Annotated in this window: 50 protein-coding genes and 2 pseudogenes (1 of these 52 cut by a window edge); 24 read left to right on the forward strand and 28 right to left on the reverse strand. The window is 71.9% G+C overall.

Going from position 1 to position 56,988, the window contains the following annotated elements; genetic code table 11:
• Nucleotides 1-689, reverse strand: partial view of an ABC-F family ATP-binding cassette domain-containing protein gene (locus tag PVK37_RS25630; RefSeq protein ID WP_275030373.1) — the 5' portion only. Its footprint begins 946 nt before the window's first position; the window shows 689 of its 1,635 coding nt (coding positions 1-689); it begins with the start codon at nt 687-689; its stop codon lies off the left edge, out of view.
• 274 nt (nt 690-963) lie between these two features.
• Between PVK37_RS25630 and PVK37_RS25635 the strand changes: the two genes are divergently transcribed.
• The 5 genes and pseudogenes from PVK37_RS25635 to PVK37_RS25655 all read left to right on the forward strand — a co-directional run bounded on the left by PVK37_RS25635 (nt 964) and on the right by PVK37_RS25655 (nt 6,752).
• On the forward strand, nt 964-1,656 hold the full coding sequence (locus tag PVK37_RS25635) for a hypothetical protein (RefSeq protein WP_275030374.1): 693 nt from the start codon (nt 964-966) through the stop codon (nt 1,654-1,656).
• Entirely contained in the window at nt 1,653-2,021 is a 369-nt protein-coding gene (locus PVK37_RS25640; protein WP_275030375.1) for a transcriptional regulator, read from the forward strand. The genes PVK37_RS25635 and PVK37_RS25640 overlap by 4 nt, the downstream gene beginning before the upstream one ends.
• 60 nt (nt 2,022-2,081) lie before the next feature.
• Nucleotides 2,082-2,450, forward strand: a pseudogene (locus tag PVK37_RS25645) (hypothetical protein); the annotation flags it as partial.
• Between the two features lie 206 nt (nt 2,451-2,656).
• Nucleotides 2,657-6,580 carry a ThuA domain-containing protein gene (locus tag PVK37_RS25650; RefSeq protein WP_275030377.1) on the forward strand — a complete coding sequence of 1,308 codons (3,924 nt, stop codon included), beginning with the start codon at nt 2,657-2,659 and terminating at the stop codon, nt 6,578-6,580.
• A 25-nt stretch (nt 6,581-6,605) separates the two neighbouring features.
• Nucleotides 6,606-6,752: a hypothetical protein gene (locus PVK37_RS25655; RefSeq protein WP_275030378.1), complete on the forward strand. Its 147-nt coding sequence runs from the start codon at nt 6,606-6,608 to the stop codon at nt 6,750-6,752.
• A 230-nt stretch (nt 6,753-6,982) separates the two neighbouring features.
• Here the strand turns inward: PVK37_RS25655 and PVK37_RS25660 are convergent, their stop codons facing one another.
• Nucleotides 6,983-7,561 carry a DinB family protein gene (locus PVK37_RS25660; protein ID WP_275030379.1) on the reverse strand — a complete coding sequence of 193 codons (579 nt, stop codon included), beginning with the start codon at nt 7,559-7,561 and terminating at the stop codon, nt 6,983-6,985.
• A gap of 148 nt (nt 7,562-7,709) precedes the next feature.
• On the opposite strand from PVK37_RS25660, the gene PVK37_RS25665 reads away from it, so the two are divergent.
• Nucleotides 7,710-8,486: a hypothetical protein gene (locus PVK37_RS25665; RefSeq protein ID WP_275030380.1), complete on the forward strand. Its 777-nt coding sequence runs from the start codon at nt 7,710-7,712 to the stop codon at nt 8,484-8,486.
• Nucleotides 8,487-8,507: 21 nt separating this feature from the next.
• Here PVK37_RS25665 and PVK37_RS25670 read toward each other — a convergent pair whose 3' ends face one another.
• From PVK37_RS25670 to PVK37_RS25715, 10 genes are all read right to left on the reverse strand, one after another.
• Nucleotides 8,508-9,824 carry an MFS transporter gene (locus PVK37_RS25670; RefSeq protein ID WP_275030381.1) on the reverse strand — a complete coding sequence of 439 codons (1,317 nt, stop codon included), beginning with the start codon at nt 9,822-9,824 and terminating at the stop codon, nt 8,508-8,510.
• Between the two features lie 133 nt (nt 9,825-9,957).
• Nucleotides 9,958-10,923: a DMT family transporter gene (locus PVK37_RS25675; RefSeq protein WP_275030382.1), complete on the reverse strand. Its 966-nt coding sequence runs from the start codon at nt 10,921-10,923 to the stop codon at nt 9,958-9,960.
• Nucleotides 10,920-11,648, reverse strand: coding sequence for a thioesterase II family protein (locus PVK37_RS25680; protein ID WP_275030383.1), 729 nt, complete (start codon nt 11,646-11,648; stop codon nt 10,920-10,922). The genes PVK37_RS25675 and PVK37_RS25680 overlap by 4 nt, the downstream gene beginning before the upstream one ends.
• Before the next feature lies 1 nt (nt 11,649).
• Nucleotides 11,650-13,044, reverse strand: coding sequence for a class I adenylate-forming enzyme family protein (locus tag PVK37_RS25685; RefSeq protein WP_275030384.1), 1,395 nt, complete (start codon nt 13,042-13,044; stop codon nt 11,650-11,652).
• A gap of 5 nt (nt 13,045-13,049) precedes the next feature.
• Nucleotides 13,050-13,562 carry a beta-ketoacyl synthase N-terminal-like domain-containing protein gene (locus tag PVK37_RS25690; RefSeq protein WP_275030385.1) on the reverse strand — a complete coding sequence of 171 codons (513 nt, stop codon included), beginning with the start codon at nt 13,560-13,562 and terminating at the stop codon, nt 13,050-13,052.
• Nucleotides 13,552-14,679 carry a beta-ketoacyl synthase N-terminal-like domain-containing protein gene (locus PVK37_RS25695; protein WP_275030386.1) on the reverse strand — a complete coding sequence of 376 codons (1,128 nt, stop codon included), beginning with the start codon at nt 14,677-14,679 and terminating at the stop codon, nt 13,552-13,554. The genes PVK37_RS25690 and PVK37_RS25695 overlap by 11 nt, the downstream gene beginning before the upstream one ends.
• Nucleotides 14,679-15,155, reverse strand: a complete 477-nt coding sequence (locus tag PVK37_RS25700) for a 3-hydroxyacyl-ACP dehydratase FabZ family protein (RefSeq protein ID WP_275030387.1) — start codon at nt 15,153-15,155, stop codon at nt 14,679-14,681. The genes PVK37_RS25695 and PVK37_RS25700 overlap by 1 nt, the downstream gene beginning before the upstream one ends.
• Nucleotides 15,148-15,597, reverse strand: coding sequence for an acyl-CoA thioesterase (locus tag PVK37_RS25705; RefSeq protein ID WP_275030388.1), 450 nt, complete (start codon nt 15,595-15,597; stop codon nt 15,148-15,150). The genes PVK37_RS25700 and PVK37_RS25705 overlap by 8 nt, the downstream gene beginning before the upstream one ends.
• Complete coding sequence (locus PVK37_RS25710; protein ID WP_275030389.1) at nt 15,594-16,976, reverse strand: aminotransferase class III-fold pyridoxal phosphate-dependent enzyme; 1,383 nt, start codon at nt 16,974-16,976, stop codon at nt 15,594-15,596. Before PVK37_RS25710 ends, PVK37_RS25705 begins: the two co-directional genes overlap by 4 nt.
• Entirely contained in the window at nt 16,973-17,227 is a 255-nt protein-coding gene (locus PVK37_RS25715; protein WP_275030390.1) for an acyl carrier protein, read from the reverse strand. Before PVK37_RS25715 ends, PVK37_RS25710 begins: the two co-directional genes overlap by 4 nt.
• A gap of 677 nt (nt 17,228-17,904) precedes the next feature.
• Between PVK37_RS25715 and PVK37_RS25720 the strand changes: the two genes are divergently transcribed.
• From PVK37_RS25720 to PVK37_RS25735, 4 genes are read left to right on the forward strand one after another with little or no spacing between them, the layout of a single operon-like run.
• A complete protein-coding gene (locus tag PVK37_RS25720) occupies nt 17,905-19,008 on the forward strand; it encodes an NAD(P)/FAD-dependent oxidoreductase (RefSeq protein ID WP_275030391.1) in 1,104 nt (367 codons plus the stop codon).
• Between the two features lie 12 nt (nt 19,009-19,020).
• Nucleotides 19,021-19,977, forward strand: a complete 957-nt coding sequence (locus PVK37_RS25725) for an ornithine cyclodeaminase family protein (protein WP_275030392.1) — start codon at nt 19,021-19,023, stop codon at nt 19,975-19,977.
• The gene (locus PVK37_RS25730; RefSeq protein WP_275030393.1) at nt 19,977-21,050 is read left to right on the forward strand and encodes a saccharopine dehydrogenase; all 1,074 of its coding nucleotides are present in this window, start codon (nt 19,977-19,979) and stop codon (nt 21,048-21,050) included. Before PVK37_RS25725 ends, PVK37_RS25730 begins: the two co-directional genes overlap by 1 nt.
• A complete protein-coding gene (locus tag PVK37_RS25735; RefSeq protein ID WP_275030394.1) occupies nt 21,043-22,206 on the forward strand; it encodes a saccharopine dehydrogenase family protein in 1,164 nt (387 codons plus the stop codon). The genes PVK37_RS25730 and PVK37_RS25735 overlap by 8 nt, the downstream gene beginning before the upstream one ends.
• Before the next feature lie 63 nt (nt 22,207-22,269).
• Here PVK37_RS25735 and PVK37_RS25740 read toward each other — a convergent pair.
• Nucleotides 22,270-23,241, reverse strand: a pseudogene (locus tag PVK37_RS25740) (helix-turn-helix transcriptional regulator); the annotation flags it as partial.
• Nucleotides 23,242-23,294: 53 nt separating this feature from the next.
• On the opposite strand from PVK37_RS25740, the gene PVK37_RS25745 reads away from it, so the two are divergent.
• Nucleotides 23,295-23,978 (forward strand): alpha/beta fold hydrolase, encoded by a 684-nt coding sequence (locus tag PVK37_RS25745; protein WP_275030395.1) that lies wholly within the window; start codon nt 23,295-23,297, stop codon nt 23,976-23,978.
• Between the two features lie 209 nt (nt 23,979-24,187).
• Here the strand turns inward: PVK37_RS25745 and PVK37_RS25750 are convergent, their stop codons facing one another.
• Entirely contained in the window at nt 24,188-25,828 is a 1,641-nt protein-coding gene (locus tag PVK37_RS25750) for a cellulose-binding protein (protein ID WP_275030396.1), read from the reverse strand.
• A 907-nt stretch (nt 25,829-26,735) separates the two neighbouring features.
• Between PVK37_RS25750 and PVK37_RS25755 the strand changes: the two genes are divergently transcribed.
• Entirely contained in the window at nt 26,736-27,035 is a 300-nt protein-coding gene (locus tag PVK37_RS25755) for a hypothetical protein (RefSeq protein ID WP_275030397.1), read from the forward strand.
• A 159-nt stretch (nt 27,036-27,194) separates the two neighbouring features.
• Here the strand turns inward: PVK37_RS25755 and PVK37_RS25760 are convergent, their stop codons facing one another.
• Both PVK37_RS25760 and PVK37_RS25765 read right to left on the reverse strand, forming a co-directional pair.
• Nucleotides 27,195-28,622, reverse strand: a complete 1,428-nt coding sequence (locus PVK37_RS25760; RefSeq protein WP_275030398.1) for an Nramp family divalent metal transporter — start codon at nt 28,620-28,622, stop codon at nt 27,195-27,197.
• A gap of 201 nt (nt 28,623-28,823) precedes the next feature.
• On the reverse strand, nt 28,824-29,180 hold the full coding sequence (locus PVK37_RS25765) for a nuclear transport factor 2 family protein (RefSeq protein WP_275030399.1): 357 nt from the start codon (nt 29,178-29,180) through the stop codon (nt 28,824-28,826).
• A gap of 583 nt (nt 29,181-29,763) precedes the next feature.
• Here PVK37_RS25765 and PVK37_RS25770 point away from each other — a divergent pair.
• A complete protein-coding gene (locus PVK37_RS25770) occupies nt 29,764-30,510 on the forward strand; it encodes a class I SAM-dependent methyltransferase (protein WP_275030400.1) in 747 nt (248 codons plus the stop codon).
• Nucleotides 30,511-30,513: 3 nt separating this feature from the next.
• Nucleotides 30,514-30,999: a polyketide cyclase gene (locus PVK37_RS25775; RefSeq protein ID WP_275030401.1), complete on the forward strand. Its 486-nt coding sequence runs from the start codon at nt 30,514-30,516 to the stop codon at nt 30,997-30,999.
• 6 nt (nt 31,000-31,005) lie between these two features.
• Here the strand turns inward: PVK37_RS25775 and PVK37_RS25780 are convergent, their stop codons facing one another.
• The 3 genes from PVK37_RS25780 to PVK37_RS25790 all read right to left on the reverse strand — a co-directional run bounded on the left by PVK37_RS25780 (nt 31,006) and on the right by PVK37_RS25790 (nt 34,612).
• Nucleotides 31,006-31,230, reverse strand: coding sequence for a hypothetical protein (locus PVK37_RS25780; RefSeq protein ID WP_275030402.1), 225 nt, complete (start codon nt 31,228-31,230; stop codon nt 31,006-31,008).
• Between the two features lie 251 nt (nt 31,231-31,481).
• On the reverse strand, nt 31,482-32,987 hold the full coding sequence (locus PVK37_RS25785) for an endo-1,4-beta-xylanase (RefSeq protein WP_275030403.1): 1,506 nt from the start codon (nt 32,985-32,987) through the stop codon (nt 31,482-31,484).
• Between the two features lie 419 nt (nt 32,988-33,406).
• On the reverse strand, nt 33,407-34,612 hold the full coding sequence (locus tag PVK37_RS25790) for a cellulose binding domain-containing protein (RefSeq protein WP_275030404.1): 1,206 nt from the start codon (nt 34,610-34,612) through the stop codon (nt 33,407-33,409).
• 177 nt (nt 34,613-34,789) lie between these two features.
• Between PVK37_RS25790 and PVK37_RS25795 the strand changes: the two genes are divergently transcribed.
• The 5 genes from PVK37_RS25795 (at nt 34,790) to rph (ending at nt 40,684) form a co-directional block, all read left to right on the forward strand.
• On the forward strand, nt 34,790-35,167 hold the full coding sequence (locus PVK37_RS25795) for a VOC family protein (RefSeq protein WP_275030405.1): 378 nt from the start codon (nt 34,790-34,792) through the stop codon (nt 35,165-35,167).
• Between the two features lie 96 nt (nt 35,168-35,263).
• On the forward strand, nt 35,264-35,629 hold the full coding sequence (locus tag PVK37_RS25800; RefSeq protein WP_275030406.1) for a DUF4259 domain-containing protein: 366 nt from the start codon (nt 35,264-35,266) through the stop codon (nt 35,627-35,629).
• Between the two features lie 293 nt (nt 35,630-35,922).
• Nucleotides 35,923-37,215: a GAF domain-containing protein gene (locus tag PVK37_RS25805; protein ID WP_275030407.1), complete on the forward strand. Its 1,293-nt coding sequence runs from the start codon at nt 35,923-35,925 to the stop codon at nt 37,213-37,215.
• 188 nt (nt 37,216-37,403) lie between these two features.
• Entirely contained in the window at nt 37,404-37,784 is a 381-nt protein-coding gene (locus PVK37_RS25810; RefSeq protein ID WP_275030408.1) for an MmcQ/YjbR family DNA-binding protein, read from the forward strand.
• Between the two features lie 302 nt (nt 37,785-38,086).
• Entirely contained in the window at nt 38,087-40,684 is a 2,598-nt protein-coding gene (gene rph / locus PVK37_RS25815) for a rifamycin-inactivating phosphotransferase (RefSeq protein WP_275035230.1), read from the forward strand.
• 84 nt (nt 40,685-40,768) lie between these two features.
• Here rph and PVK37_RS25820 read toward each other — a convergent pair whose 3' ends face one another.
• The 5 genes from PVK37_RS25820 to cds1 form a co-directional block, all read right to left on the reverse strand.
• On the reverse strand, nt 40,769-41,530 hold the full coding sequence (locus tag PVK37_RS25820) for an IclR family transcriptional regulator (protein ID WP_275030409.1): 762 nt from the start codon (nt 41,528-41,530) through the stop codon (nt 40,769-40,771).
• A gap of 11 nt (nt 41,531-41,541) precedes the next feature.
• Entirely contained in the window at nt 41,542-42,630 is a 1,089-nt protein-coding gene (locus PVK37_RS25825) for an ABC transporter ATP-binding protein (RefSeq protein ID WP_275030410.1), read from the reverse strand.
• On the reverse strand, nt 42,627-44,411 hold the full coding sequence (locus PVK37_RS25830) for an ABC transporter permease subunit (protein ID WP_275030411.1): 1,785 nt from the start codon (nt 44,409-44,411) through the stop codon (nt 42,627-42,629). The genes PVK37_RS25825 and PVK37_RS25830 overlap by 4 nt, the downstream gene beginning before the upstream one ends.
• Nucleotides 44,408-45,475: an extracellular solute-binding protein gene (locus PVK37_RS25835; protein WP_275030412.1), complete on the reverse strand. Its 1,068-nt coding sequence runs from the start codon at nt 45,473-45,475 to the stop codon at nt 44,408-44,410. The genes PVK37_RS25830 and PVK37_RS25835 overlap by 4 nt, the downstream gene beginning before the upstream one ends.
• Before the next feature lie 119 nt (nt 45,476-45,594).
• Entirely contained in the window at nt 45,595-46,710 is a 1,116-nt protein-coding gene (gene cds1, locus PVK37_RS25840) for an L-cysteine desulfhydrase Cds1 (protein WP_275030413.1), read from the reverse strand.
• Between the two features lie 134 nt (nt 46,711-46,844).
• On the opposite strand from cds1, the gene PVK37_RS25845 reads away from it, so the two are divergent.
• The 5 genes from PVK37_RS25845 to PVK37_RS25865 all read left to right on the forward strand — a co-directional run bounded on the left by PVK37_RS25845 (nt 46,845) and on the right by PVK37_RS25865 (nt 52,464).
• Nucleotides 46,845-47,231 carry a nuclear transport factor 2 family protein gene (locus tag PVK37_RS25845; protein ID WP_275030414.1) on the forward strand — a complete coding sequence of 129 codons (387 nt, stop codon included), beginning with the start codon at nt 46,845-46,847 and terminating at the stop codon, nt 47,229-47,231.
• A gap of 34 nt (nt 47,232-47,265) precedes the next feature.
• Nucleotides 47,266-48,897 carry a phytoene desaturase family protein gene (locus PVK37_RS25850; protein WP_275030415.1) on the forward strand — a complete coding sequence of 544 codons (1,632 nt, stop codon included), beginning with the start codon at nt 47,266-47,268 and terminating at the stop codon, nt 48,895-48,897.
• Nucleotides 48,894-49,289, forward strand: coding sequence for a cupin domain-containing protein (locus PVK37_RS25855; protein ID WP_275030416.1), 396 nt, complete (start codon nt 48,894-48,896; stop codon nt 49,287-49,289). Before PVK37_RS25850 ends, PVK37_RS25855 begins: the two co-directional genes overlap by 4 nt.
• Nucleotides 49,286-50,764, forward strand: a complete 1,479-nt coding sequence (locus PVK37_RS25860; RefSeq protein ID WP_275030417.1) for an aldehyde dehydrogenase family protein — start codon at nt 49,286-49,288, stop codon at nt 50,762-50,764. Before PVK37_RS25855 ends, PVK37_RS25860 begins: the two co-directional genes overlap by 4 nt.
• Before the next feature lie 77 nt (nt 50,765-50,841).
• Nucleotides 50,842-52,464, forward strand: a complete 1,623-nt coding sequence (locus PVK37_RS25865) for an amidohydrolase (RefSeq protein WP_275030418.1) — start codon at nt 50,842-50,844, stop codon at nt 52,462-52,464.
• Nucleotides 52,465-52,526: 62 nt separating this feature from the next.
• Here PVK37_RS25865 and PVK37_RS25870 read toward each other — a convergent pair whose 3' ends face one another.
• The 4 genes from PVK37_RS25870 to PVK37_RS25885 are packed head-to-tail and all read right to left on the reverse strand — an operon-like array spanning nt 52,527 to nt 56,756.
• Entirely contained in the window at nt 52,527-53,351 is an 825-nt protein-coding gene (locus PVK37_RS25870) for an SDR family NAD(P)-dependent oxidoreductase (protein WP_275030419.1), read from the reverse strand.
• Nucleotides 53,348-54,190 (reverse strand): amidohydrolase family protein, encoded by an 843-nt coding sequence (locus tag PVK37_RS25875; RefSeq protein ID WP_275030420.1) that lies wholly within the window; start codon nt 54,188-54,190, stop codon nt 53,348-53,350. The genes PVK37_RS25870 and PVK37_RS25875 overlap by 4 nt, the downstream gene beginning before the upstream one ends.
• A complete protein-coding gene (locus PVK37_RS25880) occupies nt 54,187-55,374 on the reverse strand; it encodes a mandelate racemase/muconate lactonizing enzyme family protein (protein WP_275030421.1) in 1,188 nt (395 codons plus the stop codon). Before PVK37_RS25880 ends, PVK37_RS25875 begins: the two co-directional genes overlap by 4 nt.
• Nucleotides 55,374-56,756 (reverse strand): aspartate aminotransferase family protein, encoded by a 1,383-nt coding sequence (locus PVK37_RS25885; protein WP_275030422.1) that lies wholly within the window; start codon nt 56,754-56,756, stop codon nt 55,374-55,376. Before PVK37_RS25885 ends, PVK37_RS25880 begins: the two co-directional genes overlap by 1 nt.
• Nucleotides 56,757-56,988 lie beyond the last annotated feature (232 nt).

The raw sequence follows: 56,988 nt of genomic DNA on the forward strand, positions 1-56,988 counted from the left end.
ACCGCCTCCTCGTACTCGGTGTAGGTGCCGCCGTACCAGCGGACCTCGCCGTGGTCGAGGGCGGCGATACGGTCCATCTCGTCCAGCAGCGCCCGGTCGTGGCTGACCACGATCAGGCAGCCGGTCCAGGAGCGGAGGACCCCGGTCAGCCGTTCGCGTGCCTCGTGGTCGAGGTTGTTGGTCGGTTCGTCCAGCAGCAGCACGTCGGGCTGTTTGAGCAGTTGGGCGGCGAGCCCGAGGGAGACCACCTGGCCACCGCTGAGGGTGCCGAGCCGCCGGTGCAGCGCCACGTCGGCCAGGCCGAGACGGTCGAGTTCGGCGCGGGTGCGCTCCTCGATGTCCCAGTCGTTGCCGACGGCGGTGAAGTGTTCCTCGGCGGCGTCGCCGGCCTCGATGGCGTGCAGCGCGGCGATGGTCCGGTCGACCTCGAGCACCTGGGCGACCGTCTGGTCCTGGGCGAAGGGCAGGTGCTGCGGCAGGTAACCCAGGACGCCCCGCACGGTGACGCTGCCGGCGGTGGGTGACAGCTCACCCGCGATGAGCCTCAGCAGGGTGGACTTGCCGGCGCCGTTGGGTGCGACCAGGCCGGTACGGCCGGCCGGCACGGAGAGGAACAGGTTCACGAAGACCGGGGTGTCGTCCGGCCAGGAGAAGGACAGGGCGGAGCAGACGACGCAGACGTCGGGCATGGCAGACCTCGAAGGCAGGAGAGCCGGGCGCACCGCTGCGGCCCGGTATGAGCGGGGCATGACGACATGGGCCACGCAACGACGCGTCGACGCGCGCTGGTGGCCGCTCCGGGGAACTCACCCGGAGATGTCGTCGTCACCTGCCACGTTCTGCTCCTACCTCGGCAACCGGACCAGGATAGCGCAACCGGGCGGGCTCGGCGGGTGCCGACGGCTCGAGGGCTGCACGGAACTGACACTAGCGCCGAGAGGTTTGCTGTGGAAACCTATTGGCATGACCACCGAATCGATGTCCGCCCCCGGCGATCCCCGCCGGCTGCTGGCGGACGTGCGCGCGCTCGCCCACCGCGTACGTCTCGACCAACGGCAGACCTCCGTCGCACTGCTCGTGCTGGCCTCGGTGACGTTCGCCGCGATCCCGTTCGACTGGTTCGGGATGACGGTGAACTGCGCGCCGGACGGTAGCTGCCAGTTCGCGCGTCGAGGCATGCTCTACTACTGGCCGCCGGCGCTCCTGCTGGCGTACGCGGCCATCGCCGTCTGCTACGTGCGGGCCGCCCGGGCCCGAGGGCTGGGCGCCCGTGTGCTGCCGTACGCGATCACCGGCGCCGTGACGAGCGCCGTGTTCCCCGCCGCGTGGGTGGCGGTGGCCCTGTACCTCTCGCAGCACCCGGTGCCGGACCAGCCGCTCCCCTACTGGGGGCTCGTCCTGGACCGGCTGGTCATGCCGTGGGGCATGATCGGGGTCGCGCTGCTGGTGCTGGCCTGGCTGGAGCGCAACGTCGCACTGCTGCTGTTCACCCTCGCCTACCTGGCGACGGTGCTGCTGGTGCTGCCGCTGAACACCGGTTTCGGACCGCCGCACTGGGGCGTCCGGGCGACGATGGCGCTTCCCCAACTCGGCTGCGGCGTGGTACTGCTGGCGGGCGCGCTGGGCTTCCGGGCAGCCCGCCGCAGGCACCGGTGACGGCCGTGACGGGCACCCCGGACCCGGCCGCCGCACACCCGGTCACCGGGCTGGACGAGGTGGTGCACCAGCGGGTACGGCTGGGGATCCTGACCATCGCGCACGAGGCGCGGCGGGTCGAGTTCGGCTACCTGCGCACCCAGCTCGACCTGACCGCCGGCAACCTCTCCAAGCATCTGAGCGTGCTGGAGGCGGCCGGGCTGATCGAGGTCGAGAAGGGCTACGCCGGCCGACGCGGCCGGACGTGGATCACCCTCACCGCCGCCGGCGACACCGCGCTCTCCGACGAGATCGGACGGCTCAAACAGCTCATCGCCCGCGTCGAGGCCACCGACCCGGCGGAGGACGGTCGACCGCCGCGCTGACCCGCCGACGCCGGTCCGCCGCCGCGCCCGCCAGCGCGTCCGGCCCGGCCGGAGGAGCCGGCCGGCCTGGCCGCGGCGCTGGCCGTACAGGGGATGCTGCGCCGACGCACCCGTGGGGCGTACGGGGCGGCCGGGGCCGGTCTGCTGACCGGGTTGGCGGCCGCGGCGCTGCCCGGGCCGGGCGGCGGATGGTGGTGGGTGGGCATCCCCCTCGGGGTGGGCTGTCTGGTGCACTCCCTCGGTGACGCGTTGACCTTCACCCGGGTGCCGCTGCCGTGGCCGATCCGGATCCGGGGCGGCCGGTGGGCGGCGCTGGGCGTGTGGGCGCCGCTGCGGTTCCGTACCGGCTCGGCGGCGGAGCTGTTCCTGGTCGTTCCGGCCGTCCTGGCGCTGGGCGGGGTCAGCGTGTGGACCCTGCTGGCCGGGTAGGCGACCAGACGGCTGAGCTGCCGAGATAACGCTCTCACGAACTGCCGTGGATGGCTTGACACGCCCCCGGCCGGACGTGACCATGTATTGACATATTTCGCGCTCTCCGGCGACGCTGCCGGACGGCCCGCGAGTCGCACCCGCACCTGCACTCCCCACCGGCGTGATCGGCGCACGCCCTCCCCGTCCCGCGGAAGGACATCACCGTGCGCAGATCCCTGAGATCGTGGCTGGGCGCCGCGCTGAGCGCGATCCTCGTGGTCGGCGGCATCGCCGTCGCGCCACCGGCGAGCAGTGCCGCCCCCTTCAGCGTCCTGGTCTTCAGCAAGACCGCCGGCTTCCGGCACGGCTCCATCGGCCCGGGCATCACCGCCATCCAGCAGCTCGGCGCGGCCAACGGGTTCACCGTCGAGACCACCGAGGACGCGGCCCAGTTCACCGACGCCAACCTGAGCCGGTTCGCCGCGGTGATCTGGCTCTCCACCACCGGTGACGTGCTCAACGCCACCCAGCAGGCCGCGTTCGAGCGCTACCTCACCGGGGGCGGCGGGTACGTGGGCGTGCACTCCGCCGCCGACACCGAGTACGACTGGCCCTGGTACGGCGGGCTCGTCGGGGCGTACTTCGCCTCGCACCCGGCGAACCAGACCGCCACCATCAAGGTCGCCGACCAGGTGCACCCGTCCACCGCGTCGCTGCCGCAACGGTGGACCCGGCTGGACGAGTGGTACAACTACCGCACCAACCCCCGGGGCAACGTGCACGTGCTCGCCACCCTCGACGAGAGCACCTACACCGGTGGCGGCAACGGCTACGACCACCCGATCTCCTGGTGCCAGAACTACTCCGGCGGCCGGGCCTGGTACACCGGCCTCGGCCACACCGACGAGTCGTACACCGAGCCGGCGTTCCGCCAGCACCTGCTCGGCGGCATCCAGAGCGCGGCCGGCGCGGTGCAGGCCGACTGTGGTGCCACCGTCACCAGCAACTTCCAGCAGGTCGAGCTGGCCCGTGGGGTGGCCGAGACCGGCGAGCCGATGACGCTGACCGTGCTGCCCGACCGGGGAGTGCTGCACACCGCCCGCAACGGGGTGATCCGGCACACCGACGCGGCCGGCAACACGAAGGTCGCCGCCACCCTGCCGGTCTACACCGGGGACGAGGAGGGCCTCCAGGGCATCGCCGCCGACCCCAACTTCGCCACCAACCGCTGGGTGTACGTCTTCTACGCCCCACCACTGAACACCCCCGGGGGTGGCGCGCCGGCCACCGGCACCCCGGCCGACTTCGCGGTCTGGAACGGGGTCAACCGGCTGTCCCGGTTCACCGTCCGCGCCGACGACACCCTCGACCCGGCCAGCGAAACCCTGATCCTGGACGTGCCGACCAGCCGGGGCATGTGCTGCCACGTCGGCGGGGACATCGCCTTCGACGCGGCCGGCAACCTGTACCTGACCACCGGCGACGACACCAACCCGTTCGACTCCGCCGGGTTCACCCCGATCGACGAGCGGGCCGGCCGCAACCCGGCCTTCGACGCCCAGCGCACCTCGGCGAACAGCAACGACCTGCGGGGCAAGGTGCTGCGGATCAAGCCGAGCGCGGCCGGTGGCTACACCGTCCCGGCCGGCAACATGTTCGCCCCCGGCACCGCGCGGACCCGCCCGGAGATCTACGCGATGGGTTTCCGCAACCCGTTCCGGATGAGCGTGGACAAGGCCACCGGCGTCGTCTACCTGGGCGACTACGGGCCGGACGCGGGCACCGCCGACCCGAACCGGGGACCGGCGGGGAACGTGGAGTTCGCCCGCATCGACCGGCCCGGCTTCTACGGCTGGCCGTACTGCACCGCCCGCAACGACGCCTACAACGACTACACCTTCCCGTCCGGGCCGTCCGGCCCGAAGTTCGACTGCGCCAACGGCCCGGTGAACAACTCACCGAACAACACCGGCATCACCCAGTTGCCGCCGGCCGTCCCGGCGTGGCTGCCGTACGGCGGCTCCGGTTCCCCGCCGGAGTTCACCGGCGGCGGTCTCTCCCCGATGGGTGGGCCGGTGTACCGGTACGACCCGGCGAACACCTCCCCGGTGGCGTTCCCGCGGTACTACGACGGGACGTACTTCGCCGGTGAGTTCGGTCGCCGCTGGATCAAGAACATCAAGCTCGACGCGGCCGGCCAGCCCCACAAGATCAACCCGTTCCCGTGGACCGGCACCCAGGTCATGGACATGGAGTTCGGCCCGGACGGCGCGCTCTACGTGCTCGACTACGGCACCGGCTGGTTCAACGGCGACGCCAACTCGGCGCTCTACCGGATCGAGTACGCCCGCGACGGCCGCGCCCCACGCCCGGCCATCTCGGCCACCCCGACCAGCGGCACCGCACCGCTGACCGTGCAGTTCTCCTCGGCCGGCACGCTCGACCCGGACGGTGACCCGATCACCTACGCCTGGGACTTCGACAACAACGGCACCACCGACTCGACCGCGACCAACCCGAGCCACACGTACACCACCAACGGGGTACGCCGCCCGACCCTGACGGTGCGGGACACCACCGGCAAGACGGCCACCGCGAGCACGGTCGTCACGGTCGGCAACAGCGCCCCGGTGGTCACCGTGACCGTCCCGTCGAACGGACAGACGTTCAGCTTCGGTGACGCGGTGCCGTTCACCGTCACCGTCACCGACGCCCAGGACGGCACCGTCGACTGTGCCCGGGTCAAGGTGGCCTACGTCCTCGGCCACGACTCGCACGGCCACCAGATCAGCAGCAGGCAGGGCTGCACCGGGGTCATCCAGACCACCGCCGACGGCGAGCACGACACGGCGGCGAACATCTTCGGCATCATCGACGCCGAGTACACCGACCTGGGTGGGGGCGGCCAGCCGCCGCTGACCACGCACGCGCAGGCGGTGCTGCAACCCCGCACCCGGCAGGCCGAGCACGCCGGGGACTCCTCCGGCACCCAGGTCGTCACGCCGGGCAGCGCACACGGCGGCGCGGCGGTCGGCTACATCGACAACAACGACTGGATCTCGTACCAGCCGTACCACCTGGCCGGCGTGCGGTCGTTCAGCGTCCGGGCCGGCGCGCCCGCCGGCGCCGGCGGCACCGTGGAACTGCGGGTCGACTCGCCCACCGGGCCGCTGGTCGGCACGGCGACCGTGACACCGACCGGCGGACACGGCACCTTCGCCACGTTCACCGGCACGGTCACCCCGCCCACCGGCACCCGCACCCTGTTCCTGGTGTTCAAGGGCGGCGGCGGCATGTTCGACCTGGACGAGTTCACCCTGTCCACCGGCCCCGGCGGCGACCCGGACCCCGATCCGGGGACGAACCTGGCCCGGGGCAAGCCGGCCCGGGCGTCCAGCCTGGAAGGGGCGTACGTGGCGGCCAACGCGTTCGACGGCGCGCCCGCCACGCGCTGGGCCAGCGCGTTCGCCGACCCGCAGTGGATCGACGTGGACCTGGGCGCCACCCACGCCATCGACCGGGTCACGCTGACCTGGGAGGCGGCGTACGGCAGCGGGTACCAGATCCAGACCTCGCCGGACGGGGTCACCTTCACCACGATCCGGACGGTGACCGGCGGCGACGGCGGCGTGGACGAGCTGACCGGACTCTCCGGCTCCGGCCGGTACGTCCGGCTCCTCGGCACCACCCGGGGCACCGCCTGGGGCTACTCACTGTTCGAGTTCGAGGTGTACGGGAGTCCCGGCGGTCCGCCGGCGGGGACCAACCTGCTGCTGAACAAGCCCACGCTGACCTCCAGTGACGAGGGTGCCGGGATGTCCGGCGCCCAGGCGGTGGACGGCAGCCTCACCACCCGCTGGTCGAGTGCGTTCTCCGATCCGCAGTGGATCCGGGTCGACCTCGGCGCGCCGACCGCGATCGGCCGGGTCAAGCTGAGCTGGGAGGCGGCGTACAGCAGCGCCTACCGGATCCAGACCTCGAACGACGGCACCACCTGGGTCGACGTGAAGTCGGTGACCGGGGCCGACGGCGGGGTGGACGAACACACCGGGCTCGGCGCGAACGGCCGGTACCTGCGGATCCTCGGCACCGCCCGGGGCACCGGGTACGGTCACTCGCTCTGGGAACTGGAGGCGTACGCGGGCTGACCGGGCGACGGGGCGGTCGGCGCGGGTGGGACCTGCGCCGGCCGCCCCACGGCAGGACCGGTTCACCACCACCTCGCGCACGTACAGCGGGTGGACGATCTTCCTCACGCCCGTGGTGGGCGGCAACGCCAGCACCAGCACGGTCGACCCGGACCAGTTCCCGGGCGGCTGACGGCCCCGGTCCCGGACCGGTCGAGGCGATCGACCGCCGTCCGGGCCGGCGCGGCAGCACCGGGGGCAGCGACGTCGGACGGGGGCGTGGTGACCAAGACCCCCGGCTACGACGGACTGCCCCTGGTCATGCTGCGACTCGAACAGGTGGACGTCGACCGACTCGACGAACTCGTCACCGACGCCTGGCGGATGCTGGTTGCGCCTCCACGTGGCGCTGCCACCTCGTCCTCAGGCGAAACCACGGGCGGTGGCTTCCAGCTTCTCGCGGTAGGCGGCCCACCACGCCTCGTCGCCCTCGACCATGTTGTCTCCGGGCCGCCGCCAGCCGACCTGGCCGTCGAGCAGTTCCCGGACGATGTCGGCGTGCCCGGCGTGCCGGTTCAGCTCCGCGAGCATGTGCACGAGGACGAGGTGCAGCGTCACCGGGGCGTCGCCCCACCACCGCACCGAGCCGGGCGCGTCGATCGGGAGCGCCTCGATCGTCGCGTCCGCGTGCGCCCAGACGCGGTGCCACAGACCGACGACGTCGTCGCGGGACTCGTCGGCCGCGGCCCACATGTCCGCGTTCGGCTCCGCGTCCTCGGCCAGGCCCGCGACCGGCTCGGGAAAGGGCCTGTCGAACACCTCGCCGAAATAGCCGGCGGTCACCGAGGCCACGTGTTTGACCAGCCCGAGCAGGTTCGTGCCGGTCGGCACGAGCGGACGCCGTACGTCGTACTCCGACAACCCGTCGAGCTTCCCGAGCAGCGCCGCGCGCGCCTCCCGCAGGTACCGATGGAGGTTCGCCTTGGTGTCGGGGTCCGTCATGCCGCCCAGCCTGTCACAACCGCGCCTGCCCGGACACCCCGCGTTCCGGCGGACACCGTCGGACTCCCGGGGCGGCGGACGGAGGCATCAAGAGTTTGCTATACATCTATGGAACGGGCGTGGGAGCGCTACCAGACGGAGGACGACCATGCGTACTTTCCTCGCGGCGGTCACCGCCGCCCTGATGCTCGGTGCCACGGCCGGTAGCGTGCCGGCCGGCGCGTCCGGTGGCACCCACCACGGCTCGTGCACCCGCGGCCTGCTCTTCTGCGAGGACTTCGAGCGACTGCCGCGCGGCGGCCCCAGCAGCCTGGACTGGGGCGTCGACACCCGCCACGGCACGCTCACCGTCGAGCGCGCCCGGCACGGCAACCAGGTGCTGCACGTCCACACCGTCGACAACGGGCGGGCCTTCCTGCGGGTCGACGACTTCGCCGCGCCGGGCAACCGCTTCTACGGCCGGATGCGGCTGCGGGTCGACGCCTTCCCCACCGCCCCCGACTGGGCGCACTTCACGCTGGTCGAGGCGACCGGCACCGGCAGCTCGGAGATCGTCCGTCCGATCGGCGGCCAGTACGCGCCGACCGTACCCGGCACCTTCTGGGGTGTCGGCGCCGACGGCGGGCCGACCGGCGACTGGACCAACTGGCGGGAGTCCGCCCCGGTCGTCGAGGACACCTGGCAGTGCGTCGAGTGGCAGCTCGACCCGGCGGACAACCGGGTGGTGGTGTGGATCGACGGCGTGGCGAACCCGGAGCTGACCGCCTCCACGACCGACCACGGCGGCAACGACGTGCCGTTCGTGCTGCCCACGGTGAACACCGTGAAGATCGGCTGGCAGCTCTACCAGGGCGGCACCACGCCGGGCGAGTTCGACCTCTGGATCGACGACGTCGCGCTCTCCACCAGGCGTCTCGGCTGCTGACCGCCCCCTACGCCCGGCGGATCACCGTCGCACGTCCTCGTCCAGCTCCACCCGGTCCCGGTGGACCTGCCCGTCGGCCGGCCGCCGACCGACGGGCGGGACACCGGGTGACCCCGCAGCGCCGGACCCGAAGGCGTCCGGCTCCGGTCCGGGCGGTCGCGCGTACCCGGTGCGGGACGTGCCGCGCCAGAGCGCGACGGCACAGGCGAGGGTGACCACGGCGGTGGCCGCGAGCAGCGAGCGGTAGTCGAACACGGAGATGAGCGCGGCACCCAGCGCGATAGACGCCGTGTTGGGGATCAGGACGAACATGGTGGACGCCGCGTTGACCCGGCCCTGCATCCGGGTCGCCGTGTGGGTCTGCATCGCGGTGGTGAAACCCACCACGAACCAGACCATGGCCGCGCCGTTGACCACCGAGGCGGCGACCACCACCGCCAGCGACGGTACCGCCAGCGCGAGGTTGCCGACGCCGAACGCGGCCAGCCCGAGGGCGACGAGGCGGCCGTCACCGACCCGCCGGCTCAGCCGCGCCGCCACCAGGCCGCCCAGGACGGCCCCGACGCCCTGGATGCTGGTGATCACTCCGAAGAACGACGGCGGGCGGTGCAGGCCCGACTCGATGACGGCGAAGATGACGGTCTCGAAGAAGCCCAGGACCGCCCAGGCGGCCGCACCGGCGAGCGTGACCCGCGACAGCAGCGGCACCGCCCGGATGTGCTGGAAGCCGGCCAGGAAGTCCCGCCGGAACGGGACGCGTGGCTCCGGCTCGGTCTCGTGCACCCGGATCGAGCCGAGGACCGCCGCCGCGACGACGAACAGCACGACCACGAACAGCGCCAGCGCCGTACCGCCGAAGGCCGCGTAGAGCCCGGCGCCGATCAGCGGGGACAGGACCCGGATGCCCTGGCTGGCCGTTTGCAGGGCGGCGTTGGCCGGCGCCAGGTCCTGGTCGGACACCAGTTCCTTGAGCATCGCCGACCGGGCGGCCACGACGAACAACGCCGAGCAGCCGTACAGGAACGCCACGCCGTAGAGGATCCACAGCTGGTCCGTGCCGCGCACCAGCAGCAGGCTCAGCACGACCACACCGGTCAGCAGGTTGGTCAGCACGAGCAGCGGCCGGCGGCGTACCCGGTCCACGACGATCCCGGCCGCCGGGGCGAACAGCACCGGGACCGCCAGCGCCAGGAACACGGCACCGGCGGCGCTGTTGCTTCCGGTCAGGTCCTTGGCCCAGATGCCGAGGGACAGGTAGAGGGCGGTGTCGGCGAAGTTGGAGACCGACTGGCCGATCAGCAGCCGCCGGAAGCCGGGGTGCCCGAGGACCATCGCCATCCGTGCCCGCCACCTCCCAGAACTGTAAAGAAGGTTATCAGATTCGGGACGGTATGTCGTCGGGGCACGACGCAGCGGGTGACGGCTGCCCACCGGGGTGTGCGGCCGGCAGGTGGCCGTCGCCGCTGCCGCGTTACGCGGAGGTCCTGGCCGGGCGGCCCTGCGCCGCCGCGCCCGGGTCGTCGGCGGGCGTCGCCGGTTCCGATGGCTCGGCGAGGGTGCCACCGCCGACGGCTCCGGTCACCCCCCAGACCGCCCCGGCCAACACCACGGCACCGCCCAGCGCCTGCCACGGGGTCATCGCCTCACCGAGGAGCACCCAGGCCGCGCCGATGCTGACGACCGGCTCCACCATGCTCATGATCGACGCCCGGGTGGGGCCGATGACCGCCATGCCCGCGAAGAACGCGCCGATCGCCACCACGGTGGACACCACGGCGACCCCGAGGACCGGTAGCCAGGCGTGGGCGGGGAAACCGAAGCGCAGCTCGCCGGTGCCGGTCCCGACCACCAGGAAGGAGGTACCGGCGAAGGACGCGACGAAGGCGCTGGTGGTCAGCGGCGGCAGGCCGGCCGAGGTACGGTCACCCACCACGATGTAGACCGCGTAGACCCCGGCCGCGCCGACGGCGTACAGCACGCCGACCAGGTTGACGGCGGCGCTCGGCCGACCCAGCACCAGCGCCATGCCGGCCAGGGACAGCAGGATCGCGACCACCCCCGCCAGCGGCGGCCGGTACCGGCCGAGGGCGCTCGACAACAGCAGCACGAAGGCCGGGTACAGGTAGAGCAGCAGCACGGCGAGAGCCGGCGAGATGTGCTCCACCGCGGAGAAGTAGAACAGTGACTGCAACGCGTACAGCACCGCGCCGAGCAGCAGCAGCGCGCCGAACTGCCGGGCGGTGACCCGCCGGGGCAGCCGGCGCCGGACCGCGAGGTAGCCGAAGAGCAGCGTGGCGGCGACCGCGAACCGCAGGAAGAGCAGCGTCGACACGGTGAGGCCGGCGGAGTAGGCGTACCGGGCGAAGACGGGCATCAGCCCGAAGCCCGCCGCGGACACCGCCACCAGTGCGCTCCCCCGCCACACGGTGCGGCTCATCGGATTCTCCTCCCCGGCAACGCGGCACACCCTTCCTCGACCACTGCGGCGAAATCCCCGGGACGCTCCATCGGGAAGAAATGACCACCGGAGAGTGACCGGAAGCGATACGGTCCGGAAGTATAGTCCCGCCACTGCCGCAGCGCGGCCACCGAGGTGAGCGGGTCGCCCCGGCCGTAGAGCACCAGCAGCGGGCAGTCCAGCGGGTGCCGGCCGGCCGGTGCCCGGTAGCTGCCGGCCAGGACGAGGTCGGCGCGGAGCACCGGCATGAAGGTGCGGTAGATCAGCGGCCCCGAGGCCCGGGCCGTGGCACCGCCGATCGCCACCAGCCGGGCGAAGAGGTCCTCGTCGGACAGGTCCGTGCGGTGCAGGTCGGTGGCCTCCGGGGCCAGGTGCGGCGGGTTACGGCCGGAGACGACCAGCAGCCGGGGCGCGGGCCGGCCCAGCCGGGTCAGCCGGTGCGCCACCTCGAGCGCCAGCAGCGCGCCGAGGCTGTGGCCGAGCAGCGCGTACCCGTCCTGGTCGTCGGCCGCCAGCACGTCGGCCGCCCGGTCGCCGAGGTCGTCCGCGGTGTCCCGCATCGTGCGGTACGGCGGCTCGTGGGACCGGGTGCCCCGCCCGGCCGGTTCGAGAGCCGTCACCCGCACCCCGGCGACCCGGTTGCCGAGCAGGCGTCGGTACGTCCCGGCGGAGCCCCCGGCATGCGGCAGGCAGAACAGCCGCACCCTACTTGGGTCCTCGTTCGGTGGCCGGTCGGACGGTGATCCGGTCCGGTCGCTCGAAGCGGAGCAGTTGCCCGAGCAGCGCCCGCTTCGTCCGCGCCACCTCGCCGGGCGCGAGGTCGTGCAGGTAGAGGTCCAGGTTGAGCCGGGTCTCACCGTCCTCCGCCCGGTACGTGGAGGTAGCGGAGCCGGCCACCCCCGGCAGCGTGTTGGCGATCCGGCGGATCGACGCCAGCGACACCTTGTTGCCCTTGAGCACCGCGATGTCCGACAGCCGTCCCTGGAAGTAGAGGTAGCCCTCGGCGTCCAGCCGGAACAGGTCACCGGTCGCGATCACGCCCGGCGCGACGAGCCGGCTGCCGTTGCGGGTGTCCGTGCTGCCCACCTTCTCGCGGAGCACCGTGTCCGAGGTGACCTGCAACTCGCCCACCCCGTGCTCGTCGGGGGCCCGCAGGGACACCTCGACCCCGGCCAGCGGTCGGCCCACCGACCCGTACCGGTGTGGCGGCTCGCGGTGCGCGGCCAGCGTGCTGACCCGGGGGCCGGCCTCGGTCAGTCCGTAGGTCAGGTAGAGCTCCATCCCGGGCGCCCGGTCGAGGAGCTGCGCGGTCACGTCCGGCTCCAACGCGTCCCCGCCGACGGTGAGCAGTCGCAGCGTCTCCGGCGGTTTCCAGGGGCTGCCCAGCAGCGTGCGGACCATGTGCGGGGTCAGCGACGAGCAGGTCACCTGGTGTTCGGTCACCGCGGCGGTGTAGGCCGCCGGGGTGAACGGTGGGCCTGTCACGACCAGCCGGGTGTCCGTCACCAGGCCCGCCAGCAGTTGGGCCACCAGCGCGTAGGAGAAGTTGAGCGGCAGGTTGACCAGCATGGTGTCGCCCGACCGCAGGCCGATCGCGGCGGCGTGCCGGCGGGCGTTACGGACCAGCGAGGACAGCCGGTGGCGGCAACCGCTGAAGACGCCGGACGTACCGGAGGTGAGGATGATGACGTCGCCGGGCTCGTACCGCCGGCCGGGGTCGCCGCTGAGCAGCAGCGCCTCCGTCGTGCCGACGGGCCGGCGGGCGACCGGACGGTGGGCCGCCGCCTGGGTACGGGGTACCAGTACGGTCCGCGCGCCGAGGTGCCCGGCGATCTGGTGCAGCCGGGCCGACGGCACGGCCGGCGGGAGGATGGTCGGTACCCCACCGGCGGCCAGGACGGCGAAGAACCGGCGTAGCAACGGTTTGCCGTTCGCCAGGGCGATCAGCACCGGCTCGCCCGGTGCCAGGCCCAGGGCCAGCAGTTCCCGGGAGATCTGCCGCAGCGGGACGTCGTCACCCGGTGACGGCTCCAGCTCGACGGTGGTGGACAGGTACCGCTCCACGTCCTGCACTGTCCCGGGCAGGCCGATGCCTTCCATGGTGATCAGCTCCTGTGTCGACGCACGACGAGACACGTCACGGAGTGGGTCTCGTCGGCACGTGCCTGGTGTTCGCTGACGATGACGTACCGGCAGCCGGCGTGGCGCAGCCACGCGTCGGCGACGGTGGCCATGACCGGTCGGGCCGTCTCCGGTGGCATCGTGAGCAGCAGACTCGGCCCGCGTAGCCCGAACACGATGCAGGGCAGTCCGGCCAGCGAACCGGGGTTGGCTCCGGCGAACCGCAGCGGCGACACCCGGCCCCGGGCGGCCCCGGCGGCGACCGTCCGCATGGTGTGCCGGGTGGCGGTCGTACTGGCGCACAGCATCCCGGTCTCCGCCACGGCGTCGGTCACCGGCACCCCGGCGGACGCCAGCGCGGCCTGTACCGCCTCGACCACCAGCCAGGCGACCGGGTCGGCGTAGAAGGACACCGCGCGGCGGCCGGTGCCGGCCAGGTCGGTGCTGCTGGCCCGGCCGGTGGCCACCACGTCGACCCCGGTGAGTTCAGCCCACATCGGCCGCCGCCTCCTCGAAGACCAGGCAGGTGTTGAAGCCGCCGAAGCCCAGCGTCAGGCTCAACCCGACGCCGGTGCCGATCGGCCGGGGCCCGCCCGCCGGCAGGGGCAGCGGCAGCGCCCCGGCCACCTGCGCCAGCCCGTGGACCGGGGGTACCCGGCGGTCCCGCAGGGCCAGGATCACCGCGATCGCCTCCACCGCGCCGGTGGCGCCGAGGCTGTGCCCGAAAGCGCCCTTGGTGGCGAACACGACCGGCCGGTGACCGGTGCTGAACAGCCGGGCGAGGCTGAGCGCCTCGACCGCGTCGTTGGTGGGGGTGCCCGACCCGTGCGCGTTGACCACCGCCACGTCGTCGGGTTTGCGTCCCGCCGCGGCCAGCGCCCGCTCGGCGGCGAGCACGACACCGTCGCCCGTCGGGTCGGGCGCGGTCATCCCGGCGGCGTCGTTGGACGATCCGCCGCCGCTGAACACGGCGAGCACGGGTGCACCGCGCTGCCGCGCCCTCGCCCCGGACTCCAGCACGAGGAAGCCCGCGCCCTCGCCGAGCAGCGTGCCGTCGGCCCGCTCGTCGAAGGCCCGCAGCAGGGTCGGGGACATGGTGCCGAGCGCGCTGTGCCCGAGCCGTTTCGCCGGGGTCAGGATGTCGACGCCGCCGCAGACACAGACGTCGGTGACACCCGCCTCGATCAGTTGGGCGCCGACCAGGACGGCGTCCGACCCCGAGGAGCAGGCGGTGGACAGCGAGACCGGCGGCCGGCGTATCCCGGCCCGGGCGGCGACCTCCACCGCCCAGGCCTGCAGGTCGACGGTGTTCCCGTCGTCCAGGTGGGCACCGTAGCTGGTGCCCAGCACCAGCAGCGGGTCGGCGTCGGCCGGGGTCTTCGCGTGGGCGAGCGCGTCCCGCAGGACCGTACCGGCGAGCGCCACCTGCCTCTGGGCGTGCTCCTCGGCCAGGTCGAGGCAGGTGACCGGGGCGGCGAGCAGGTTGCGCAACCCGTGGGTGGCGGGCACCGGCCGGATGCCGGTGCGACCGGCGAGCAGGTGCCCCCACACCTCGTCCAGACCGGTACCGAGCGCCGTGGCCCACGCCGCTCCGGTGACCATGACCGGGGTCATCACCACAGCTGGCGTCCCAGTTCCTCGACCTTCGTCCGGACCAGGGAGCCCCGGAACGCCGCCACCGGCTTCTCGTCCACCGTGGCCTTGCAGGAGAAGTGGAACGAGCTGCGGTAGAGCCGCTCGACGCGCAGGTCGAACAGCACCTGGTCGCCGGGGACCACGACGTGCATGAACCGGCTGCGGACCGAGCCGATGAGGGTCAGTTCGTTGTCCAGCAACGGCGTGGTGCTCAGCTGGTAGAGGATGATCCCCGACTGGGCGAAGGCCTGCATGAGGTGACTGCCCGGGAACACCGCGCGCTCGGGGAAGTGGCCGGCGATCGCCTCCATCGTGCCGGAGACGGACATCAGGCTCCGCAGGTACTCGCCCGGCCGGTGCTCGACGACCCGGTCGATGTAGATCATCGGGTGCCGGTGCCGCAGCCACTGCTTGAGTTCGGTGAAGCCGATCGAGGTGTCGGTGAGTTCAGCCATTGCCGTCTCCGTTTCCGCAGGTGCGTAGGTTGTCGCGAAGCCATCGCGGCAGGGCGGTCGGCGCGCCGTCGGCCCGGTTCACCGCGCAGAGCGTCAGCGCGCCGGTGGCGAGCACCGTCTCGGGACCCGGCGCGGTGCGGCAGATCTCGCCGGCGAACTGGCAGGACGCCCCGGCGAGCCGGTCCAGTCGTACCCTGATCCGTAGTTCCTCGTAGAAGCGGGCGGCGGCCGAGTACCGCATCCGCGCTTCGACGACCGCCAGGTCCAGGCCGTCCCGTTCCAGCCGGCGGATCCCGGCGTCGACGTGTTCGAGGTTCTCCAGTACCGCCGTCTCCAGCAGGGACGCGTACCGGGCGAAGTGCACGACGCCGGCCGCGTCGGTGTCGGCGTGCTCGACCCGGCGGAACACGTCCCGCCACACGGTCGGGGCGGCGAGGCTCACGCCGACGCCTCCCGGAACCGCCGCGAGCCCTCGGCGATGCGGTCCACCAGTTGCTCGGCCTCGTCGCCGGTGGTCACCAGCGGCGGCGCGATCCGCATGGTGGGGAACACGTACCGCTGCCCGCGCGAGCGGCGGCCCGCGCCGGCCATGAACTCCACGTACGCGCCGGACCGGATCACGTGCCGGCGCAGGTCGTCCAGGCGGGCCGCGGCGGCCTCGGTCAGTTCGAGCCCGTGCATCACCCCGACGCCGCGGGCCTCCCGGTAGAGCTCGGGGAAGCGGTCCACGAGCCGGTGCCGCAACAGTTCGCCCAACTGCTCGCCGAGGGTGGCGGAGTGCTCCAGCAGCTTGTCGTTGACCATCAGCTGGATGCCGTCGCGGAGGACGGCGCAGGTGAGTGGACGCAGGTCCGAGGTGGCGACCGCGCCGGAGGAGCGGACGGTCAGCGACCGGCGGGCGATCACCATGGAGGTGGACAGCACGCCCATGCCGACGCTCTTGCCGATGACGGTGATGTCGGTCGGGACGGGGCCGTCGTCGTCGGTCATCGCGAAGAAGGCGCCGCTCTTGGCGAAGGTGAGCACCTCGTCGGCGACGAGCAGGGCACCGTGGCTGCCGCAGAGCCGGGCCAGGCCGCGCAGGTAGCCCGGCGGCGGCAGCAGGATGCCCGCGTCGCCCTGGATCGCCTCCACCACCACCGCGAGCACGCGGTGGCCCCGGTCACCGAAGTAGTCGGCGAGGACCTGGGGATCGCCGAAGGGCACGTGTTCGACGGTCACCCCGTACGGCTTCCCGGTTTCCTGGGCGGGCAGCCCGACCCGGTAGTGGCGTCGGTTGAGCAACGGCACCAGGCCGCTGGTCCACCCGTGCCAGGCGCCCTCGAACGCCACGATGATGTCGCGTTCCTCCTTGCCGGGGACCGGTCGGAGGGTGCGCTGGTCGAACCGGGACTCCAGCACCATCCGGAGCGCCAGTTCCATCCCCTCCGAGCCGGAGTTGCGTCCGCTGACGTGGTACGCGTCGCCCGGGAAGGTGTCGGCCCAGAGCCCACCCGGGCCGAACAGCTCGTACAGCAGGTGGGACCGTTCCAGCGAACCCAGTTCGTCGGTGGCGTACCCCACGTCGGTGAGCGCCCGGTCGAGGATGCCCCGCACGGCCGGGTGGTTGGCGCCCAGGCAGGCGCTGGCGTACCCGCCACTGGCGTCGATCACGTCGAAGGTGGTTCCGGCCCGTTCGCCCTCCAGTTCGGCCAGGCGCTGGTGCACACCCTGGCCGCCGAGGACCGCGAAGGGCTGCCGGTGGGTGCCGTAGTGGTTGAGGTGGATGTCCCGGCCCTGGAGCAGGATCGACAGGGCGTCGGCGCTCAGCCGCTCGGTCACGCGGCGACCCCCTGGAGACGACGCACCAGGTCGGCGACGGTGCGTACGCTCTGGAACGCCTCGGGCGTGAAGTCCTCGTCGGAGATCTGGACCCCGAACTGGTCCTCGCACTGGACCCGCAGCTCGACGAACCCGAGGGAGTCCAGCCCGTAGACGTTGCGCAGGCTGCCGTCGAGGTCGATCTGATCCGCCGGCGTCTCGACGAAGAGATCGGTTTCCATGATCTTGCGGATGGTGTTCTCGATGCTCACGATGCCTCCGTCGGTCGTGATTGCAGGAATGGGCAGATACGTGCAGCCGTTGATCTCGCACCATGCACCGTCACGCGGATTACCAACGCCGGTAAAACGCGCGACAAAGACGTACAGAACTGCTGATCCACGCATTGGAGCACGCTTCGGCGCCCACCTTGATCATGCAGTCAGGTGAGCTGGCGCCCTACTCGGGCCATGCGTGATGAAGTGCGGCAATCATGCGTACTTCCGCCTGCGGAAGGCCACCTGCCGGCGGGAGGGCAGGGCTCAGGCAGCCGATCTGTGCCGCAGGGCAGGCGGGTCAGCCACCCCGTGCGACTCGGATAAACTACGCAAGGTTACCTCCCCGTGACTCTTGCCGCCCACCACTATCCAGACCGGACAGTGCGCTGTCAACCCGCGACAATCTGTCGATCAAGAAGCGCCGGCCAGGCCCCGGTGGACCGGTTCAGACAGCCCTTCATCGGGCCGCGAGGTCGGGTTGATGCATTGACGAACGTCCGTGTAGTCTGTGGCCCGTCCAATATCACCTACAGTGTCGGTGGACCCGCTGATCCGATGCTGGTGGATGGCGACACCCCGGCTCAAAGCGTGAACGTTCCCTGGCGTCCGGAGCAATGGTGATCTTCCTCGAATCCCGGCGGACGCGTCCCTCAAGGTTTGGATGCCTGCGAATGGTGCGATCAGCGGACGCCGTGGTTGTCGGCGGCGGCGTCATCGGAGTCAGCACGCTCTACCACCTCGCCGCCCGCGGCGCCCGCGACGTGGTGCTGCTGGAGCGGGACACCCTCGGCAGCGGCTCCACGGCCGCCGCGGCCGGCGGCTTCCGGGCCCAGTTCTCCGACGAGGTGAACATCCGGCTCGCGCTGCGCTGCATCGACGCATACCAGCGCTTCCAGGCCGAGTTCGACATCGACATCGGGTTCCGCCAGACCGGCTACCTCTTCCTCCTCCGCGCCGAGGAGGAGCCGCACTTCCGCACCGCGCTGCGACTGCAACAGTCGATGGGCGTGCCGGCCCGGATCGTGCCGGTCGACGAGGCGCTACGACACGTCCCCGGCACGAGCCCCGACGGCCTGTCCGCCGCGACGTACTGCCCGATCGACGGGCTCGCCACCCCGCACGCCGTCGTCCAGGGATACGCCGCAGCCGCCCGCCGGCTCGGCGCGCGCATCGTCCAACACGAGGCGGCCCGGGAGATCCTGGTGCGGGACGGTCGCGTGGTGGGCGTACGCAGCGCACAGGGCGAGATCGCCACCCCCCTGGTGGTGCTCGCCAGCGGCGTCTGGTCCCCGGAACTGGCCCGCACCGCCGGGATCGACCTGCCGGTGACGGCCGAACGGCGCTTCGTGCACTACGTCGCCTCCGACGGCGGACTGCCCGAGCGCACGCCGCTGACCATCGACTTCGCCACCGGGCTCTACTTCCACCGCGAGGGTGCCGGCCTGATCGTGGGCGGGCCCTGGGCGACACCCGAGGAACTGGCCCCGGTCGCCGTACAGCGGTTGCCCTTCCTCGCCGACCTGGGCGTGGCGAACACCTGGTCGGGCCTGTACGAGATGAGTCCGGACCACAACGCCCTGGTGGGACGGTGCGACGAACCGGCGGGTCTGCTCTACGCCACCGGCTTCTCCGGGCACGGCTTCCAGCAGGCACCCGGCATCGGCGAGTACCTCGCCGACCTCGCCCTGGACCGGGAACCCGAACTCGACCTCTCGGCGCTGTCCCTGCGCCGCTTCACCGACCAGCTGTCCCGTCCCGAACTCCACGTCGTGTAGAAGGCCCGACCGATGCGCTTCCTCGACGCCACCGCCATCGAGCGGCTCCTCGACCCGCAGACCGCCTACGACTCGCAACGGGAGGCGTTCCACTGCCTCGGATCGGGCCTCGCCGACCTGGCGGAACGGCTCATCCTCGCCGGTACCGACGGGGACGCGCTCGCCTTCTGCTACGCGGCCCGGCTACGTCCCGGGACGCCGGCGGTGTGCAAGTTCGGCGCGGTCGCCCCGGACAACAGCCGGCTCGGCCTGCCGAGCGTGCACGCCCAGATCCTGGCCCTGCACCCCCGTACCGGCCAGCTGATCGCCGCCTTCGACGGTGAGGCCGTCACCACCCTGCGCACCCCGGCGGCGACCGCCGTCGCGGTGGACCACCTCGCCGCGCCCGGCCCGCGGACCCTCGCCGTGCTCGGCTGCGGCGTGCAGGGACGCGCGCACGTACGCGCGCTCGCCGGGCGGGTGTCCCGCGTGCTGCTCTGGGACCATCGGCCGGGCCGGGCCGCGGAAACCGCCGACCGGCTCGCCCCCGAGGTGCCGGTGCCGGTCTCGGCGGCACCCTCCGCCGCCGCGGCGGTCGGTGCCGCCGAGATCGTGGTGACCTGCACGACCAGCAGCACCCCGGTGCTGCGGGGCGAGTGGGTCACCGACGGGGCCACCGTGGTCAGCGTCGGCTCCTTCGCGCCGGACCGGTCCGAAGTGGACCGGGCCCTCGTGCGACGGGCCGGCGCGGTGGTCGTCGACCACGTTCCCACCGGGCTGCGCCAGGCCGGCCCCGTCGTGGGTGCCGTGGCCGCCGGCGACCTGGCCCCCGATACGCTGATCGGTCTCGGCGACGTGGTGGCCAACGGCCGGCAGGCCCGCGCCGACCGGCACACCATCGTCTACTACAACAGCGTCGGCCTCGGCGTACAGGACGCCGCCGCCGTCAACGCGATGCTGGCGGCGCAGACGCGGCAGGAGCAGGTCTGATGAGCAACACCGTACGACTGTGGGTCCGCCACGAGACCAGATCGACCGAGCGTCGCACGCCGGTCACCCCCGACGACGCACGGCGGCTCGTCGCCGCCGGTCTCGACGTCACCGTCGAGGAGTCACCACAGCGGATCTTCCCGCTGCGGGAGTACCTCGACGCGGGCTGCACCGGGGCACCGGCGGGCAGTTGGCCCGACGCGCCCCCGGACACCGTCGTCGTCGGGCTGAAGGAACTCCCCGACCAGCCGGCGGCGCTGACCCACCGGCACGTCTACTTCGGCCACGCCTACAAGGGGCAACGCGGCGCGGCGGAACTGCTGCGCCGCTTCGCCGCCGGCGATGGCGCGCTACTGGACCTCGAATACCTCGTGGACGACGACGGACGCCGCCTCGCCGCCTTCGGCTACTGGGCCGGCTACCTCGGCGCCGCCCTCGGGGTGCTGCACCTGGCCGGTGAACTCGACGTCCCGCTGGCGCCGCTGCGGCGGTCGGACCTCGACGAGAGGCTGCGCCGCAGCGCCAAGACCGGCGAACCGCCCCGGGCCCTGGTCATCGGCGCCCTCGGCCGCTGCGGGCGGGGCGCCCGGTCCGCCCTGGCCGTCGCCGGGATCACCCCGACCTGCTGGGACCTGGCGGAGACGACGAACCTGGACCGGGCCGCGCTGCTCGACCACGATCTGCTGGTCAACACCGTGCTCAGCACCGGCCCGGTGGAACCGTTCCTCACCACCGCCGACGTCGACCGCCCGGACCGGCGGCTGACCCTGGTCGCCGACGTCACCTGCGACGTCGGCTCGCCGTACAACACGTTGCCCATCTACGACCGGACCTCCACCTGGGACCAGCCCGTCCTCCGGTTGCGCGCCACCGGGCCGGTGCTGGACGTCATCGCGGTGGACAACCTGCCGTCGCTGCTGCCCCGCGAGGCCAGCGACGCCTTCTCGGCCGACCTGCTGCCGCACCTGCTGTCGCTGGCCGGTCCGACCGCGGCGACCTGGCGGCGGTGCGAACGGGTGTACCGGGAGACCTGCCGGACGTACGGAATCGAAGTGGAGGAAGTCGATGGCTGAACGGATCCCGGCGAGTGGTCGGGTGCACTGGGTCGGCGCGGGGCTGTCCACCGGCAGTGGCCTGGGTGTGCTGTGCGACCAGGCCGACCAGGTCCTGTTGTGGCACCGTACCGTCGAGCGTGCCGAGGAACGGCTGGCCGCGCTCGGCCTCGCCGGCCGGGCCACCCCGCGTGCCTTGGACGGTGACGCGTTGGCCGACGCACTGGAACCGGGCGACGTGGTGGTGTCCATGCTGCCCGCCGACCACCATCCGGCGTTGCTGCGGCTCTGCCTCGCCTCAGGGGCGCACTTCGCCTGTTCGAGCTACGTCTCCGAGCCGATCGCCGCGGAGTCCGCGGCGGCGGCGCGCCACGGCATCGTGGTCCTCGCCGAATCGGGGGCCGACCCGGGCATCGACCACCTGTTCGCGCACAAGCTCGTCGCGCAGGCACGGGCGGAACTCGGGGACGGCCCCGCCACGGTCGCCTTCACCTCCTACTGCGGTGGCCTGCCGGCCGTCCCGAACGACTTCCGGTACCGCTTCAGCTGGTCGCCGCGGGCGGTGTTGACCGCGCTGCGGGCACCGGGGCGGTACATCGAAGCCGGGGTGGAACGGGTCGTCGCCCACCCCTGGGAGGCCACCCGCCCGCACCTGGTGGCCGGCGAGTCCTTCGAGGCGTACCCGAACCGGGACAGCGTCCCCTTTCTCCGGCAGTACGCCCTGCCACCGCACTGGCGGCCGGAGACGTTCATCCGCGGCACCCTGCGGCTCGCCGGCTGGCGCGACGCGTGGGCACCGGTCTTCGAGACGTTGCGCGCCGGCGACCCGCAGCAGATCGGGAAACTGGCCGACGACCTCGGTGACCGGTACCCGATGACCGGGGACGACCGGGACCGGCTGGTCCTCGCGGTCACCCTGGACGTCCACGCGGCGCACGGCGGGACCTGGTCCGGACAGTACCTACTCGACGTCGTCGGCGACGACCGGGAGAGCGCGATGGCCCGGTGCGTGTCGCTGCCGTTGGCCTTCGGGGTGACCGGGATCATCACCGGCCGGACCCCGGCCGGACTGCACCGGGCCGCCGAGGAGATCGAGGAGATCGACCGGTGGCTCGACTTCCTCGGCCGGCACGGCGTGGTCGGGTCGAGCCGGATCGGCGGGACGACCCGCCGGTAGCAGCGCCGGCGGTGTGCCGGACACCGCGAGCCGGCCGACGGCGGTGCCGGCCGGCTCCGGCGCGGGTGGGGTTTCCGGCGCGGGCGGGAGCGCCGCGCCGAAACGGGCCGCGACCGCCGCCACCGCGGCGCGTAGTTCGGCGCCCTCCTCGACGACGAAGTCGAACGGTACGGTGGCGAGCCACTCCTGCGCGTACATCGCGGGATTCCGGGTGCTGCCGACCAGCACACACCGGTCGCCGGCCGGCTCGAGGCGGCCCATCGGCGGGCGGATCCACGGTGCCACCTTCTCCCGTGGCGCGTCGAACACCACCCGGGTGGGGTACCTCCAGCCGGTGCCGAGGTTCGCCTCGACGGCGGCGACCGGATCCAGGTCGTCGGGCGGTGGGAAACCGTGCGGGGTGCGCCGGGTGGCCCGGATCCGGTCGATCCGGTAGGTACGGACCGCTTCCGCGCGATGGGAATGGCACAGCAGGTACCAGCGGCCGTACCGCACCACGACCGCCCACGGGTCGACCTCGGCGTCCCGTTCCTCGCCGCGTTCGCTCCGGTAGGTGACCACGACGCGACGCCGGTCGGCGACGGCGGCGACCAACGCGCTCATGATCGCGGGATCGGGGCGGGCCGCGCGCCGGTCCGGGGCGGCCGAGACGTGCGCCCGCAGCGCCGCCGCCTGCCGTCCGACGCGCTCGGGGAGGGCCCGGATGACCTTGCCGAGCGCCGAGCCGACCAGGTCGTCGGCGTCGATCGCGGCCGGTTGCCCGTCGAGGACGGCCATCACCAGGCCGAGCGCCTGCTCCTCGGTGAAGTAGACCGGTGGCAGCCGGGTGCCCCGGCCCAGCCGGTAGCCCCCGTACGGGCCACGGGCCGACTCGACGGGGATGCCGGCCTCGCGGAGGATGCCGACGTAGCGCCGCGCGGCCCGCTCCGTCACGCCCAGGGCCGAGGCGAGCTGGTCGGCGGTGGTGCCGGGACGGGCCTGCAGGATCTCGAGGGCGCGCAGGGCCCGCGCGGTCGGGCTCGGACCGGTCGACACGAGGTGCAGAGTACCGGAAGCCGATCGTCCGGAATCGGCTCTAGGTTGATCGCATGACCGGAGAACAGATCGTGCTCGTGGGTGGGCTGTGGCTGGACGCGTCGGCGTGGAGCGGCGTGGCGGCCGAACTGACGGAACGGGGCCGTCACGCGGTACCGGTGACCCTGCCGGGTCAGGGCGACGGGCGTACCTCGGCGACCCTCGCCGACCAGGTCGACGCGGTGCTCGCCGCCGTGGACGCCGGGCCCGGCGGTTCGGTGGTGGTGGGGCACTCCGCCGCCTGCACGCTGGCCTGGATGGCGGCCGACGCGCGGCCCGGCCGGGTGACCAGGGTGGTGCTGATCGGCGGGTTCCCGTGGGGCGACGGGCGGCCGTACGCGGACCTCTTCCCGATCGTCGACGGCGTGATGCCGTTCCCCGGCTGGGAGCCGTTCGACGGGGCGGACGCGGCGGACCTGGACGAGCCGGCGCGGCAGGCGTTCGCGGCGGCGGCGGTCCCGGTACCCGTGGGTGTGGCCAGGGGGGTGGTGCGGCTGACCGACGAGCGGCGGTTCGACGTACCCGTCGTGGTGGTGTGCCCCGAGTTCACGCCGGCCCAGGCACGTGAGTGGATCGCCGCGGGAGACGTGCCCGAGCTGGCCCGGGCGAGACACGTCGACCTGGTCGACATCGACTCCGGCCACTGGCCGATGATCACGCGTCCGGCGGAGCTGGCGGCGATCCTGGCGACGGTCTAGCCACCTCCCCGACGATCGGGCCGGTGGTGGCCGGTGCGTCGCGCCGGGCGGCGACCGTCCGCCTCGACGTGCTGCCCGGGAGACACCGGCTGCCGGAGGGACAGCGGTGACGCCGGCACCACCGGGTCGGTGGTGCCGGCGTCACCGTCACGGCACCGTCCCTGGCGTCGGGGCGGTGGCCTCGTCGGAGAGCACCCGGGTGGCTTCGGTCAGGGGGTCACCACCCGGCCGCCGAACGTCACGACGAGCCGGCCGTCCGAGGCGAACGACCAGCCCAGCGCCCCGGAGTACTGGGCGCACCGGGAGCCGTTGGAGCCGGACCAGAACTGGTTCGAGCTGTCCGAGTTACCGATGATCTTGTCGTTCGATCCGCCGTCGCACGAGGTGTTGTTGCGGAAGACCGAGCTGCCGCCGTCGAAGGTGAAGTTACGTTCGGTGTTGCCGACGCTGGCGTTGTTCGACACCTGCATCGTGCCCAGGTTGCGGTTGTAGGTGAAGCCGTGCTTGCCGTTGTCGTAGGCGATGTTGCCCCGGACGATGTGGTTGACCCCGATGTCCTCGCCGCCGAGCTTGTAGCCGTTGCGGTCGCCCGCGCCGGCCTGTCCACCGTTGCTGAGGGTGCCGTTGCCGTAGGCGAGGGACGATTCGATGGTCACCGCCCCGATCGGTCCGGTGTCGGACTTGGTGTAGAGGTCGTAGCCGTCGTCGATGTTGTTGTGGGCGACCGTGTAGCGGAAGACGTTGCCGGGTCCCACGGTGAGCTTCGGTGCGAAGCCGTCCGCGTCCTCACCGTCGGAGTCGACGTTGTCGTGCGACACCGTGCTCAACACGAGGTTGTTGGACGGCCACTGGTCCCTGGGCGCGTCCGCCACCAGGCGGGAGAGCTGCAGCCCCGAGTCCCGGTTGTGGCGGGTGATCACCCGCTCGACGATGTTGTTGTTGCCGGCGAGGAGGATGCCGTTGTCACCGGCGCGCTCCACCACCAGGCCGTGGACGTGCCAGTACGACCCGCCCAGGACGAGTCCACGGTTCGCCGGGTCCTCGCTCTGCGCCGAGAAGTTCAGGACCGGGGTTTCGCCCGGGTACGCGAACAGCTTCTTGCGGGCGCTCGACGTGCCGTTGTTGCCCTGGCCGATGGTGACGGTCTGCGAGTAGCGGTAGGTGCCGCCGCGCAGGTAGATCGTCCCGCCGGCCCCGATGCGGGTGATCGCGGAGGTGAGCGTGGTCGGGTTCGTCTCCGTCCCGGAGGCGCTGTCGCTACCGCCCGGTGCCGCGTACAGGACGTTGCCCGACGGCGGTGGGGTCGTGGGCGGAGGCGTGGTCCCCGGCGGGGTCGTGGGCGGCACGGTCGTGGGAGGGGCGGTCGTGGGTGGGGTCGTCGCCGAGGCGTAGGTCTCGAACTCGGCGACCCGCGGGGTGCCACTCGAACCGGTGATCTCAAAGTTGATCTTACTGAGGGTGGCCGGAGCGAAGGTGATGGCACCCGCCCCGCTGCCGGTGGCCAGGACGGAACCGGTGTCGTTGTTGACGACCCGCCAGGATCCGATGGCCCCGACAGCGCCGGACGCCTCACGGATGGTGATCGCGGACACCGTGGTGGCCGAGCCCCACTTGACCGAGATGCGACCGGTCGAGCCGGCAGGTGACCAGTAGGTGCTCAGGTTGCCGTCGAGCACGTTGCCGTAGCTGGTTCCGCTGGCCTTGCTCGATCCGTCGGCACCGGCTCCGAGGCTGAGGTTGGGGCCGCTCGCGGCGGACACCTGGACCATCGGCAGCGCCACGACGGCCGTGGCGACGGCCGCCAGGGCGACGCCGCCGGCGAGAAGCTGGGATCTTGATCTGGTTCGCACTGTCGCACTCCTCAGGAAGGGCCACGGCGGAGCGCCGCCCTGCAGGCGCGGCACCGCGCGGCCCCGTCTATGCGTCCCTGGCCCGGCCGACGGCCCGAAACATCGATGAAACCTTAGGCTAGGAAAGCGTTTACCTGAGATGCAAGGCTTGAGATGTGCAGGTTTGTTGCAGACTGTGGTGCACCGACGGCACGCCCGACTCGCCACACGGCGACCGCGACCGCGCGACCCGTGACCGCAACCCGGCCCCCGCGACCCGGGTCCCCGCACCCCCGTGACCCGTGCGACCCGTGACCGGGTGGTCCCCGCACCCCCCCTGGCCGGGTCCCCGCGACCCGATCCCCTGACCCCTGACCCCTGATCCGCATCGGTCCTGGATTACGGCCGGGCACATCCGCCGGCCGGTTCCGCCCCACCAGGACGTCAGCACCGGTGGAGCCCCGGAACACCGAACTGGCCTATTCACCACCAACCACTACGGACAGTCCCGACCACCGCCAGTACGCCAGAACCGTTCTTTCTGCCATTCCTCCGCCAGGTCGTCGCGCTGACCGAACGTGCTCAACGGTGGCGGTCGACGACAACCGTCAGTTACGGCATGGAGGGCCGGTCGTACGGTAACCACAGCCCAAGCGGACGCCGGCCCGCCGGTTCCCCTTCGGACGACGACTCCCCGATGTCCGGACGTCAGCAGCCGACCGGGCCGGGGATCCGTTATCAGCCTTTGTCGGATCTCCCGGTGGGCCGTCACTATATATCCGAGATGAGCTGTTTAAGTAGGTGATCTGATTACCTCCGACCGGCAGGGATTCCCTTTTTCCTTTCGCTCCTTGACATGCTGAAACGATCCCGCCACCCTCATGGTCATCGCATTCGCGTAATTGATACGAGTGAGAGGAGAACCTTCATGGCCACCCTGACCCTGGAACGGACGAACGAGGTCGTCGCCGGCGGTGCCGAAGAGGTCGTCGCCCGGTTCGGCGGTGCCGAGGAAGTCGTGGCCTTCGGCGGTGCCGAGGAAGTCATCGCCCGGTTCGGCGGCGCCGAGGAAGTTGTGGCCTTCGGCGGTGCCGAGGAAGTCATCGCCCGGCTCGGCGGCGCCGGAGAGGTTGTGGCCTTCGGCGGTGCCGAAGAAGTCGTGGCCTTCGGCGGTGCCGAGGAGGTCGTCGCCCGGCTCGGCGGTGTCGAGGACGTCGTCGCCGGCTGAAACCCCACGGCCGGGCCGCTGGCCGCCGTCGGGCGGTACGTCGAATCCGACGTCACCTGACCGGTTCGGGCCCGGCCCGGTGCTTCGCAGTTCCGAGCGCCAGCCCGTCGACACGGGCTGGCGCTCGGCCTGCCACCGCCCACCGGGGAGCGGGACGGCTCAGCTCAACCAGTCGAGCAGCTTCCCGCCCTGCTGCCAGATGGTGAGGGCGGAGAACACTCCGAACAGCACCACCGCCCACACCAGGGCCGCCACCCGGTAACCGCGCGGGCGGATCTGCTCCGGCAGCACCCGACGGTTGACCACCAGCAGCAGGATGGCGTAGATGAACATCATCAGTCCGCCGACGCAGGCCGAGATGACCAGCAGCACCAGCGGTTGGGCGAAGCCGGCCAACAGGATCGCGCAGCCCAGCCCGACCAGGCCCCAGACCAGAGCGAAGTAGATCCGGCTCTCCGAGACCCGGCGCAGGTACGAGGTGGCGAGCACATCGGCGGCGAGTCGGCTGGTGTAGTCCACGATGCCCATCGCGGCGGCGAACAGCGAGAACGCCCCGATCATCCAGAACAGGACGCCGAACCAGCCGCCGACCAGCTCCTTGAGCCGTTCCCCCTCCACCGCCAGGAAGTCCACGCTGTTGGCCAGTCCCGGCTGTCCGTACACGGTGGAGTAGGCCAGCATCGACATCAGCGTGATGGTGACGAAGGAGATCAGCACGAAGGTGACCAGTTGCTCCCGGTTGGCCAGCCGCCACCACCCGCGCCACCGACGCAGGTTCTCCTCGGTCGGCTCGAACACGAAGCCCGCCGCGTCCGGTGCCGCCTCCTTGCGGCCGGTGACCGGGCTGACCAGGCGGGGGACGTACGCGCCCATGCCGAAGCCCTTGTCCCGGATCCAGTTGCTCTGCACCAGGTTCTGGCCGCCGCCGGCTCCGGCGAAGACCAGCGCGGAGAGCATCAGCGCGAATCCCAACTCGACCGGGAAGTCCGGTGCGGTGACGGTACGGGGCAGTTCCCCCCAGGCGTCGGCGGAGATCGCGAAGAACACCGCCACCACCACGAAGAACACCACCAGGCCGACCTTCAGGAACTCCACCCGCTCCAGCGCGGTGTAGACCACCGGGGCCAGGGTCAGCGTCAGCCCGATGGCGAGCAGCATGCCGACGGCGATCCAGGTGACGTTCCCGCCGCCGAGCAGGTACGTGACCATGGTGGCCGAGCTGGACACCCAGCCGGGCCAGAGGTTGGCGAAGTACGTCATGACCGCGAAGACCAGCCCCCAGTGCCGCCAGAACCGGGAGAACCCGGTCAGCGCGGTCTCACCGGTCGCCAACGTGTACCGCTCGATCTCCATGTTCAGGAACCACTGGGTGATCAGCCCCACCGCGGCGGCCCAGAGGAAGACCAACCCCACCTGCGAGGCGATGTACGGGTAGAGGATGAACTCCCCCGACGCCAGGCCGACCCCGGCGGCGATCACCCCCGGGCCGATGACCTTCCAAGTCGACCGGGGCGGTGGGGGCAGGTCCCGGACGGTGACGCCGGGAAGGTGTCGGGTCGGGAAGCGGTCGGCAGGGGTCTGCGTCATCGGAGCCTCCAGGGTGGTGTGGCCCCGGTACCCACGCCGCCGCCGCGCCGAAACGCGCCGATTCGGGCGGCTCGCGGTCGATGCAGCCCGGCTCCCCCCACCGGTACGGCCGAGGTGCTCCGGCCGCCGCCGCCGGGCAGGCCATCCGCCGCCGGCATTGGCGGGTGCGCGTCGACGCAGGGTTGCCGGGTCAGGTTCCCGTCACACCGGCTGGTCGGCGAAGTAGGTGTACCGCCGCCAGATCTTGTCGTTCCGGAACCTGTGGAAGTCCGCCCACCTGACGGTCACCAGCTCACCGCTCTTGAGCCGGCCGTCGAGGACCCCGCGGGCGGCTACCCAGTCGTCGTCCGCGAGGATCGACTCCACCGAGTGCCGCCCTGCGGCGATTCGCCGATCCGTCAGGTAGAAGCGGATGAGTCCGTCCAGTCCGACAATGGTTTCGGTGCCACCGCGCTCGTACACCACGTCGTCGCAGAACATCCGAAAGATCGCGTCGTAGTCGGCGGCGTCGACGAGTTCGTAGTACCGCTGCACCGTGTCGGCGTGGTTCTGCCCCATACACACCCCGTTTCGTGGCCGATGTTCGTGTCCGGACGGGTCGTTCATCGCTTCGACCAGCGACGTCGGCCGCAGGTCGGTCCGGTGCTCGTTGCTGGAACCGCAGGCACTCCGCGCGGCTCGCCTCGCGATGCGCCTTCGTGCGACCGGCCATGGGTGTCGACAATGGCGGGCCAGCGGGGGTACCGGCGCTGGCCGTCGACGGATGCCGGTCTGGTGCCGTCCTCCGGGCCGGGGAGGTCGCGGCACCGTCACCGCACCTCCGAATCCGACGAGGGGATTCGTTCGCAGGGGTGCCACATTAGCCGGCAGAGACGAAGCAAATCCATGGTCATCCATGGGTGTGATGACGATCACACACGCCATCCGGGCGCAGCATCTGCACCGCCGAATCGCCTTACCCGAATAGAGCCACAACCACCTGGCATTGCCCGGAATGGATGCCATTCCACCCGACGGACGTCGCCGGCAACCACGCGGCAGGTTGTGATACGCCTGCGGCACACCACATCCCACACTCCGCGAGCGGTATCCTGCCCGTGGCATGCTCGCCGTCTGACCGTGAGGATGTGGACGTGAGCCGATGGATGTCTTCGGGCCGGTAGCCGACCTGTACGACAGCGTCCGGCCGGGATACCCGCCGGAGATCACCGACGCGGTCCTCGCCTACCACGGAGGTACACCGACGTCCGTGGTCGAGGTCGGCGCCGGCACGGGCAAGGGCACCGACGTCCTCGCCCGCCTCGGCGCGCCCCTGACCTGCATCGAGCCCGATCCCCGGATGGCGGCGGCACTCACCCGGCGATTCCCGGACGCCCGCGTGCACGCCACCACGTTCGAGCGGTGGTCACCGCCGGCCGGCGGGGCGGACGTCCTGGCCTGCGCCATGGCCTGGCACTGGCTGGACCCGGCCACCCGCAACACGCGGGCCCGCAGCGCGCTCGCACCCGGCGGGACAATGGCGGTCTTCGGACATCGCTACGACTACGCCGACGCCGCCCAACGGGCGGCGGTCCGGTCCGCGCTGCACGCCGTCGACCCGACCGCGCAGGAACGCCCCACGGACTGGTTCTACCAGGACATCGTCGACCGGGGGCAGTTCGACGACGTACGCCGGCAGGTCTTCGCACGCCAGCTGCGGTTGGACAAGGAGCGGTACCTCGGGCTGATCCGCACGTTCGGGCCGTACCTCGCCCGGCCGCCGGCCCAGCAGCAGCGCGCGATCGCCTCCCTCGGCCGGGTCGTCGACGACTTCGGCGGCACCGTCGTCCTGGATCTGCGCACCACGCTGGTGCTGGGCCGGGCGGGGAGGCCGGCGGATGCTCGGTGACCGGTGGGGCGTCACCGACGAGGACACAGACGTTCCTACCCGTGTGACGACTTCGTCGCCGCGCCCACCCTGCGGGCGTGGCGCGGGGTACGCGTCGACGCGCCCACGGCGGCGGTGTGGCCGTGGGTCGCCCAGGTGCGGCTCGCGCCGTACTCGTACGACTGGATCGACAACCTCGGCCGCCGGTCACCCCGACGACTGGCCGGCCTGCCCGAGCCGACGGTGGGAGAGCCCTTCACCGCCGTCGGCGGACGCCCACAGGGCCGGATCCTCTCCGTCGACCCGGGGCAGCAGCTGACCGGCGGGATCATGGGCGCCGTCATGTCCTACGTCCTCGTCCCCGTGGCGGACGACACCACCCGCCTGCTGCTCAAGGTCGTCATGCGGGCGAACCGGGCGGTCGCGTTCGGGGCCTGCGTCGGGGACCTGGTGATGGCCCGCCGGCAGTTGCTGAACCTCAAGCAGCTCGCCGAGCACAGCACCGCGTGACACCACTCAGGACCGGCTCGCCCGGATCATCCGCCGGACGCCCTGGTGGACCAGCACGCCGACGGCGGTGTTGACCACGGCGAGCCCGGACCCGGCGAGCAGCGCCGGCCCGGAACTCGTCGCGTCGCCGACGGCGAGAAGCAGGAGTGGCCAGCCCACGGCGGCGGCGACGAGCGCCGTCCGCCACCAGCGGCCGAGCAGAAGACCGAACAGGATCAGCGTCGGGATCACGGCGACACACCCCCTCCGACCGTCGTCAGCCTACCCACGCCACCTGACAGCGGGGACGCCTTCGGGGCGAGGGGACCTGCTCGCCGTGGCCCGCCTGGCGGCGCAGCCGGTGGTCGGCCTTCCACCCGGTCGACCCGCGCCTCGGGGCCGCCGCCCACCACGAGGGGAGCCGATAGCCGACACCAGGGGGCGTCGGCGCCGCCCCGGCGGTCCTGGACGGGCGACCTGCGCCCGTCCAGGACCGGTGTCGCTCAGGAGGCGGTACACACCGGGGTCAGGCCGGTGGCGGTCCCGGTGCCCTGGAAACCGAACTCGGTGGACTGGCCGGCGCTCACCGCGCCGTTGTAGTTGACGTTGCTGAACTGCACGGTGCCGCTGGTGCCGCTGGCGTTGGCGCTCCAGGTGTTGGTCACCGTGGTCCCGGACGGCAGGGTGAGCCGGACGGTCCACCCACTGATCGGTGCGGTCCCGGCGGTGACCCGTACGGTGGCGACGAAACCACCGGTCCACGAGTTCAGCGAGACCGTGGCCGAGCAGCCGGTGGTCGGCGGCGTGGTGGGCGGGGCGGTCGTCGGCGGCGGCGTGGTCGGGTCGACCGGCGGGGTGGTCGGTGGGGCGGTGGTGACCGGCGGGGTGGTCGGCGTGACGGAGCCACGGCCCTTGTTCAGCTCGTCGAGGACCGCGTGGTAGGCGGCCTTCTTCTGATAGCTTCCGTTGCCGCCGGTGAACAGCAGGCCCCGCTCGGAGGAGCGCCACGACTCGCTGTCGGAGATGCCCCAGACGGTGATGCCGGTGCACTTCGCGACGTTCAGGCAGGCCCGGACGACCTTACGGTAGTTCTCCGCCTGGCCCGCGCCGATGTCGTTGTTGCTCAGGTCGTCGTCGATGTCCACCTCGGAGAGGTGCACCTCTACCCCGAGGTCCGCGAAGCGCTGGATGTTGGCCTGCAAATCGTCGGTGATGATGCTGTTCGGGTTGTCGTTGAAGTGCGCCTGGAACCCGACGCAGTCGATGTACTGCCGGTAGTTGCGGACGATGTCGTACAACGCGTTGGCCTTGCGGTTCGGCGTGCCGCCCTGGACCGTCAGACCCTCGACGTCGTAGTCGTTGATGCAGAGCTTCGTGGTGTACCCGCCGGCCTGCACGACCTGCTTGGCCCGGATGAACGAGTCCCGGATGACGTCGGTGTCCCCGGCGTCGAAGAAGTCACCGTCGCCGTTCGCGTCCCGGTTCATCGTGTGCGGCCACTGGTTCCGGCGTCGGCCGGTGTTGTTGTCCTCCAGCGCCTCGTTGACGACGTCCCAGTAGGCGATCCGGCTGCCCCACCGGTTGATGGCGTTGCCGATGAAGGTGTTCAAGGTCGCCTGGCTGGCGCCCTGCAACGCGCCGGCCTGCGAGTGCCACACCAACGTGTGCCCCCGGACCAGCATGTTGTTGCTCTGGGCGTGGTTGACCAGGGTGTCCGCGCCGCCGGTGTTCTGCAGCCCGCCGCTCGACGTGGCGATCCGGTCCGGCTTCATGTCGTTCTCAGGGGTCAGTTGGCCGAACTCCTGACCGACGATCGGGTAGAGCCGGTTGGGTGAGGCGGCCACCCCGAAGAACAGCCCGGCCTTGGCGGCGGCGGCCCGCAGGGTGGTCTCGGCCGCGGCGGCCGGACCGACGGACTGGACCGCCACCGCGCTGCTCACCAGCATCAACACCGCCGCGGGCAGGGCTGTACCGATGATCTTCCTGCGTTGTCTCGGGCTGCTGTTCACGGGCGCTCTCCTCGATGCGTGATCACAAATGATCGAAACTCATTTATGCCTTTCGCGAGGCCAGTATCGATACCTGCTCAGCACAGTGTCAACGAATTCCGGAAACATTTCGGAAACCTCGCAGCGGTCACGGAACCGGCGGTCGCACCCTTACCGCAGGTAGCGGAGCAGCACCTCCCGCCCGGCGGTCACGGACAGGAGACCGCCGCGCCATCGCCATCACCGGCGACGCCACAGTTACCGAAACATTCGGAGCCCTGCTTCCGGGAACGCCCGGGAAGGCCGCGACCAGGTGTCCGGGCTGTCGGCGGCCCAGCCGCACGCGCGCCGGAGCCGACCCCGGCCCGACCGGCACGCCACCTCGAACGCGCTCCGATGCGCCGCGCGCCCGAGGTGGCCGGCGTCCGCCCGGTCCGCTCTCAGCCCACGGCGCAGGCGGCACCGTTCAACATGAAGCTGGTCGGCGACGCGTTGCTGGCGCTCCACCGTCCCTGGATACCGAAGGTCGCGGAGCCGTCCGCCCCGAGCACCCGGTTCCAGTCGACGTTGCGGGCCGTCACGGTGGTACCGCTCTGGCTGACCGTGCCGTTCCAGGCGGAGGTGACCTGCTGGTCGCCCGGGAAACTGAACGACACGGTCCAACCGTCGACCGGCGTCGTCCCCGTGTTCCGGACCGTCACGGCGGCGACGAACCCACCCGGCCACTCGGACTGCAGCTGGTAGGTCACCCGGCAGGTGGCCGGCGGCGGGGGCGTCGGCGTGGGCGTGGGCCCGGCGGGCGCGGTGACCGTGTTCGACGCGATCGACACGTTGCCCACCGCGTCCCGGGCCCGCACGTAGTACAGGAGACGCTGCGTCGGCGGCAGCGGCACCAGCGGCACCGTGTACGTGGTCGCCGGCACGGTGGCGACCAGCCTCGAGGTGTACCAGCCGTCGAACCGGTAGACGTCGTACCCGACCACGCCGACGTTGTCCGTCGACGGCGACCAGGAGAGTACGGCGGTCGAGTCGGTCACGTCGCCGATGGTCAGGTTCTGCGGGGCGACCGGCGGGATGGTGTCCGGGCCGGTGTCCGTCACCGGGGTGACCACGGTCAGCGGGTTCGAGTAGTGGGAGCGGTGACCGAGGCCGTCGCGGGCGGAGACCCGGAAGGTGTACTGCTGACCCGCCGTGACGTAGTTGGTGATCGTGGTGGTGGTGACAGGCCCGACGCTGGCGCTGAAGATGACGTCGCTGAACTCCTGGTAGTACATGATGTCGTACCCGGCGACCGGGCAGCAGCCGGGCGTGGGGGCCGTCCAGGTGAGGGTGACCGCCCCGGTCCGGACCTGGGTGGCGGTCACGTTCGTGGGCACGCTCGGCGGGAACGGCGAGGTACCCGGCGTGCTGGGCGTCGTGGTCGGCGTCGGCGGCGGCTCGGTTCCGGCCGTCCCCGGGGAACTGCCCGGCGCCGGGGCGACCCCCGGGTACGCGAGGGCCGCCGGCCCGGCGGGCGTCGCGGTGCCGGCATCGGCCGCGGGTACGGCGATCAGACCGGCACCGAGCAGCGCGACGGACAGGACGACGAGAGCCGGCACGCCGGGCCGCAGGCGGCGGAGCACCGAGGACGAGGGGACGCCTACCATGTGTCCACAGTGCCGCAAGATATCGACGTTCACCAACACGTCTCATCTCTCGGACGGCGGACCGGGGCGCTGCCCGACCTGGCGACCCGGCCCATTCCGACCACCGGGCCACGGTCGGCGGCCTTCCGGGAGATATCCCCGGTGCACGGCTGCGCCTCACCGGGTATGGACAGCGGCATGACCGGACAACGCCCCCGCCTGACCCTGGCCGCCACCGTGCTGGACTCGCCCGACGCCCGGGAACTCGCCAGCTTCTACGAACGCCTGCTCGGCTGGTTCCGGGAGGACGACGAGCCGGACTGGGTCACCCTGCGGGCCCCGGGCGGTGGTGCCGGCCTGGCCTTCCAGACCGAACCGGACCACGTACCACCGGTCTGGCCGGCGGGCCCCGGGGACCAGCGGATGATGACCCACCTCGACATCCAGGTGGACGACCTCGATGCGGCCTCGGCACACGCGGTCGCGGTGGGCGCCACGCTGGCGGACTTCCAGCCCCAGGACGACGTCCGGGTCCACCTCGACCCGGCCGGCCATCCGTTCTGCCTGTTCCTCTAGGCGCTGCGTCGTCACCTGATGCCCGGTCGCCCTGGCGGTGTCGGTGGTGCCTGGTTCAATCCGCACCGGACGACGGACGCGGTGAAACGAGGACCGATGGGCACCTGGGGCAGCGGCAACTTCGACGACGACACGGCAGCCGACCACCTGTCGGCGCTGACCGGTCGGTTGATCTCCGAGGTAGCCGAGGCGATGTCCGGCGACCCGGTCGGCATCGAGCCCGACGAGTACTGGGGTGTGGTGGTGCCCTGCAACCTGGAGCTGCTGCACCTGCTGGCCCGGCAGAAGTACGTGGGCGCCAGCCTGCCCGCCCCGGAGACGATCGCCGACTGGAAGAGCAGGTACCTGGCGGTCTGGGACGGGACGATCGACGGCCTGGAGCCCAGCCCGGAGTACCGGGAGCAGCGGCGGACCGTCCTCGTGCGGACCTTCGACCAACTGCTGGAGCTGGCCAGGGGCTAGGCGACGCGGCGTTCCGCGTACCGGGCGGCGACGTGGCGGCTGGACGACGGCGCCCCTCGTCAGTGCCACCCGCCCGGCGTCAGCGCAAGCGGTCTGTCGTCGGTGCCGGTGCCGAGGGCCGGACTGCGTGCGCCCGGCTCGGCGCACATCCCCTAAGGCGTCCTAGGAGGATGGATTGCTGGCCGGGCGACACGCTGCGCGGTGGCCACCCGGCGTTGCCCGTACTCTGGCGACCGTCACCGGTGACCAACTCCAGTGAGCCGACGCATCCACCGGTGACGAGGGGGCACCCAATGACGGCGGTACCAGACCAACGATCCACCGCTGCGAGTCCGGCTGTCGTCGGGCAGGCGGCGGACGAGGACCTGCGCGCCCTGTTCGGGCAGTCCATCGCCGTGTTCGCGGCGCTCGCCGGGCCGACGCACGTGGTCGAGGCGGCGAACCCGGCGTTCTTCGCCACCATCGGTGAGGAACGGGCGCGTACCGGAGTCGCCATCGCCGAGTTGCTGCCCGAACTGGCCGACCAGGGCTTCATCGCCCTGCTGGACGGGGTCTACCGCACGGGTGAGCCGTACACCGGCCGGGACGCCCGGGTCGTGCTGGGCACCGGACCGCAGGTACGGGAGGCGTTCTTCGACTTCACCTACGAGCCGCGCCGGGACCCCGCCGGCAAGGTGACCGGGATCCGGGTGATCGGGGTGGAGACCACCCAGGTCAAGCAGGCCCAGCGGCTGATGGCCGAACACCGCGCCCTGGTGGAGCAGATCGCCCGTCAGGCGCCCCTGTCCGAGGTGCTCGAAGGGATGGCCCGCTCCATCGAGGATCTCGCACCGCGGGAGGTGTTCGTCTCCGTGCTGCTCGCCGATCCCGACGGCCGGCACCTGCGCCACGGTGCCGCGCCGAGCCTGCCCGACTTCTACAACCAGGCCATCGACGGGATCGCCACCGGTGAGGGCGTCGGCTCGTGCGGCACCGCCGCGCACCGGCGGGAGGCGGTCATCGTCACCGACATCGCCACCGACCCGTTCTGGGACGACTTCCGGGAACTCGCCGGGCGGGCCGGGGTGGCCGCCTGCTGGTCCACGCCGATCCTGGCCCGCGACGGCAGCCTGCTGGGCACCTTCGCCATGTACCACCGCACCCCGCGCGTCCCGCAGGACACCGACCTCGCCCTCGCCCGGATCTTCACCGGCACCGCCGCCCTGGCCATCGAACGGCACCGGATCGAACAGGCGAAGGCCGCCGCCGACGCGCGCGCCAGAGCAGCCCACGACGAGCTGTCCAGGGCGGTACGTGCGGAGCGGGGACTGCGTGCCGAGGCCGAGCAGCGGGCCGCCGCCGCCGCGGAACTCACCGCCCGGATGCGCGCCGCCGCCGCCGCGCAGGCCGCCACCCCCCGCCCCGGGCAGTGTCAGCTCGGGGGCTCCCCCGGGTGCACCGAGCCGGCCGAGATCAAGATCGCCGATTCGTGGGGCGACTCGGCGTGGGGGTGCCCCAGCCACGTCGAGGAGGCCATCCTCAACGTCCGGTCGGTGTTCATCGCCAACGAGGAGCTCGGTGGCCTGGCGGCCTACCTGCACCGCTGACCGCTGTTCGGTCGCCGGTCGATCGCGTTGCCCGGCGGAGCCGCGAGACGGACCGATCGCGTCCCGGCGGAGCCGCGAGACGGACCGGTGCGCGGCGTCCGGGGCGCTCTGTGCGGCCGGCGGATCCGGTGTCGGACCCGGCGGTTAGCCTGTCGGCATGCCGCAGGCGACGCCCCTGAGAGGTTCCGATGGCTGACGCCGACGACGTACGTCGACTGGCCCTGGCCCTGCCACACGTCACGGAGATCGACAGCGACGGTTTCGACTTCCGGGTGGCCGACAAGGGGTTCGTCTGGTCCTACCCGGAGCGTCGGCCCGGAAAGCCGCGCGTGATCCGCACCGACATCGCGGTGCTGTACGTCGGCGACGAGGCGGAGAAGCAGGCGTTGCTCCTCGGCGAGCCCGAGGTCTTCTTCACCACCCCCGGCTACGACGGACTGCCCCTGGTCATGCTGCGACTCGAGCAGGTGGACGTCGACCGACTCGACGAACTCGTCACCGACGCCTGGCGGATGCGCGCCCCGGAACCGCTCGCCGGCGACCTCGGTACGACCGGGCGGGTCGGCTGACCGCACGCCCCGCTCCGTTCGTGAGGAACGGTCGGGTTTACGAAACGACAGGGGCCGGAAACGCCAAAGGCAGGGAGATCTCCCTGCCACTCTTAACGTATAGCGCACCGGGGGGCTTGTGGCAAGACCCGGGTGGTGGCGCAGAATCCTCGCCCTGAGCCACGAACTGGGAAACGGGGGTACGACGTGCGGGTGTCGGTGTCGACGTACGGAGAGCACGGAGCGGCGGTGCAGCCGCGGGCGGCGGGGGTGCGGTCGTGGACGACCGGGCGGGTGGGCACGGCGACGCCGGGGGTGTCGTGGTGATCGGGCGGTACGTGGTGGAGCTTCCCGAGATCGGGGAGACGCAGGTCGCGCTCGTCGGCGGCAAGGGCGCGCAGCTGGGCGGGCTGTCCCGGATCGACGGCATCGACGTGCCGACCGGCTTCTGCGTGACGACGGACGCCTTCCGGCGAGCCACGGCGGCGGTGCCGTCGATCGACGACCGGCTGGACCGGCTGTCGCGGCTGGACACCGGGGACGCGGAGGCGGTCCGCACGCTCAGCGCGGAACTCCGCCGGATCATCGAAGGGATCAGCGTCCCGGACGAGGTCGCGGCGGCGGTCACCGGCATGCTCGCCCGGTCCGGTGAGCGGGCCGGCTACGCCGTCCGGTCCAGCGCCACGGCCGAGGACCTGCCCACCGCCTCGTTCGCCGGCCAGCATGACACGTACCTGAACGTCGTGGGCCCGGCGGCGGTCCTCCGGCACGTCGTCCGGTGCTGGGCGTCGCTGTTCACCGAGCGGGCCGTGACCTACCGCCAGCGCAACGGCATCGACCACCGGACCGTCCGGATGGCGGTGGTCGTGCAGCGGATGGTGGTTGCCGACGCGGCCGGTGTGCTGTTCACGGCCGACCCGGTCACCGGCAACCGGACGGTGTCCACCGTGGAGGCCGGCTTCGGCCTCGGTGAGGCCCTGGTCTCCGGCCTGGTGACGCCGGACGTCTTCACGGTCCGCGACGACGGGACCGTCACCAGGGCGGTCGCCGTCAAGCGGCGTGCCGTGCGGGCCCAGCCGGCCGGTGGGACCCGGGAGGTGGCGGTCGACCCGCAGCGGCAGGAACAACCGGCGCTGACGGACGCGCAGGTCGTCCGGCTGGTGCGGCTCGGTCGACGGATCGAGGCGCACTTCGGCCGCCCGCAGGACATCGAGTGGTGCCTGGTCGACGGGGACTTCCGGATCGTGCAGAGCCGGCCGGTCACCACGCTGTTCCCCGTCCCCGAGCGCGGCGACACGGAGAACCACGTCTACGTCTCGGTCGGCCACCAGCAGATGATGACCGACCCCATGAAACCCCTCGGGCTCTCCATGTGGCGGCTGACCGCCATGGTGCCGATGTACGAGGCCGGTGGCCGGCTGTTCGTCGACGTCACCCGGCACCTGGCCGCGCCCGCCAGCCGAGCCGGTCTGCTGAACGTTGCGGGAAAGTCGGATCCACTGGTCCGGGACGCGCTGGAGACCGTCCTCGACCGTGGTGACTTCGTCCCGTCGCTGCCGGACGCGGGCCCCGCCGGGCCGCTGTTCGACGGGGTACCCACGTCGATCGAGACCGATCCGGCCATCGTCACCGGGCTGGTCGAACGGAGTCGGGCATCCATCGCCGCGCTGCGCCGTGACCTCGCGACGAAGACCGGACCGGCCCTGTTCGAGTTCCTGCTGGAGACCTTCGAGGAGCACCGTCGGCACCTCGGCGATCCGCTCAACATGCAGGTGATCATGGCGGGGATGGATGCCACCTGGTGGCTCAACGACCGGCTGCGGGAATGGCTGGGTGAGCAGAACCCGGCCGACACGCTCACCCTGTCGGCCCCCCACAACATCACCTCGGAGATGGGCCTGGAGCTGCTCGACGTCGCCGACGTGATCCGCCCGTATCCGCAGGTGGTGGCGTTCCTGCGGGACGTCCGGGACGACAGCTTCCTGGACCGGCTGCCGACGCTCCCCGGCGGGACCGAGGCCCGCGACGCCATCGAGGCGTACCTGGACCGGTACGGCATGCGCTGCGTCGGCGAGATCGACATCAGCCGGCCGCGGTGGCGGGAACGCCCCCGTACCCTCGTCCCCCTGATCCTGGACAACGTCCGGGCCTTCGAGCCCGGTGAGGCCGGGCGGCGGTTCGCGCGGGGCCGGCAGGAGGCGCAGCGGAAGGAACAGGACGTGCTCGCACGCCTGCGGACCCTGCCGGACGGCGAACGGAAGGCCGCCGAGACGCAACGGATGATCGACCGGCTGCGTACCTTCATCGGCTACCGGGAGTACCCGAAGTACGACATCGTCAGCCGCTACTTCCTCTACAAGCAGGCGTTGCTGGGCGAGGCCGGACGCCTGGTCCGGGCCGGCGTGGTCGCCAGAACGGAGGACGCCTTCTACCTGACGTTCCAGGAACTGCACGAGGTGGTGCTGTCGAACAGCGCGGACCGGCGGCTCATCCAGCGGCGCAGGGCGGAGTTCCGGTCGTACCACGCGCTCACCCCGCCCCGGGTGCTCACCTCCGACGGCGAGGCCCTCACCGGGGCGTACCGGCGCGACGACCTGCCGGCCGGCGCGCTGCTGGGCCTCCCGGTCTCCGCCGGCACGGTCGAGGGGCGGGCCCGCGTGGTACGGGACCTGGCGGAGGCCGAGATCGAGGCGGGCGACATCCTGGTCACCACCTACACCGATCCGAGCTGGTCGCCCCTGTTCGTCGCCGTCGCGGGCCTGGTGACGGAGGTGGGCGGCCTGATGACGCACGGCGCGGTGATCGCCCGGGAGTACGGCCTGCCGGCCGTCGTCAACGTCGTGGACGCCACCCGGCTCATCCGGGACGGGCAACGGATCCGGGTGCACGGGGGCGACGGGTACGTCGAGATCCTGTCCTGACGTGCCCGCCGCCACCGCCGACCGTGGCCGTGGCTACCGCTGAGCCGGCCGCCCCGGGGCCGGGGCGGCCGGCCTCCGGGAGGCTCAGCGGCTGGCGGCGGCCGCCGCGCGTCGCAGCGCCGCCTGCACCTTCGCCACGTACTGCTCGTCGGACCGGGTCATCGGGACGACCACGGCGAGGACGCCGAGCAGGAGGTCGCCCCGGAAGACGGGGGCGGCCACCGCCCACGACTCCTCGGTCGACTCGCGGCCGCTGTAGCCCATGCCCTCCTCGCGGATGCGGGCGCACTCGGCCCGCAGGTCGGCCAGGGTGCGCACGGCCCCGGACTCGGTGGTGAACTGTTCGGTGCCAGGCGGCAAACCGAGGTAGCCGTGCTCGGCGTCGTTGAAGGCGATCAGGGCCTTGCCGGCGGCGCCCAGGTACACCGGGCCACGTTCGCCGGGGTGGCAGACCCGCCGGACGAGCCGGGCGGACTCCGCCGACTCGATGCAGACCCGGTCGTTGCCGGCACGGACGAAGAACGCCACCGTCTCGTCGAGTTCGTCGCGGAGGCCGGTGGCGGCCTCCCGGGCGAGCTTGCGGACACCCGACCACTGGTCGCTGGCGTACAGCAGGGCGGTCAGTTCGGGTCCGGGGACGAACTGGCCGTCCTCGTCCTGGTCCAGGAAGTCCGCCATTCTCAGGGTGGCCAGCAGCCGGGAGGCGGTGCTCAGGCTGACTCCGGCCGCGCCGGCGAGTTCGGTGAGGGTCCGGCTGCCGCGCGCGGTCGCGGAGAGCAGGTTCAGGGCGCGGATCACCGACCTGACGCCACGCTGCTCCGTGGTCTCGTTTTCCAGCTCGGTCACCGGGGCCTCCTTCATCGTTCGGCCGGAGGGCCGAAGACGTTCACGTCGCGTGTCCGCCAGATCATGCCGACCGTCTCGCCGGTGCGGTAGGGATGCTCGCCGTCATCGTGCTGCATCTGCACCCGCACCGGGCCGAGTGTCTCAGAGTGGACGGTGTACATCGTGTGCGAGCCGAGGTACAGCCGGTGGGTGACCTTTCCGGTGCAGTGGCTGAACCCGGCGGGTGGGGCGGCGGCGACGTCGGTCAACGCGATCCGCTCCGGACGTACGGCGGCCACGGACGCGTCGGCGGGCACCGGCCGGTCGTCGAGGGAGAGCAGTCCGCCCATGGTGACGCTGAGCCGTCCCGGCGCCTCGGGACGGACGGTGAGCATGTTGTTGGTGCCGAGGAAGTCCGCGACGAACGCGGACCGGGGGTGCTCGTAGAGTTCCCGGGGCGTGCCCATCTGCTCGATCCGGCCATGGTTCATCAGGGCGACCCGGTCGGACATCGACATCGCCTCCTCCTGGTCGTGGGTGACGTAGACCATGGTCACCTTCAGCGCCTGCTGGAGTTGGCGGAGTTCGACCTGGAGGCGTTGCCGCAGCTTGCGGTCGAGAGCGCCGAGCGGCTCGTCCATGAGCAGGAACGCCGGGTCGAAGACGACGGCGCGGGCCACCGCGATGCGCTGCTTCTGCCCTCCGGAGAGCTGGTCGGGCAGCCGGTCGGCGGCGGCGGCCAGGTCGACGAGGTCGAGCGCCCGCTGCACCCGTTCGGCGATGACGTCCTTCGGTTCCCGCCGCATCTCCAGTGGGAACGCGAGGTTGTCGCGGACCGACATGTGCGGGAAGAGCGCGTAGTCCTGGAAGACGACGCCGATGTTGCGCTTGTCGCTCGGTACGTGCGCGATGTCGGTGCCGTCGACGCGGATGGTTCCCGAGGTCGGGTCGGTGAACCCGGCCAGCATCATCAGGGTGGTGGTCTTCCCCGACCCGGACGGTCCGAGCACGGTGAAGAACTCACCGGGCTCGATGGTGAGGGTGAGATCGTCGACGGCGACGTGGTCACCGTACTCCTTGCGGACGGTGTCGAACTCGATCCGGCCCTGGCGGAGGGTCATCGGTGGCTCCTCGGGGTCTGGGTGAGACGGCGGACCAGCGCATAGCCGAGCCAGACGACGGCGGCGCAGCCCATGACGAAGACGGAGATCACCGCCACGGTCGGGTTGGTCTCCAGGGAGAGCGCTTCGAAGATCCGCTTGGGGAGGGTCTTGACCTCGACACCGGAGAGGAAGATCGCGACCGTCGACTCGTCGAACGAGGTGAGGAACGCGAAGAGGCCGGCGGTCGCGATGGACGGGGCGATCAGCGGCAGCACGATCCGGCGCAGCTGGACGGTCCGGCTCGCGCCCAGGCTGGCGGCGGCCCGCTCGTAGACCGGGCTGAGCGAGCGGAGCCCGGCGCTGACCACGCTGAACACGAACGGCAGGGCCAGCGTCACGTGGGCCAGGACGATACCCAGTTCGGTGTCGACGAGTCCGATCCGCTCGAACTCGACGTAGAAGCCGGCGGCGGCGACCACCGTCGGGAAGAGCAGCGGCAGCATCATCAGCGTCGAGGTCAGGGTCCCCCACCGGTGGACCGTGCCCCGGACGACGGCCATCGCGGCGAGCGTGCCGAGCACCCCGGCGACGATGGTCACGAAGAACGCGATCCGGACGCTGACCGTGAGGGGGTCCAGCCAGCTCGCGGTGAAGAACTCCGCGTACCACTGGGTGGAGTAGCCGACCGGCGGGAAGACCAGCGCCTTGGTGGCGGCGAACGAGATGGGGACGACGATGAACTGCGGGGCCAGCACCAGGGCACCGAGGACGGCGGCCAGGATCTTCGGCAGGCGACGGCTTCGGGTGAGGCCGAGGCGGTCGAGCCCGCCGGCCGCGCGTCCGGCGAACTTGAGCAGGCGTCGCCCCCCGCGCCCGGTGCGGGCGGCGCGGATGGTCGCGGTGCCGGACCGCCCGGCGAGTTCGGTGGTCGACATGCCGGTCAGCCGTTGGAAGCCGACGACGATGGCCAGGACCAGGGCGCCGAGCACGAGCGCGGCGGCCGAGGCGAGGCCGTAGTCGCCGCTCTGCTTGATCGCGCTGTGGATCAGCGAGCCGAGCATGCTGCCCTCGGAGCCGCCGAGCAGCGCGGGGATCACGAACGCGCCGATGCCGTAGACGAAGCAGAGGACCGCGCCGGCCTGGATACCGGGTTTGGTCAGCGGCAGGTAGACCCGGACGAACGCCTGGGCCGGGCCGGCACCGAGGCTGGTCGCGGCGCGGGTCCGCGAGTCGCCGAGCGAGCGCATGGTGGCGGCCAGCGGCAGGATCATCAGCGGCAGCAGGTAGTGGGAGAGGCTGACCACGACCGCGATCGGGGTGAAGACCATGCCGACCGGCTCCAGCCCGACCTGTTCGAGCAGTTTGTTGACCGGGCCCTGGCGGCCGAGGATCACCAGCCAGGAGAACGACCGCAGCAGGATCGAGGTGAGGTACGGGGCCATGATCGCCACGGTCAGAAAGGTGCGCAGCCACCTGCCGCCGTGCACCATCTGGTAGGCGATCGGGTAGCCGAACAGCAGCGCCAGGAAGGTCGCGGCGGCGGAGATGAGGATGGTCCGGACGATGTTGTCGCGGTAGCCGGCGTGCCCGAGCAGTCGGGTGAAGTTCTCCAGGCCGAAGGTCGGTTCGGTGACGCTGCGCAGGCAGAGGATCGCCACCGGCAGGACGAAGACCACCGCCACGACCACGGCCGCCGGAATCCCGCTGAGGTCCCAGCCGCGTGGGCGACGCCGGCCCCCCGTGGTGCGGGAGGCCGGCTCCGCCCGGTCGGTCTCCGGGGCTGTCGGGGTGGTGGTCACGCGTTCTGCCAGTCCTGCCAGCGCTTGAGCACGTCGGCCCCGTTCTTGGCCCACCAGTCGACGTCGATCCGGAAGGTCTCGGCGCTGGCGGTCTCGGCGGTGCCGGGCAGGTCGGCGCGGGTCTGGGCGTCGAGGCCGTCGAGCACCGACTGCTGCGACGGGGTGTAGCCGAGCTTGTCCATGATCGCCTTCTGGACCTCGGGCTTCATCGAGTACCTGATCGCCTCGACGGCGTGCGCCTGGTCCGGTGCGCCCTTGGGGACGACGAGCTGCTGGACGGAGAGGACGGCGCCCTTCCAGGTGTACTCCAGGGGCACCGCGCCGCTGGTGGCGATGCTCTTGATGCGGGCCAGGTTGCCGTAGCCGAGCACGATCTCGCCCTGCGAGATGGCGTTCTGGAGGTCGCCGTTGGACGGGAAGAAGACGGTGTCCTTGCGGATGGTCTCGAGTTTGGCGAAGGCGCGGTTCAGGTCGAGCGGGTAGAGCTGGTCGACCGGTACGCCGTCGGCGATCAGGGCGCCCTCGAGGATGCCCCAGGGCAGGGCCACCAGCCCGCGCTTGCCGGGGATGCGCTGGGTGTCGAACAGGTCGGCCCAGGAGTCGAGGCCGCCGGGCACCTCGTCCTTGTTCCAGAACAGGTTCCGCGAGAACGTGTACCACGGCACCGAGTACTCGGTGACCGCGCTCGGGTCGGCGAAGCCGGTCAGGCTCTTGGTGTCGATCGGCTGGAGGATGTCGGCGGCCATGAACTGGGCGAGCGAGGAGTCCTCGGCGTCGATCAGGTCGAGGGTCATCGAGCCGGACCGGGACATCTGGACCAGCTTGGCGACGTCGGAGCCGCTGCTGTCGTAGCGGACCGTGACGTCGGCTTCGGTCGAGTACGGGTCGAAGAGGGCCGCCCTGACGGCCTCCTCGTAGGTGCCGCCGAAGCCGGCGTAGGTGATCGACGCCTGCTCGCTGCCGGCCTCGGAGCAGGCCGTGAGGCTGCCCAGGGCCACGACGACCGTCGCCAGCGCGGCACCGACGAGACGCCGGCCCCTGGTCACGTCGGGATATGTTCGCATAACGGTTCCTTCTTGGTCATCGCGGCCGGGTTGAGAGACTGAACCACCTCGAAGTAGGCTTCCACTCAATGGAAGTGCGACTTCCATTACGGAATGCTGGTGGCCCGGCGGCCCGGCTGTCAAGAGCCCTGAGCCGGCTTTTCGGCGAACCCGGCGAGCGAGCCCGAGCGCTCGTAGCCGTCGAGCACCGCCAGGTACGGCGTCACGTCGATGCCCTGGTCGGCCCGCCAGCCGGCGTCGTAGTACGTGGTGGCGTACCGCTCGCCGCCGTCGCAGATCAGGCTGACCACGCTCCCCCGCCGCCCCTCGCACTCCAGGCCGGCGACCAGCCGGAGGGTCGCCCACATGCTGGTGCCGGTCGACGGTCCGACCCGGCGGCCCAGCCGGCGCGAGGTCCACAGCATCGCCGCGACCGACGCCGCGTCCGGCACCCGGACCATCTCGTCGATCACCTCGGGCACGAAGGACGGCTCCACCCGGGGCCGACCGATCCCCTCGATCCGGGAACCCCTCGGCGACCGCAGCCCACGGTCACCGAGCCGCCAGGCGTCCAGGAAGACCGAGTGCTCCGGATCCGACACCAGCAGCCGGGTGGGGTGCCGCCGGTAGCGCAGGTAGCGCCCGATGGTGGCCGCGGTACCGCCGGTCCCGGCGCTGGCGACGATCCAGGCCGGCACCGGATGCGCCTCGCCGGACATCTGCTCGAAGATCGACTCGGCGATGTTGTTGTTGCCGCGCCAGTCGGTGGCCCGCTCGGCGTAGGTGAACTGGTCGAGGTAGTGGCCGCCCAGTTCGGCGGCGAGCCGCCGCGCCTCGTCGTACACCTGCCCCGCGTGGTCCACCACCTGGCAGCGCCCGCCGTGCCACTCGATCAGCGCGACCTTGGCCGGGCTGGTCCCGGCCGGGACCACGGCGACGAACGGCAGGCCCAGCAGCCGGGCGAAGTACGCCTCGGAGACCGCGGTGGAGCCGCTGGACGCCTCCACCACGGTCGTGGTCGGGCCGATCCAGCCGTTGCAGAGCGCGTACAGGAAGAGCGAGCGGGCAAGCCGGTGCTTCAGGCTGCCGGTCGGGTGCGAGGACTCGTCCTTGAGGTACAGGTCGACACCGTGCCGGCCGGGCAGCTCGAACGGCAGGAGGTGGGTGTCGGAACTGCGGTTGGCGTCGGCCTCGACGCGGCGGATCGCCTCGTCGACCCAGGTCCGGTCCGCCCGGGCCGGTACGCGCATGGTCATTCGGGGTCTCCTTCGGGGTGGGTCTCCGGCCGCTCCCGCGGACGCCCTGGTGGCGCTTGACCGCGTCCGGATTCGAGGGCATCCTATGGTACGGAAGTCAGACTTCCACTGTGCGGAACTCATGAAGGAGTCCAGTGACCGATCAGCCCGTCACCCCCGCCGACACCCGAGCGATCGAGGACCTCCTCAACCGGGTCGCCTACCTCCTCGACAGCCACGAGTACGACCGGCTCGGCGAGGTCTTCGCGCCCGGGATCACCTTCGACAATCCGGGTCGGCTCACCGCCAACGGGCTCGACGAGGTGATCGCCGCGTTCACCGCGATCACCACGCCCGCGATCAGCCACCACATCACCAACGTGGTGGTGGACCCCGTCGACGGCGACACCGCCGAGTGCGTCAGCAAGGCGCTCGCCCTGCGGGCCGGCGGCGTCGTCACCGCCGCGGTCTACCGCGACACCGTCACCCGCACCGACACCGGCTGGCGCATCGCGGCCCGGCGTATCACCGCGCTGGGCTGACCGGCGACCGCGACGCGAGGAGGGGGAGAACGGAATGGAGCAGGCGTACGACGTCATCGTCGTCGGGACCGGACACAGCGGCCTGGTCGCCACCGGCTACCTGGCCCGGGCGGGTCTGCGGGTACTCGCCGTGGAACGCCGCGACATCGTGGGCGGCACCTGCGTCACCGAGGAGATCTTCCCGGGCTACCGGGGCAGCAGCGTGGCCAACGCCAGCCACAGTCTCGATCCCCGCATCGTCCGGGAACTCGAACTGGAGCGGTACGGCCTGCGCTTCGCCCACCCGCCGCTGGGCTCGCTGACCCTCTTCGAGGACGGCCGGGCCCTGCCGGCCTGGCCCGACCGGGCCCAGCGCCGGGCGACCATGGCGCAGTTCGCGCACGGGGAGGCCGACCTCGACGGCTACGCCTCGGTCATCGCCCTGTACGCCTCGGTAGCCCGGCAGATGAGGGTCTCCTTCTACGACCCGCCGCCGTCGTTCGCCGAGGTGGCCGCCCGGTTCACCACCCCGCGCCAGCGCCGCGACTTCGAGTCGATCATGTTCGGTCCGGTCGCCGACATCCTCGAGGAGCGGCTGTCGTCGCCCCAGCTCCAGGCGTTCTTCGCCGGCACCGCGGTCGCCACCAACTTCGTCGGCCCGCGCACCCCGGGCAGCGGCTACCTGCTGCTCCAGCGACCGCTGTGGGAGGAGTCGCTGCGCGGCGTCGGCAGCCACGACGACAACGAGCTGATGATGCGCAACGCCGCGCCGCTGGGCGGCATCGGCGCGGTGACCGCCGCGATGGCCGCCTCCGCCCGCGCCCACGGCGCCACCATCCTCACCGGCGCGCCGGTCGACCGGATCATCTGCGCGAACCAGCGGGTCGTCGGGGTCGCGCTGCGCGACGGCCGCGAGTTCCGCGCCCCCCGGGTCGTCTCCAACGCCAACCCGAAACTGACCCTGACCGAACTGGTCGGGCCCGAGGACATCGGGGCGGACCTGTACGACATGGCCAGGTCGGTCAGCATGAAGGGCACCTCCGCCAAGGTCCACCTCGCGCTGGACGGCACCCCCCGGTTCGCCGCCGCCCGGGACGAGGCAGAGAACCGCCTCTTCCTCGGCACCAACTTCCGGATCGCGGCCAGCATCGACGTGCTCCAGAACGCCTACAACGAGGCGGTGCTCGGCCGCTGGAGCCGGCGGCCCACGATCACCGCGATGATCGACTCGGCGCACGACCCCTCGCTGACCCCACCCGGCTGCCACTTCGTGAGCATCAGCGTCCGGGGCGTCCCCTACCACCTCGCCGAGGGCACCTGGGACGAGCAGCGCGACGACCTGGGCAAGGCCGTGGTCGACACGTTGGCACAGCACATCCCCAACCTGTCCGGGATCCTGGCCGGCGTGCACGTCTACTCGCCGCTGGACCTCGAACGCGAGTTCGCCCTCGTCGAGGGCAACGGCGCGCACGGCGACATCGTGCCCGGACACATCTTCGACTCCCGCCCGATCCCGGGCTGCGCCGACTACCGGACCCCGGTCGAGGGGCTCTACCTGACCGGCGTCGGCAACTGGCCGGGCAACTTCATGAGCGGCGTCACCGGCTACAACGCCAGCAACCGCGTCCTGGCCGACCTGCGCCACGGCACCGAGCGACCGCACCCACGCACCGGAGGAGCACGATGATCATCGGACGAGGCATTCCCGCCGACCGGGTGTCGGCCATGCGGCCGGCGACCACGACCGGACAGGTCTGGTCGGACATCGTCCTGGCCGACGGCGGCACCCGTGCCCTCAACATGTTCTTCGCGCCCGGCTCCCGCACCCACTGGCACCGGCACCCGGGCGGCCAGATGCTCTACACCGTCTCCGGTGAGGGCTGGATCCAGGAACGCGGCGGCGAGGTGGTGGTGATGCGCCCCGGCGACGTGGTCTGGACCGAACCCGGGGTCGAACACTGGCACGGTGCCACCGCCTCCGCCCAACTGGTCCAGTTGGTGCTGCACTTCGGTGACGTCGAGTGGACCGGGGCGGTCGACGAGGCCGCGTACGCCGCCTGCGCCGGGGACACCGCGTGAGCAGCCGGCCGGCAGACCTGGTCGCCCGGCTCGTCGGGGACCGTCCGGGCTCGTGGATCGACGGCTCGTGGGTAGGCTCCCCGGACACCTTCGACGTCCACGACCCGGCCACCGGTGCCACCATCTGCGCGGTCGCCGACGCCGACGCCGCAGTTGCCACCACGGCGGTCGCCGCCGCCGCGGCGGCCCTCGACGGCTGGGCGTCGGCGACCGGCTGGCAGCGATTCGAGATCCTGCGCCGCGCCACCGACCTGCTCGCCGAGCGGGTCGAGGCGATCGGTGAACTGATCAGCGCGGAGACCGGCAAGCCGCTGGCCGAGGCGGTCGGCGAAGCCCGCAACACGGTCCGCTTCTTCGAGTGGTTCAGCCACGAGACGCTACGGCTACCCGGCGAGGCCTGGACCGACGTCGCCCCCGGACGGGACGCCCTCGTGCTGCACGAACCGGTCGGGGTGGTCCTGGCGATCACCCCGTGGAACTTCCCGGCGTTCATGGTGGCCTGCAAGGTCGGCGCGGCGCTCGCCGCCGGCTGCCCGGTCGTCCTGAAACCCGCCCCGCAGACGCCACTGACCGCGCTGGCCATCGCCCGCTGTTTCGCCGAGGCGGGTCTGCCCCCGGGGGTGCTGAACGTCGTCGTGGCCGGCGACCCGCAACGGGTCAGCGACGCCCTGCTGGACGCCCCCGAGGTCGCCTGCGTCAGCCTCACCGAGTCCCGCCGGGTCGGCGAACTCGTCATGCGCAAGGCCGCCTCGTCGATCAAACGGGTACTGCTCGAACTCGGCGGCAACGCCGCCGCCGTGGTGCTGCCCGACGCGGACGTCACTGAGACCGCCCGGGACCTGGTCCGGGCCCGGTTCCTCAACGCCGGGCAGGCCTGCGTGGCCGTCAACCGGGTGTACGTCGTCGAGTCGCACGCCGGTGACCTCGTCGCCGAACTCACCGCGGCCGTCGAACGGATCGTCCCCGGCGACCCGCGCGACCCGGCGACCACCATGGGTCCACTCATCGACCACGCCGCCGTGGGCCGGATCGAGGCACAGCTCGCCGAGGCGGTCGCCGACGGCGCGACCGTCGTCACCGGCGGCACCCGGACGGCCGGGAACGCCGCGAGCGCGTTCCTCGCGCCGACGCTGCTGACCGTCGACGGCAGGACCCAACCCGCCGTGCTCGGCGAGGAGTTCTTCGGCCCGGTGCTCAGCGTGGTCCGCTGCGCCGACGTCGACGAGGCCGTCCGGTTGGCGAACGCCACCGAGTACGGCCTGGCGGCGTACGTGTTCGGCGGCGACGTACGGGCCGCGACCGCGGTCGCCCGCCGGCTCCGGGCCGGCTCGGTCGGCGTCAACACCGCGCTGGTCAGCGAGCCGGCCCTGCCGTTCGGCGGGATGCGCAGCAGCGGCCTCGGACGGGAACGCGGCCGGCTCGGCGTCGAGGAGTACCTGGAGACCAAGACCGTGCAGTTGCCCGCCGCCCGCTGACGCACCTCCCCACCCGCCACCGTCGGCCCTCCCCCACGACGGCGGCCTCACCACCATGCCCAGAAAGAGGTAGAGCAGTGCCAACAGAGACCGTGTGCTTCGTCGGTGGCCGGATCCGCACCATGGACGGCGCCGGAACCGTCGCGGAGGCGTTCCGCGCCGAGGACGGCCGGATCACGGCGATCGGGACCACCGGTGAGATCCTCGCGGCCGCCGGGGACGCACGGGTCGTCGACCTGGCCGGTGCGGTGGTGCTCCCCGGACTGGTGGACTGCCACTCCCACCTGGAGCTGCTCGCCTACTCCTGGGAACTCGCCGCCGACTGCCGCTCGTCCCGGGTGTCGAGCGTCGAGGGGATCGTCGCCGTACTCGCGGACCGCGCCGCCGCCACGCCGGCCGGCGAGTGGGTACTCGGCCAGGGTGAGCACTACCAGAACCTCAAGCTCGCCGAGGGACGCTACCCCGACCGGCACGACCTGGACCGGGTCAGCACCGTCCACCCGGTGATGTACCGGGCCAGCTACCACATCAACGTCTTCAACTCGCTCGGCCTGGACCTGCTGGGCGTCGACGACGACACCCCGGACGCGCCCGGCGGCCGGATCGAGCGGGACCCGGACACCGGCGTCGCCACCGGCCGCACCTACGACATGTTCGAACCGCTCGGCGGCCCGCAGCCGTCGGTCGGGGACCTCGCGGCGGCGATCCGACGCGTACAGGACCGGTACCTCGCCGTCGGGGTCACCACCGTCGGCGACATCCCCCTGCACCGCGCCGGGCTGGAGGCGATCGCCGCTCTCGCCGCCGACGGCGGCCTGGTGCTGCGTGCCGCCGTGTACCCGAAGCTGGAGGCGGTGGTGTCGGCCGAGGACGTCCGCACCGGCCGCACCCGGCAGCACATCGACGCCCTCGACCCGGACCACCTCAGGATGGCCGGCTTCAAGGTGTTCCTGGACGGCGGGCTCACCGCCGGGGCGGCCGCCCTGCACGCCGACTACCCCGGCCAGCCCGGCTACCGCGGCGAACTCGCCTTCACCGACCGGGAGGTCGCCGACCTGATCGCCACCGCCGACGACGCCGGACTTCAGATCGCCATGCACGCGATCGGTGACCGTGCCCTCGACCAGGCGCTCGACGGCGCGTTGGCGCTGCCGACCGGGCGGCACGGGGTCGCCCGGCACCGCATCGAGCACGCCGGCAACATGTTCATGACCGACGAGCGGATCAAGCGGCTGGCCGCCTCCGGCGTGGTACCCGTACCGCAGCCGGCCTTCATCATGACCACCGCCGCCGGGTACGTGGCGCATCTGGGCACCGACCGGATCGGCACGGTGATGCCGTTCCGGACCCTGATCGACCACGGGTTGCCCATCCCGGGCAACTCCGACGCGATCGGCATCACCGAGGACCAGCACGACCCGTTCCCGGCGATGCGGGCCGCCGTCACCCGGCGCACCAACGACGGTGACGTGCTGGCCGCCGGGGAGGCGGTCAGCGTCGAGGAGGCGCTGCGGATGTACACCGAGTGGGCGGCCTTCTCGATCGGCTGGGAGGACCGGCTCGGCTCGCTCGAGGTGGGCAAGTTCGCCGACTTCGTCGTCCTCTCCGCCGACCCGTTGGAGACCGGACCGGAGGGGCTCGCCGCGCTGACCGTCGGGCAGACCTGGATCGGCGCGACGCTGGTCTACGAGCGGAGCTGAGCGGGGACGGGCACCGTTTCCGACACCCCGGCCACGGGAAGAGGTGCCGCCCGGCCGGTCGATCAGACGGTGCCGCGGTAGGGGGGCATGAACCGCAGTCGCGGCATCTGGTCGGCGAGCACTCCCCCGTCGACGACCAGGTGGGTGCCGTTGAGGTAGCGGCCGGCGTCGGAGGCCAGCAACAGCAACGCGCCGACGCAGTCCTCCGGCACGCCGTAGCCGCCGCGCAGCGGGATCCGCTCCGCCCAGGCGGCCTCGAACGCCTGCCGGTCCAGGGGGAACTCGCCGTCGATGGGGGTGGCGATCATCCCGGGCGCGATGGTGTTGGCGGTGATCCCGTGCGGCCCCAACTCGGCGGCGAGCGACCGGGTGAGCAGCTCGACCGCGCCCTTCGAGGCGTTGTAGTGGGCCAGTCCCGCCTCGGCGACCAGGCCGTTCTTCGAGGAGATGTTGACGATGCGTCCCGGCACGCCGTCGGCGATCATGTGCTCGGCGAGGCGTTGGGCGAGGAAGAAGACCGCGTCCACGTTCACTCGCATCACCTCACGCCAGGCGTCGACGGTGATCTCGTTGAAGTGCTCCAGGCGGGCCACGCCGGCGTTGTTCACCAGGATGTGTACCGGACCCAGGTCGCGGCGTACCCGGTCGACCCACGGGGTGATCGCCGTGGTGTCGGCCAGGTCCAGCGGGTACGGATGGCAGGCGCGACCGTGCCCGGTCACCGCGGCCACGACCGGGCCGAGGTCGACGCCGGGCCGGTCCACCACCACCAGGTCGGCGCCGGCCGAGGCGAGGCCGACCGAGAACGCGGTGCCGAGACCGCCGGCGGCGCCGGTCACGACGGCCAGCCGACCGGACAGGTCGAAGGAGGGCGGGACGGTCGTCATGCCAACCCCAACAGGTCGAGCGACGGGCGGTGGATCAGCGCCTCGATCTGCTCGGTGTCGAGCGGGTCGAGCCCGGGGATGCCCGGGACCCGGCCCACCGCCCGCAGCCCCTCGATGGAGGCGTCGACGGTGGTGAACGGGTAGTCGCTGCCGAACAGCAGTTTGTGCCAGACGCCGTAGTCCTGGACCAGCCGGAGGCTGTGCCAGAGTTGGAACGGGCGGTAGTGCAGCGCGGAGACGTCGGCGTAGACGTGCCGGTGCTTGCGGACGACCGCGATGCACTCCCCCTCGTACGGGTGGCCGAGGTGGGCCAGCACCATCCGCAGCTCCGGGTGGCGGATCGCCACCTCGTCGAGGTGTACCGGAAGGGCGAAGCGCAGCGGCGCGGTGGACACGAAGGTGGTGCCGGTGTGCACCAGCAGCGGTAGGCCGTGCCGCGTGGCGTAGGCGTACAGGTCGTCGTAGGCGGGGTCGGCGGGGTCGAACCCGGCGTACATCGGCATCAGCTTGATGCCCCGCAGGCCGAGGTCGCGATGGCCGTGTTCCAGCTCGTCGCGCCAGCCGGGCTGGGTGGGGTCCAGGGCGAGGTAGCCGACCAGCCGGTCGGGGTGGGCCGCGACGTACGCCGCCACCGCCCGGTCGTCGACCCAGAGGCCGCAGCGGCGGGCCTTGCCGCCCACCACGATGGTCCTGGTGCCCGCCGGTGCGGTGGCCGCGTACTCCGACCACCGCACCGTCAGGTCGACGTCACCGCCGTGCGCCCGGGACGCCTCGGCGGCGAACGGGTCGCCGACGTGGTCCGGGCAGTCGAACAGGTGCGAGTGCACATCGACGATCATCGGCGGTCCCGCTTCTCCCACCCCTCGGCGAACATGTTCCAGAAGCCGTGGCTCGGCGGGTGCTCGGCGAACACCTCGTCGACCAGGTCGATGCCGAGACCGGGGGCGGTGGGCAGCGCGATGTGCCCGTCGACCACCGGCAGGGCACCGCGTACGGCGTCGAAGACGTAGTCCTCCAGCAGGCCGTCGAACGTCTCCAGGATCTTGAAGTTGGGCATCCCGAGGACGGCGTGCACCGAGGCGGTGGTGCACAGCGGGGAGTTGGAGTTGTGCGGGGCGACCACCATGGCGTGCTGGTCGGCGATGGCGGCGAGCTTGCGCACCTCGGTGAAGCCGCCGGCCATGGACAGGTCGGGCTGGATGATGTCGACCGCGTTGGTGGCGAACAGCCGGGCGTACTCGTAGCGGTTGTGGAAGTGCTCGCCGCCGGAGATCGGCATGGTGGCGCGGGCGCGCAGCTCGGCGTACCGCTCGATGTGCGTCCACGGCAGCGGCTCCTCGAACCAGCCGAGGTCGAACGGCTCCAGCTCGCGGACCAACCGGGCGGCGGTGTGCATGGCGAAGCGGGCGTGCCCCTCGACGAACAGCTCGATGCCGGGTCCGACGGCGGCGCGGACGGCGGCGACGATGTCGACCGAGCGGCGCAGTTCGGTGCGGGACAGCTCCCCGAGCCCCGCGCCGAACGGGTCGAACTTCAGCGCGGTGTAGCCCTTGGCGACGGTGGCGACGGCCCGTTCGGCGAACGTCTCGGGCTCCCGCTCCCCGGTGTACCAGCCGTTGGCGTACACCCGGACGCGGTCGCGGCAGGCTCCGCCGGTGAGGCGGTACGCGGGCACCCCGAGGGCCTTGCCCATGAGGTCGTAGAGGGCCTGGTCGACGCCGGAGACGACGATCCCGCCGATGTCACCGCCGCGCAGGTAGTCCCCCTGGTACATGCGCAGCCAGATCTCCTCGACGTCGAACGGGTCGGCGCCGACCAGGTGCCGTCCGGCCATCGCCTCGGCGAGCTGGCAGGTCTCCCGTGCGCGGTAGGGATGGGTGATCTCGCCGACGCCGGTGAGCCCGGCGTCGGTGTGTACCCGCACGTACGAGAAGTCGCGCCAGGCGGTGCCCAGGGTGAGCGTCTCCACCCGGCTGATCCGGCCGGCGGGGCCGACCGGTCGCGTCTTGTCGATGGTCAGCATCAGTTGCGTCCTTCCCCGCCGGTGGTCGCGCCCCCCATGGTGGCGGTGCCGGCCAGCTCGGTGACGCCACCGGCGGCGAGGGTGTCGCGGACGGCCACTCCGGTCGCCTCGACCAGGTGGTCGATGTCGGCGTCGGTGTGGGCGTACGAGACGTGGTTGCGCTTGAGGTTCAGCGGCAGCTCGAAGATGCCGTGCTCGCGCATCCGGCGGCGGTACCCGATGAACATGCCGGCATCGTTGCGCAGCAGGTCGTCGTAGGTGCGCGGTACCGGGCCGGGCATGAAGTAGGTCACGAAGACGGAGCCGTGGCCGGTGACCACGGCGGGTACGCCGAGGTCGGCGAGAACGTCGGTGATGCCCTGGCGGGCCCGTTCGCCGAGCCGGTAGACGTGCTCGTGCACCGGCTCGGTACGCAGCTTGTCGAGGGTGGCGAGGGCGGCGGCGACCACGGCGGGGTGCCCGTTGTAGGTGCCGGCGAAGAAGGCGGGGGCGCCGGGGCGGGTGCTGAACAGGTCCATCAGGTCGGCCCGACCGCCGAGGGCGCCGATCGGGTAGCCGTTGGCGATGGCCTTGCCGAGGGTGGTGAGGTCGGGGACGACGCCGCTGATCTTCTGCCAGCCGCCGAGGTCGTGCCGGAAGCCGGTGATGACCTCGTCGAAGACCAGGACGCTGCCGGCCCGGGTGCACTCGTCCCGCAGCGCGACGAGGAACTCCTGGTCGGGCAGGAGGCAGCCGACGTTGTGCGGCACCGGCTCGACGATGACGGCGGCGATGTCGTCGCCGTGGGCGGCGAAGGCGGCCCGGACGGCGGCCACGTCGTTGAAGCGCAGCACGAGGGTGGCGTCGAGGACCTCGGGCAGGATCCCGGTGGAGATCGGGTCGGGCCGGCCCACCCGGTCCGGTGCGGAGATGACGTTGAGGCTGACCGCGTCGTGCCAGCCGTGGTAGCAGCCCTGGAACTTGACCACCAGGCGACGGCCGGTGGCGGCGCGGGCGACCCGCAGGGCGTGGAAGGTGGCCTCGCTCCCGGTGCTGGTCAGCAGCACCTTCTCGATGCTCGGGACCAGGTCGACGAGGGTCTCGGCGAGGTGGACCTCGCCGTCGGTCACCGCCACGCCGCACAGGTCCAGCCGGGTGCCGGCCTCGGCGACGGCGGCGTTGACGTCGGCGTCGTTGTGGCCGAGCAGGGGCGGCCCGAACGCCGCGTGGTAGTCGGTGTACCGGCGTCCGTCGGCGTCCCAGAAGTGTGCGCCGGAGGCGCGGGCGATCACCAGCTCGGTGAGGCCCGGGATGCTGCGCTGCCCGCTGTTGACGCCGCCGGGGATGACCCGGCGGGCGCGCTCGGCGAGGGTGGCCCCCGTGGGGGCCGGTCGTGAAGTCACACCTTCTCCTCATCGGTGCGGCGTCGCGACCCAGCCCGGTCGGGACGCCGCGGTTGTTCCGCCGCGGGAGGTACCTGTCGATTCTCGAAACAGTGTTCGGCATTACCGAACGATGTTCGGCATACTATGCACGCCTGATCGCGAAGGTCAACACGACCACCGACCATTTCCCGAACAGGTTTGTTACTCTGTTCGGCCATGGCGAACACGCCCGGCCCGCCCTGACCGAAAG

This window comes from Micromonospora cathayae (genome assembly GCF_028993575.1).
In the GTDB taxonomy this organism is placed as follows: Bacteria; Actinomycetota; Actinomycetes; order Mycobacteriales; family Micromonosporaceae; genus Micromonospora; species Micromonospora cathayae.

Coding starts and splice junctions, on each gene's coding strand:
- PVK37_RS25635 (WP_275030374.1), top strand. CDS start 964: ATGACCACCGAATCGATGTCCGCCCCCGGCGATCCCCGCCGGCTGCTG.
- PVK37_RS25660 (WP_275030379.1), bottom strand. CDS start 7,561: ATGACGGACCCCGACACCAAGGCGAACCTCCATCGGTACCTGCGGGAG.
- PVK37_RS25665 (WP_275030380.1), top strand. CDS start 7,710: ATGCGTACTTTCCTCGCGGCGGTCACCGCCGCCCTGATGCTCGGTGCC.
- PVK37_RS25670 (WP_275030381.1), bottom strand. CDS start 9,824: ATGGCGATGGTCCTCGGGCACCCCGGCTTCCGGCGGCTGCTGATCGGC.
- PVK37_RS25675 (WP_275030382.1), bottom strand. CDS start 10,923: ATGAGCCGCACCGTGTGGCGGGGGAGCGCACTGGTGGCGGTGTCCGCG.
- PVK37_RS25685 (WP_275030384.1), bottom strand. CDS start 13,044: ATGGAAGGCATCGGCCTGCCCGGGACAGTGCAGGACGTGGAGCGGTAC.
- PVK37_RS25690 (WP_275030385.1), bottom strand. CDS start 13,562: ATGTGGGCTGAACTCACCGGGGTCGACGTGGTGGCCACCGGCCGGGCC.
- PVK37_RS25695 (WP_275030386.1), bottom strand. CDS start 14,679: ATGACCCCGGTCATGGTCACCGGAGCGGCGTGGGCCACGGCGCTCGGT.
- PVK37_RS25700 (WP_275030387.1), bottom strand. CDS start 15,155: ATGGCTGAACTCACCGACACCTCGATCGGCTTCACCGAACTCAAGCAG.
- PVK37_RS25720 (WP_275030391.1), top strand. CDS start 17,905: ATGGTGCGATCAGCGGACGCCGTGGTTGTCGGCGGCGGCGTCATCGGA.
- PVK37_RS25725 (WP_275030392.1), top strand. CDS start 19,021: ATGCGCTTCCTCGACGCCACCGCCATCGAGCGGCTCCTCGACCCGCAG.
- PVK37_RS25730 (WP_275030393.1), top strand. CDS start 19,977: ATGAGCAACACCGTACGACTGTGGGTCCGCCACGAGACCAGATCGACC.
- PVK37_RS25735 (WP_275030394.1), top strand. CDS start 21,043: ATGGCTGAACGGATCCCGGCGAGTGGTCGGGTGCACTGGGTCGGCGCG.
- PVK37_RS25745 (WP_275030395.1), top strand. CDS start 23,295: ATGACCGGAGAACAGATCGTGCTCGTGGGTGGGCTGTGGCTGGACGCG.
- PVK37_RS25755 (WP_275030397.1), top strand. CDS start 26,736: ATGGCCACCCTGACCCTGGAACGGACGAACGAGGTCGTCGCCGGCGGT.
- PVK37_RS25760 (WP_275030398.1), bottom strand. CDS start 28,622: ATGACGCAGACCCCTGCCGACCGCTTCCCGACCCGACACCTTCCCGGC.
- PVK37_RS25765 (WP_275030399.1), bottom strand. CDS start 29,180: ATGGGGCAGAACCACGCCGACACGGTGCAGCGGTACTACGAACTCGTC.
- PVK37_RS25770 (WP_275030400.1), top strand. CDS start 29,764: ATGGATGTCTTCGGGCCGGTAGCCGACCTGTACGACAGCGTCCGGCCG.
- PVK37_RS25790 (WP_275030404.1), bottom strand. CDS start 34,612: ATGGTAGGCGTCCCCTCGTCCTCGGTGCTCCGCCGCCTGCGGCCCGGC.
- PVK37_RS25795 (WP_275030405.1), top strand. CDS start 34,790: ATGACCGGACAACGCCCCCGCCTGACCCTGGCCGCCACCGTGCTGGAC.
- PVK37_RS25800 (WP_275030406.1), top strand. CDS start 35,264: ATGGGCACCTGGGGCAGCGGCAACTTCGACGACGACACGGCAGCCGAC.
- PVK37_RS25805 (WP_275030407.1), top strand. CDS start 35,923: ATGACGGCGGTACCAGACCAACGATCCACCGCTGCGAGTCCGGCTGTC.
- PVK37_RS25810 (WP_275030408.1), top strand. CDS start 37,404: ATGGCTGACGCCGACGACGTACGTCGACTGGCCCTGGCCCTGCCACAC.
- PVK37_RS25825 (WP_275030410.1), bottom strand. CDS start 42,630: ATGACCCTCCGCCAGGGCCGGATCGAGTTCGACACCGTCCGCAAGGAG.
- PVK37_RS25835 (WP_275030412.1), bottom strand. CDS start 45,475: ATGCGAACATATCCCGACGTGACCAGGGGCCGGCGTCTCGTCGGTGCC.
- cds1 (WP_275030413.1), bottom strand. CDS start 46,710: ATGACCATGCGCGTACCGGCCCGGGCGGACCGGACCTGGGTCGACGAG.
- PVK37_RS25850 (WP_275030415.1), top strand. CDS start 47,266: ATGGAGCAGGCGTACGACGTCATCGTCGTCGGGACCGGACACAGCGGC.
- PVK37_RS25855 (WP_275030416.1), top strand. CDS start 48,894: ATGATCATCGGACGAGGCATTCCCGCCGACCGGGTGTCGGCCATGCGG.
- PVK37_RS25870 (WP_275030419.1), bottom strand. CDS start 53,351: ATGACGACCGTCCCGCCCTCCTTCGACCTGTCCGGTCGGCTGGCCGTC.
- PVK37_RS25875 (WP_275030420.1), bottom strand. CDS start 54,190: ATGATCGTCGATGTGCACTCGCACCTGTTCGACTGCCCGGACCACGTC.
- PVK37_RS25880 (WP_275030421.1), bottom strand. CDS start 55,374: ATGCTGACCATCGACAAGACGCGACCGGTCGGCCCCGCCGGCCGGATC.